The organism is Lysobacter sp. H21R4 (assembly GCF_015277535.1).
Taxonomy (GTDB): Bacteria; Pseudomonadota; Gammaproteobacteria; order Xanthomonadales; family Xanthomonadaceae; genus Novilysobacter; species Novilysobacter ciconiae.
Genome location: NZ_CP063772.1, coordinates 1,909,418 through 1,965,469, shown reverse-complemented (window position 1 = coordinate 1,965,469; position 56,052 = coordinate 1,909,418). Strand labels below are relative to the sequence as shown.

The following is a 56,052-nucleotide window of genomic DNA, read 5'->3' as shown; positions in this document are numbered from 1 at the left end:
CGGGAACGCGAGCAGGTGGCCGGCGCTGGTCGCCACCACCACGCGGTCCTGCGCGGGATTGCCCACCGCCGCAGGCTGCAGCACGCTGGCATTTGGGGTCAGCGAGAGCATCGCCTTGCCGGCCTTGTTGCGACTGGTCAGGTTCTCGAAGCGGGTCACGAAGCCGTAGCCGTGGGTGCTGGCGAGCACGAAACGCTGGTCGTTGTCGCCACTGGCCACGGCCTGGAACGAGGATTTCCCCGCCGGCGAGAAGCGCGCCGTGAGGGGGTCGCCGTTGCCGCGCGCCGACGGCAGGCCGTGGACCACGGTGGAGTAACTGCGGCCGGCGGAGTCGAGGAAGGCGACCTGATGGTTGCTGCGCGTGCGGGTGAAGGCGAGCAGGCTGTCGCCCTCGCGGTAGTTCATCGCGGCGGCGTCCACATCGTGGCCCTTGGCCGCGCGCACCCAGCCCTTTTCGCTGAGCACCACGGTCATCGGCTCGCTGGGCGCCAAGTCGGTTTCCGACAGCGCCTGCGCCGCACCGCGTGCGACCAGTGGCGAGCGGCGGGCGTCGCCGAACTTCTTCGCGTCGGCCAGCAGCTCGTCCTTGACCAGCTTCTTCAGCTTGGCCTTGCTGCCCAGCAGGGCCACAAGCTGGTCGCGTTCCTTGGCCAGCGCGTCCTGCTCGCCGCGGATCTTCATCTCTTCCAGGCGGGCCAGCTGGCGCAGGCGGGTTTCCAGGATGTAGTCGGTCTGCGCCTCGCTGAGGTTGAAACGTTCCATCAGCACCGGGCGCGGTTCGTCCTCGCTGCGGATGATGCGGATCACTTCATCCAGGTTGAGGAACGCGACCAGCAGGCCTTCCAACAGGTGCAGGCGCTGCTCGACCTTCTCCAGCCGGTGCTTGAGGCGCCGGGTCACGGTGTCGGTGCGGAAGGTCAGCCACTCGGTGAGGAAGGCGCGCAGGCCCTTGACCTGCGGGCGGCCGTCCAGGCCGATCACGTTCATGTTGACCCGGAAGCTTTTTTCCAGATCGGTGGTGGCAAACAGGTGCCCCATCAGCTGCTCGACATCGACCCGGTTGCTGCGCGGAAACAGCACGATCCGGGTCGGGTTGGCGTGGTCGGACTCGTCGCGGATGTCCTCCAGCCAGGGCAGCTTCTTGGCCCGCATCTGGGTGGCGATCTGCTCGATCACCTTGCCCGGCGAGACCTGGTGCGGCAGGCCGGTGATGACGATCGAGTTGCCCTCGCGCTCGAACACGGCGCGGGCGCGCACGCTGCCCAGGCCGGTCTCGTACATCTGCAGCAGGTCGCTGCGGGCGGTGATGATCTCGGCGCTGGTCGGATAGTCCGGGCCGCGCACGTGCTCGCACAGGTCGGCGGTGGTCGCGTCGGGATCATCGAGCAGGCGGATGCAGGCGCTGACCACTTCGCCCAGGTTGTGCGGCGGGACGTCGGTGGCCATGCCCACCGCAATGCCCGTGGTGCCGTTGAGCAGCAGGTGCGGCAGCCGCGCCGGCATCCAGGTCGGCTCTTCCAGCGTGCCGTCGAAGTTGGGGTTCCAGTCCACCGTGCCGTGCGCCAGTTCGCCCAGCAGGACCTCCGCCAGCGGAGTCAGCTTGGACTCGGTGTAGCGCATCGCGGCGAACGACTTGGGATCGTCGCTGGAGCCGAAGTTGCCCTGGCCTTCCACGAGGGGATAGCGGTACGAGAACGGCTGCGCCATCAGCACCATCGCCTCGTAGCAGGCGCTGTCGCCGTGCGGATGGTATTTGCCGATCACGTCACCGATGGTGCGGGCGGACTTCTTCGGCTTGGAACCGGCGTTCAGTCCCAGCTCGCTCATCGAGAAGATGATCCGCCGCTGGACCGGCTTCAGCCCGTCACCCAGGAACGGCAGCGCACGGTCGAGCACCACGTACATCGAGTAGTCGAGGTACGCGCGTTCGGCATATTCACGCAGGGGGAGCTGTTCGTAACCGTGGAAGGCGGCGCGTACGGAATCGGTCATGGGGAGCCGTGGACTCGTGCAGCTGGGCGGTGGAGGGTGTCGATTCTAACCGCCCCGTCAAAGGGCCACCGTGCGAGCGGCCGGAGCACCGTAACGGTCCAAGAAAAAGCCGGAAGCGCAGTGGGCGCGTCCGGCTGGTCTGGAACATTGCCGCTGCGGCAGGCGCAGCGGAGTGCGGGATTCAGCGGTGCAGCTCGCCCGACGACTCGGGCTGGTAGCGGATCGACAGGACTTCCAGGGTGATCGTGCGCCCGCCCGGCACCGGCCAGTCGATCACCGCGCCCACGTGCAGGCCCAGCAGGGCACTGCCAACCGGGGCCAGGATCGACACCTTCTCCGGGCTGCCGTCGGCATCCTTGGGGTAGACGAGGGTCAGCTCGCGCTCGGCGCCGCTGTTGACGTCGCGGAAGCGCGCGGTGGAATTCATCGTGATGACGTCGTCCGGCATTTCCTTGGGCTCGAGCAACTCGGCGCGATCAAGCTCGCGGCGCAGCGGCTCGGTGTTGAGGCCCTTGGCGAGCGGCTGCTCAAGCAGCGACTCCAGTCGCTCGCAATCAAGGCGGGAGACCAACAGCGGCGGGACGGAGGTAGCGTGCATGCTTCAAATCTCCAATAGCGAAGCGGGCGATGCGTCTGAAGTGCGCGTCGCCCGCGGGTCTTTGCAGTGGGTCCAAAGTAGACCCGGATCACGGGTGTAGCAATCACAGCTGTAGAAAGGGGGTCGCGCCATGTCAGGCAGGACCCCCGGAAGTGGCCGTATTGTCCCACCTTTTCTGCCGGGAACGTCTTTTGCCGTTGACAAGCGGTTCACGCCAACGCAACATACGCGGCCCGCACAGCAACAAACGCTCTGCGGTTTGCCCGGGTGGCGGAATTGGTAGACGCACTAGCTTCAGGTGCTAGCGGGGGCAACTCCGTGGAGGTTCGAGTCCTCTCCCGGGCACCAACATCGTTCGGCCACTACCAGGTCGGACACTACAGAAGACCCCGCTCCGGCGGGGTTTTTTGTTGCCCACTCGTTCGGTCCGGAGCGCACAGCGCGACCTGCAGACCTTCCGGGCGAATGGCCCGCTGCACCCGTCAGCGGCAGGAGGGGGCGGGACCTGCAGGCCTTCCGGGCGAATGTCCCCGGCACCCGCCTGCGGCATGGGGGGACGGGACCTGCACGCCTTCCGGGCGAATGTCCCCCGGCACCCGCCTGCGGCGAGTGCCTCCTCCCTTATTTCGCCCCGAAGGCCTGCAGGTCCCGTCTGCCGCGTGTGCGCTTCAACAACGGCTACCGCGCTTGCTGGACGGGTGGGGATGCCCTTGGGTGTGAAATAAAGGAGGAGGCACCGGCTTCACCGGTGCCGGGGGACATTCACACCCAAGGGCATCCGCACCCGGCGCCCCCGTCCACCTGAAAGGCCCGCAGGTCACGCCGCGTGCCCCCGGCACACGTCGCTCAGTCCGGAGCGGCGGCCGCTGAAACGTGCAGGTCCGCCGGCAGCGGCGGCACGCAGCCGGTCACGTACGCGTCGCCGGGCACCAGCACCCAATCGCGGCGGCTGGAACGCCCCAGCTCGATCAACTGCGCGGGATCGACGCAGCTGTCCGCCGCCTCCTTCAGCGCGAACAACCAGTGGTGGGCCGGGTCGGCCGCCAGCCACGCCACGCCCTCGCGCCACTGCAGGCGCTCGTCGCGCGAGAAGCCGAACTCGGTGACCGGACCGGTGGCCTGGAGCAGGTGCTGTTCGCGCCAGCCGACCAGGCCCAGCGTCGCCTCCGGGCCGATTCGCGTGCGCACCTGCTGCATCATTTCCCGGGCCGAACTGCTGGCGTCCAGCGCCGGCGCAAGACCCAGGCCGTACACCGTCCACAACAGCAGGTTGAAGGCGACTGCGACCGCTCCAGCGCGCACGGTGCGTCCCCAGGCCGCGAGCGCTAGCCCTCCCAGCCCCAGCACACCGGCCCAGAGCAGCAACGAGCGGACCGTGGCGGCATCCAGTGCACGTTCGCTGGCCACGCCATCCAGCCAACCGGTTCCGGACAGTCCGCCGACCGCCAGCACCAGCGCCGCCGACGCCAGCACGACCACGTAGCCCAGCAGCACCCGGCGCACCCACGTCCGTTCCAGCAGCGCGGGCAACAGCGATGCCGCGGCAACGCACAGCGCGGGCAGGGCGGGGAACAGGTACACCTCGCGCTTGCCCGGACTGGCGGTGAAGAACAGCAGCACCAGCACCGCCCAGCCGACCAGCAGGAGCACGCGCGCGTCGCCGGCGCGGATCCGGCGCCACCATTGCGGCGCCAGCCAGGGCAGCAGCAGGGCGCCCGGCAGCCACAGGGTCGCGATCACCTGCAGGTAGTACCAGGCCGGCTTTACGTGGTGCCAGGCATTGGCGTAACGGGTACCGGTCTGCTTCAGCAGGATCTCGGCGGCGTAGGCGTGCAGCGCCGGGTCGGTGCTGCGGGCCACCGTCCACAGCATCGGCACCAGCCAGACGCCGACGCCGGCCAGGAATCCCACCGGAAGCCACCACCATCGCCGGTCGCGGTAGCCGTCCATTGGCAGCTGCATCCCGCGCCGGCGCGCCAGCCACCACGGCAGCAGGATCAGCAGCGGCAGGAAGCCGACGCCTTTGGTCACCGTGCCGATGCCGGCAGCCAGTCCGCCCAGCGCCAGCGCGCGCCAATCCGGCCCGCGCAGCAGGTGGCGTGACAACGCCCACAGCGACAGCGTCGTCCAGAACACCAGCACCATGTCGATCTGGCCGCGTTTCGCCTGCAGCCCGAATTGCAGGCAGGCGAGCAGCGCCCAACCCGCAAGCAGACCCGCGCGACGATCCCACAGGCGCGTCGCCAGGTCGGTCGTCAGCCACAGCGTGCCGAGCGCGGCGAGCAGCGAGGGCAGCAGGAAGGCGATGCGCCAGTTGCCGACCACGGTGTAGGCGAGTGCCTGCAGCCACATGAAGGGCGCCGGCTTGTGTGCGTAGGGCTCGACGCCGCGGTGCGGGATCGCCCATTGCCCGCTCTCGACCATGGCCTGCGCGGCGAGCACGAAGCGCGGCTCGTCGGGCGGCGAGGGGTCGCGAAGGCCGAGCCCAGTGCCGAGTGCCAGCGCCGCCAACAACAAGATCCACCAGACGGAGTGCGGGGGGCTCAGGCGCGGGAGGTGCATTCGCAGTTCTCGATCAGCAGGGCGACCGGCGAAGCGCGTTGCTGTTGAGGTAAATCTAACAACGCGTCCACGGGTCGGTGTTTATCATTCTCACCCGGTTCGGAGATTCCACCAATGCGCGTTGATCGCGTCCAGCCCGTGCGTTTCGAACGTCCTTTTCGCTTGGCCGCAAGCGAGGACGTCCCGGAGCTGTCGGTGGTGATTCCGCTGCATAACGAGGCGGGCAATATCGGCGCGCTGCTGGGCGAAGTCTGCAACGCACTGCGTGGCGTGGTCCGCTTCGAAGTGCTCTGCGTCGACGACGCCAGCCCTGACAATACCCTTGAGGAACTGCGCCGCTCGGCCGCCGACATGCCCGAGTTGCGCGTGCTGCCGCTTGCCGAACAGTCCGGCCAGAGCACCGCGATCCGGGTCGGGGTGAAAGCCGCACGCGGCCGCTGGATCGCGACTCTGGACGGCGACGGCCAGAACGATCCCGCCGACCTGCCACGCCTGCTGGCGGCGCGCGACGCCGCTGGTGACGACATCCGCCTGGTCGCCGGCTGGCGGACCAAACGCCGCGATCGCTGGGACAAGCGCCTCGCCTCGCGGATCGCCAACGCGGTGCGCCAGTCGCTGCTGCACGATGCGACCCCCGACACCGGCTGCGGCATCAAGCTGTTCGAACGCGAGGCGTTCCTCGACCTGCCGTACTTCGACCACATGCATCGTTACCTGCCCGCGCTGATGCAACGCGCCGGCTGGCGCACGATCAGCGTGCCGGTGAACCACCGGCCGCGCGGCGCCGGCACGTCGCATTACACCAACCTCGGTCGCGCGCTGGTCGGCCTGTCCGACCTGTGGGGCGTGGCCTGGCTGGTCCGGCGCAACCGCGTGGCGAAGGTGCGCCCGTCCGCGCTCGAGTCGGCCGCGCTCGATTCGCAGCAGACTCCGGGCGAGCGCGGCATCCAGATGGACAGGAGCAGCGCATGAACACCATTACCACGTGGCTGGTCGTGGGGTTCGTCGGCCAGGCGCTGTTCGCCTCTCGCTTCATCGTCCAGTGGCTGGCCTCCGAGCGCGCGCAGCGCAGCGTGGTGCCGACGGCGTTCTGGTACCTCAGCCTGGGCGGCAGCACGGTCCTGTTGGCGTACGCCATTCACCGCGCCGACCCGGTGTTCATCGTCGGCCAGTCCACCGGGCTGTTCATCTACCTGCGCAACCTGCACCTGATCCGGCGCGGCAAGTTGAGCGCGGACACCGGCGACGCCTGACCTCGCTGCTGCGAAGCGCCCCCAGCCACCTGCCGTTGACGTGGTCGGGCTGTAACATCCCCTCCATGAACAAGCCCCCCAGCAAGCGCGGCCGCAAGCCGTCCAAATCGACCGGCAAGGCCGGAACCCCGAAATCCGCGGCAGGCGCCGCAGGCGGCAAGCCCAAGGGCAAGAAGCCCGGCTGGCTGCCCGACGCACCGCGCGGCGGTCCCAAGCCGCCGCTGGCGCCGCTGCACCCGGACACGGGCAAGGACGGCAAGCTGGCCGATCCGTTTGCCGCCCGCGAGGCAGCGCGCTACGACCAGCCCATCGCCAGCCGCGAGATGATCCTGCAGCTGCTGGCCGCCGCCGACGGTCCGATGGACGCCGAGGCGCTGGCCACCAAGCTCGCCCTGACCGAGCCCGACCGCTTCGATGCGATGACCGCCCGCCTGCGCGCGATGGTGCGCGACGGCCAGGTGCTGCAGAACCGGCGCGGCGGCTTCGTCCCCGCCCAGCAGCTCGACCTCGTCCCCGGCACCGTGATCGCCAACCCGGACGGCTACGGCTTCCTGCGCCCGGATGCCGGCGGCGATGACATGTTCCTGCCGCCCTACGAGATGCGGAAGGTCATGCATGGCGACCGCGTCCTCGCCGGCCTCACCGGCATGGACAACCGCGGCCGCCAGGAAGGCACGATCCTGGAGGTGCTCGAGCGCCGGATGAGCCGGATGATCGGCCGCTTCATCGTCGATGACGGCATCTGCTACGTGGAGCCCGACGACCGCCGCGTCCAGCGCAACATCCTGATTCCGCCCGAGGGCCGCGGCGACGCCCAGCCGGGCAACCTGGTGGTGTGCGAGCTGACCCGGGCGCCCGACGCGCGCCGCCCGCCGATGGGCCGCATCCTGACCGTGCTGGGCGAGAAGCTGACCGCCTCGCTGGCGGTGCAGGCCGCGATCCACGGCCACAACATCCCGCACGAATTCGCCCCCGAGGTGCTGGACGAGGCGGGCGCGATCCCGGTCGAGGTGCAGGCCGAGGAAACCGCGAACCGCGTGGACCTGCGCGCGTTCCCGCTGGTCACCATCGACGGCGAGGACGCCAAGGATTTCGATGACGCGGTGTGGTGCGAACCCAACCGTGACGGTTTCCGGTTGATCGTCGCCATCGCCGACGTGTCGCATTACGTGCGCCCCGGCCGGCCGCTGGACGAAGAGGCGCAGAACCGCGCCACGTCGGTCTACTTCCCCGGTTTCGTGGTGCCGATGCTGCCCGAGGTGCTCTCCAACGGCATCTGCTCGCTCAAGCCCAAGGTCGACCGCCTGTGCTTCGTCTGCGACATGCAGGTGGACCGCATGGGCCAGGTGACCGAGTCGAAATTCTACGAAGCGGTGATGCGCTCGCACGCCCGCCTGACCTACAACCAAGTCTGGAACGCGATCGGCGATGGCATCGAGGATGAGGCCCGCGAGGAAGCGCAGCAGCAGGTCGGCGAATTGCTGCCGAACCTGCAGCGCCTACACCAGCTCTACCAGGTGCTGGCCAAGGCGCGCTCCAAGCGTGGCGCGATCGAGTTCGAGTCCAGCGAAGTGCGCTTTGTCCTCGGCGAGCGCGGCGAAGTCATCCAGGCCGGCATGCTGGTGCGCAACGACGCCCACAAGCTGATCGAGGAATGCATGATCGCGGCCAACGTGGAGGCCGCGAAGTTCCTGATCGAGGCCGAAGTGGTCGCCCCCTACCGCACCCACGACCGCCCGCCGGAGCAGAAGTACGAAGACCTGCTGGAGTTCCTCAAGGAGTTCCAGCTGCGCATGCCGCCGTGGTCCAAGGTGCAGCCGCGCGACTACACCCAGCTGCTGCGCAACACCCGCGAGCGCGCCGAGGCGCCGCTGATCGAGTCCGTCCTGCTGCGCAGCCAGAGCCTGGCCGTGTACCAGCCGGAGAACATCGGCCACTTCGGCCTGGCGCTGGAGGCGTACGCCCACTTCACCTCGCCGATCCGCCGCTACCCCGACCTGCTGGTGCACCGCGCCATCAAGCACGCACTGAGCGGCGCCGCGCCGGAGAAATACCGCTACTCGCCCAGCGACATGGCCCAGCTGTCCCTGCAGAGCTCCGAGCGCGGCCGCCGCGCCGACGAGGCCTCGCGCGAGGTCGATGACCGCTACCGCGCCGCGTGGATGGAGCAGCACGTGGGCAGCGAGTTCGACGGCGTGATCAGCGGCGTCACCAGCTTCGGCCTGTTCGTCGAGCTGGACCAGTCCAAGGTCAACGGCCTGGTCCACGTGACCCAGCTGCCCAACGACTACTACCGCTTCGACCCCATCCGCAAGACGCTCACGGGCGACAAGACCGGCCGCGAATACCGCCTGGGCGACCGCGTCAGCATCATCGTGATGAAGGCCAGCCTGGAGGAGCGCAAGATCGACTTCCGCCTGGCCGGCGACGGCAAGCCGCGCAAGCCCGGCGAAGAGGCGGAAGCCCAGGGCGATGCGCCCGCGAAGAAGCCCGCGCCCAAGGGCCGCAGGAAGAAAAGCTGACCGCCTGAGCGGACCACGCCATCGCGTATCCTGCCTGCGGCACCACACACCGCAGGCAGGGGACTCGATACGTGGCCGATGACGCACAGCAGCGCAGTTCCGTTTCCGGCAACACCGACGCCGAAGCCGACGCCAATGCCAACGCCGACGCCTTCGTCAGCAAGTGGCAGGGCGTCACCGCCTCCGAGCTGTCGACACCTCCCAATCGTTCCTCATCGACCTGAGCCAACTGCTCGGCGTCGACGCCCCGCATGCCACGGCCGAACAGGACTACATGTTGGAGCGGCTGCGAAACGGCTCAATTCTGCCGCTAGCCCCCAAAAACATGTCTCTCGCACTCTTTGACTTCGATGGAACGATAACCACGCACGAGACGATGCCGGAGTTCCTGCGTCGGTCCATCTCCCGCCGTCGACTAATCTTGGGATGGCTCCTGTTGGCGCCACTGGCGCTCGGATACAAGTGGCGGGTCATCTCCGGGACCCTTGTTCGCCGCGCCATTGTTCGCATTGGATATAGCGGCGTCGCGGCCTCGGCAGTGGTGACTTCTGGCCGCGACTTCACCGAAAGCTACCTGCCAAAGGTTTTGCGGCCTGAGGCGATGCAACGCATCGATTGGCATGTGGCACAGGGCCATAAGGTTGTCGTGGTTTCCGGCGGGCTCGACGTGTACTTGGCGCCTTGGTGCGAAGCACACGGCCTCGAGCTGCTCTGCTCATCTTTGCAGCGCCGCAATGGCGTTTTTACCGGCTACTACGAGGGGCAGCAATGCGTTCTGGCGGAGAAGGCCCGCCGGGTACGCGAGCGCTATGACAGCAGGCGTTCACAGAGGTCTACGCTTACGGGGACACCTTTGAGGATCGGGACCTGCTTGGCATCGCCACCAGGAAGTACTATCAGTGGCAAGAAGTTGGTGCCGCAGGCGGGTGCTGACAAGTCGACTCGTCACCGCTTCGGGCCGGCTTAACTTAAGGGTGAGGGCTCACGGGAGAGCGTTCAAATGATTGAGATGGGGTTGTTTCTTGCGGTTGCCTTGGCCGGACCGGCCAGTGTTTCGGAACCTGCTTCTTGCATTAGAACGTCGATCAGTGAATCCGGCCGCACGTCCAAGAGCAAGGTAATTGTCAGTTCTGGGGATAAAGCACACGATCGGGGTGCGCTTCAGTTTTTACGTGCACTGGACTTTTCACGTATCCCCATGGGAGTCGAGCTGGGCCAGACGGGTCACATCATGATTCGGGCGTCAGCGCCTGGAATGTACACAGTTGATGTAACGGAAGGTCGTTTGCTCAGCTCCTGTCCCGGCATCCCTTCCGAGCACATACCCTCGGGCAACGCCTGAGAGTTTCCGCACGCCGACACCGCCTCGCGGCGCGGCTCAGCTCAGGTGTAGACCGCGTGGCTCCATTGCTCGCAATCGTCCAATTGCTATTGGTTCCCATACTTCTCGGGGTAGGGTTGGCCGTTCGTTTTGCCGGGAGCTCACGGCCCCTCAACGTCGTTAACTATGCGAGTGTCAAAGATGCCGCAGCCTTGCATCGCTGGGCGGGGAACAGATTGCTTCTGCTTCCGGTCGGCTTCCTGATATCCGGCCTTGTGTCCCTGCGGGAACCCGGGCTATCCGCAGTGCTCTTTGGAATCATGGTGGCTGCGATCCTGATCATAGGCATATGGCTTAGCTTGGGCGCAGAAAAGTTCTAAGCCTGCAAAGGCCGGGTGGGGCACTCGGTCACCGGCGCAAAGCACGCTGGCGTATAAACCACAGGTCGCGGTTGGCGACCGCACAACAGGGGAAATCATGGGACTTCTCGATGGCCTGCTCGGCAACGCATCCAAGATCGACAATGCCGCGATCGAACAGGAGTTGGCGGAGGTGCTCGCGCCAGGCGAGGCGGTGGAGCACGTCTACAAGCTCATCCGCGACTACTTTGTCTTCACCAACAAGCGGCTGGTCCTGGTGGACAAGCAGGGACTGACCGGCAGCAAGGTCGAATACCACTCGATCCCGTACAAAAGCATCACCCACTTCAGCGTCGAGACCGCAGGCAGCTTCGATCTGGATGCGGAGCTGAAGATCTGGATTTCGGGGACGGCAACACCGGTGCAGAAAACCTTCAACAAGAAGCTGAGCATCTACGAGGTCCAGGCGGTGCTAGCGGCATATGTGCTCGGTTGACGATGGGACGCGGTCACCAGGCACCACAGGCGGGACCGCCGCTTGAGTGGCCGTTACGCCGGCCGCGTGCCTTTGCAGCGCGGATAAGTCGGACAGCCCCTGAGGAATGACACCGCTGCTGCCAGCCAGCACCCGCCCAGGAACACCCAAGCCAGCGGCGCCATCAACCCACGCCAACGCTGCCTACGAGAACAAAACGCGATGATTCCCAGTGTCACGCCGACATACCAGGGCAGTGATGCGACATCATCGAGTGGACCGGTTTTTCAGCGCGCCATTCAACTTCCCCCCTGATGTGGCTGTAGACGATACCTGCCCCGTGATTCGAGCCCAAGCGCCATTCCGGCGCAGCCCCGTGGCTCCGCAAAGGCATACGTGGTCTACTCGCCCTGGGGATTTTTTGACTTCGACAAGGGGATTGAGATGGGAATGATGACCGGAGGCCTGGGCCTCGTATTCACAATATTCGCGTTCATACTCGCGGTGCTGTGGTTCTTCCTGCCGTTCGCGATTTTCGGCACCAAGGACAAGCTGGCCGAGATCATCGCCGAGTCGAAGAAGACCAACGCCGAGCTGGCCCGCATCGCCGCCGAGCTGGCCGCCACCCGGACCGCAATGGCGCCGAGGCTCCCCGACGCCGACCGACCGGCGGAGGTGTGACCTGTCCCTGACAGGCGAACGTCATGGCCAAGTTTCTCAATACCAGCGCAACCAACTACTTCCTTGAGGAGCTCATCAAGGACGCCAAGGACCGGCTGATCCTCATCAGTCCGTATCTGAAACTCAACGACCGCATCAAGGAACTGCTGGCCGACAAGAACCGGCTGAAGATCGACGTGCGCATTGTTTACGGAAAGAGCGAGTTGCAGCCGCTGGAGATCAGCTGGTTGCGTGAGCAGACCTACATCCGCACCAGCTTCTGCAAGAACCTGCACGCCAAGTGCTACCTCAATGAGGAGCTGTGCATCATCACCAGCCTCAACCTTTACGAGTTCAGCCAGGTCAACAACAACGAGATGGGCATCCTGATCCGCCGCTCGGAGGACGCAGAACTGTATCGCGAGGCCTATGAGGAAGCCCAGCGCATCATCCGCATCAGCGACGAGGTGCGCATCTCGATGGAGCGGGTGGCGACCCCGCCCGAAGAAAAGCCGGCGGAAGCGGAGCAGGCCGCTGACGCGGCAACCGATCAGGACGGCGCCGACGACGTCGGCAAGCTGACCAGTTCAAAGCTGGCCCGCAAACTCGGCCTCAAGACCGGCGACTTCCTCGACCGCATGGTCGCCAAAGGCCATCTGGAGCTGAAGGACGGCAAGCAGGTGCTGACCGATGCCGGCAAGGCCGCCGGAGGCGAACTCCGCGTGAGTCCGCGATTCGGCGCGTACTTCCTCTGGCCAGAAGCGTCGGACGCCTGACCCGCCGTGAGCGCCGCATGGCGAAGGGGACGGGGACGTCCACGGGTCAGAAACCGTCGCGATAACCTGCTCAAATCACGACCTTATCGCGCGAGACAGGCGGGTGGTTCAGACCTTCAATAGGTAGTCGACTATGACGGAACTTCTTTACTTCGCGGCATTTCTCTCCGTCGCGCTTGGCATCACCCACTCGGTACTCGGTGAGAAATACATCCTCGCGCGCTTGTTCCGGCGCGCCGACCTGCCGAAGCTCTTTGGCAGCTCGGATTTCACCGTGCACACGCTGCGCTTTGCCTGGCACATCACCAGCGTCGCGTGGTTCGGCTTCGGCGTGCTGCTTCTGTACGCAGGTCGGGGAGACCTCGCAGTTTCCGAAATGCTGAACATCATCGGCACCACCTTCGTCGTAAGTGGCTTCCTGCCGCTGATTTTCACGCGCGGCAGGCACCTGGCGTGGTTGATCCTGTTCGCCATTGGCGGCATCGCGTTGTGGTGCGCCGCCTGACCGTTACTTCAATCCGAACGCTAGAAGTGGCGTCGGCAATATCCGGGACCGCACATGTCGAATTGCATATTCTGCGAGATCCTTTCCGGAAGGTCCGCGGCCAGCATCATCTACCGCGATGACATCTGCACGGCGCTGCTGACGATCGAGCCCGTGAACGAAGGGCACGCTTTGGTCATTCCCACCGCGCACCATGTGAACATCTTCGACCTGCCGCCCTCGACGGCGAGCCACATGTTCAAGGTCGCTCAACAGGTTGCCCAGTCATACGAAAAGACCGATATCCGGTGCGAGGGCGTCAACATCGTGATGTGCAACGGCGCTGCCGCATCGCAAACCGTTTTCCATGCCCATATTCATGTAAACCCGAGGCACGTGGGGGACGGGTTCAGCTGGAACCTTCCCCCGGAATTCGGCGACCCGGCAAACAGGGATGAGCTCGATCAGGTTGCGGCCAAGCTGGCGCGTGTGTTGCCCGCGCTCGAGCTCAGCGATCCTCGCGCTCTGACAACACCGCACCGTCATCGGGATCCACTGCCAGGTCCACCTTGACGCCGGCCTTGTTGCGCGCGTCCATCTCCCAGACACCGTCGTCGAAATCAATATCGCGCACGTTGGTATAGCCGGCGGCCTTGAGCTTGCGGCTGACAGCTTCGGCATCCAGCTTGGGGGTGGTGTCTTCGGCATACACCTTGCCCGTCACCGGATGCACGCGAACATCCACCCAGGTGCCGTCGGCGCGCCGCGCATCCGCCTCCCAGAACCCGTCGTCCATTTCAGCGTCTCGAACGTGCTGGTAGCCGGCCTCGGTGAGCTTCGCCTGGGCCTCCGCCTGGGTCAGGCTCGTGGCTTGCGCCGCTACGCTGCCGGCAACAATCAGGCTGGCGCAGAAAACAGTGGATTTGAGCATCGTCGTAGCCTCGCTGGGTAGGGAGATCGTTACTGTGGGGTCGTCGTTGCCAAGGCATCGTGAAACCCCATCGGCAATAAGCGTCGCAAACGCGCGCTGCCACCCGCTACCAGCAGCTCAAGCGATGCAATTTTCGATCGAACGCAGATCCGCAAACCGCAACGCACCGGGACGACGTGTTAACGGTGCCGCGCGGATGATCGCCGTCAACGCGGACCAACAGCGAGACCAGAGCCATGTGCTTCAGCGCCCAGGTGTGGGCCGACTACGAGCGGTACACCCGTCGCTTTGATGCCCGAATGGACATCAACACGTTCGTGCGGCTGTATGTCGATCGCAAGCGCGGTGACCGCATCAAGATCCCGTTTGCGATGGACGCGGCGTTTGCGCGCCCGACCTCGCCGGAGGAGCAGCAGATCCACGCCCTGATTCAGCAATACAACCAGGACGAGGCGACGCGGCTGGAGCAGGATCTGTTCAAACAGGTCAAGCGTCTCAACGACGCCCAGCGGACGCTGCAGACCCGGACCACGAAGAAGGCCACCGAGGATGTGCGCATCGCCACCAGCCGGATCGCGCAGATCAAGGGCCGGCTGGCGGACCTGCGGCGCACCGCGTTGCTGCCCCGCGACAGCCGGATATTCCCGGGCATGGTCGCGCCCGTGATGGTGTGGGAGGACGGCGCGCGCGTGGTCAAACCAATGCGTTACCAGTGCCGGCCGGCCGGCAAGCCGGCGTTTTACGACCGCAAGTTTCCCGGCACCTACAACGCCCGCCGTGACAGCCTGGAAGGATTCTGGAAGGCACAGTTCGGGCACCACCATGCGCTGATGGTCGCAGACAGGTTTTACGAGAACGTCGACACCCCGGAGGGGAATCAGGTGCTGGAGTTCGAGCCGCGCACCGGCGAGCCGATGCTGGTCGCCTGCCTGTGGTCGCGCTGGACCGACGGCGACGAGGAGCTGCTGTCGTTTGCGGCGATCACCGACGAGCCCGAGCCCGAGGTGGCAGCCGCCGGTCACGACCGCACGATCATCAACATCAAACCCGAACACATCGACGCCTGGCTCAACCCGGATCCGCAGGATCTGTCGGCGCTCTACGCGATCTTCGACGACAGACAACACCCGCACTACGAGCACCGGAAGGCGGCGTGATCCCTATTCAACGTCATGTCCGGATTGCCGGCACTGCCTCGTACTGGATAGCTGGAACCCACTCAGTTTGGAAACGATCACATGCAAGGAACATTGAACCACCGCCCACACGGCAGGGCAGCGCGCCTGGCCGCATTGCTGATGCTGGCGTTTGCAGCACCCCTGGCCTTTGCCCAGGGAACCGTCTCTTCTGCGCCGCAGCCGCCGCAGATCACGTCGCCCACGCCGGGTTCGCGGCTCCCGGATCCATCGCGGATCACGATCCGCGGCACCGCGTCGAATCTCGCCACTGGAACGGTCAAGGTCCAGATGTCGCATGTGAAGAACGGGCGGCGTGTCAGTGACAAGAGCGTCTCAAAGGGCATCGGTCCTGACCGCAGCGGCAACTGGTCGGTGACCATGGACCTGCCGAAGGCGCAGCGTGGCTGGCAGGACGTCCGCTATACCATCACGGCATCGGTGCGCTGGAAGAACGAGCACAACCAGCCCCACATCAGCGACGCGTGGTCCCCGACGGTCACCTTCGATGTGTACCCCCAATCCCAGCCCGAACCGTTGCCGGTCGCGCCGGGACCGCCGGTCATCCAGACGCCGACGCCAGGTACCCTGCTCAAACGCGAGGGCAACTTCCGGGTCACCGGTACGGGTACCCCGGGCAACACCATTGATGTCAGGACCGAGTTGATCTACGCCACCGAGGGCAACCCCACGTACGAGCACAAGAACTCCTCCGCGGGCATCAAGGCGACTATCGATCGCTCCGGAAACTGGACGGTCACAACCTCCGCACCTGGCTACACCGAGCCTGGCTACGTCAACGCCCGGGTTGTGATCGCAGCCCGGGAGCGCCATCAGGAGGACCAGTCGCTCGCCTCGCACGAGACGCTGCGCGAGGTGTCCATCGAGGTGCCGCCCCGGCGGGAGCCGACCCAGGCCGAAAAGGTCAGGGCAGCTATCTTGGTCGACCGCCCCGAGGAACTCGCGATGGCTGAAAGCCGGATGGGGAAGATGGATCCAAATCTGGTCGCGGCGGCGCTTCGCCCACAGCCCAGGATCACCGAGCCTCAAAGCGGCGCCAGCGTCGACGACAAGCTGGCCATCAGCGGCAGTGCTGCGCCCGGCAGTCGTCTGCAGGTCAAGGTCACGCAGGCGCTCGACTCGCTCCGGCCACGTGATGGCAAGCGCACCCCCGCGAGAACGACGGACCTGGGAACGTTTACAAGCAAGGCCAACTCGAAGGGTGAGTGGAAGATCAACCCGGTGGCGCTGCCCGACATCGCGCCGCGCAGCGCCGTGATCACCATCTCGGTCGGGGAGCTGGACGCCCCCGGCGGCAGCTCGGCGCCGCACACGATCAAGGTCCGTCAGCAGGGTCACTGACCGGAAACGGCAGCCCCGCCTGGCGAGAGCGGGCGGGGCAGCTTCAAAACCGATACCCCTGCGCCTCCATGATCCCCAGCACCTCATCCACCGGCAGCGCTTTGACCTCGTGGCCGTCGCGGCCCACCGTGGTCTCGGCCCGGAACAGCGAGTTGAGGATGGCTTCCTCGGTCGCCTCGATGGCGGCCATGAACAACGGCGACATCGCGTCGTTGCGCAGCACGGTCAGCTGCCGGGTCGGGCTGTCGGCGTCGTGCGGCACGCGCACCGATTCGTTGGCCGAGAACGCGATCACGTAGTCGCCGCTGCCGTTGGAGGCGATGCCGCCGGTCCGGGCCAGCCCGAGCATGGCGCGCTTGGCCAGCCGCTCCAGGTTGCGGGCGTCCAGCGGTGCGTCGGTGGCGACGATGATCATGCACGAGCCGTCGGGCGAGTCGTTGAGCGCATCGCTCAGGTAGTGCTTGCCCAGCGCCTTGCCGATCGACACGCCGTCCACGCTCAGCACGCCGCCGAAGTTGGTCTGCACCAGTACGCCCACCGTATGCCCGCCCAGGTTGCCGGGCAGCTTGCGCGAGGACGTGCCGATGCCGCCCTTGAAGCCGAACGCGACCGTGCCGGTGCCGGCGCCGACATTGCCTTGGGCGATGTGGCCTCCAGCGGCCGATTTGATCGCCGCCAGCACGTCGCGCTTGGTGACATGGCGGCCGCGGATGTCGTTGAGATGGCCGTCGTTGGTTTCCCCGACCACCGGGTTGACCGAGCCGACGTCAGCATTCTCGGCATACGACAAGGCGTGGTCGATCAGCGCGTCCGCCGCGACCGGCACGCCCAGGGTGTTGGTCAGGATGATCGGCGTCTCCAGCGTGCCGAGCTCGACGATCTGCGTGGAGCCTGCCAGCTTGCCGAAGCCGTTGCCCACGTACACCGCGGCCGGAACCTTGTCCTGGAAGACGTTGCCGGCATGCGGCAGCACCGCGGTGACGCCGGTGCGGATGTTCTTCCCGCGCACCAGCGTCGTATGCCCGACCGCAACGCCGGGCACATCGGTGATCGCGTTCCACTGGCCGGGCGCCAGCACGCCCACTTCGATGCCGTAATCGCGCAGGTTTTTCTGCTGCGCGAGTACAGGCGTGCAGGCGGCCCACAGCAGGGCGACGACGAGCAGGCGTACAAGCATGTTGGTTCCCTCCGACGGTCCGACCGCCACCCTAACCGTAAAACCGCTGGCAGGTGTCGCACCAGAACGCGCGGCGTTGCGCCGCCCCCAGGTGCTTGCGGTAGCTCAGGCGGGTGCCGTCGCGCGGGCAGATCGTTTTGGTGTGGACCTGGTAGTGCTTCTTCAGCTGGAAGGCCTTCTTCCAGTGGTAGAAGTCGAAGCTGTAATCCCGCGCCTGGGTGACCAGCTGCCCCAGCTTGCGCGCGGGCAGGGCGCCGACGGTGCTCTCGGGGTGCACGCGGATGCGGTGCAGCACTTCGTTCTTGATGATGTTGCCCACGCCGGCAAACACGTTCTGGTCGAGCAGCACGTCGGCGGCCAGCGCCTCGGGCCTCGCCCGCAGCTTGCGCCGAGCGGCGGCCGGGTCCCAGTCGTCGCTCATCACGTCGCCGCTCCAGTCGTAATGATCGTCCAGGTCGCCTTCCAGGAAGCGCACCGAACAGGCGTAGAAGTTCAGCACCTCGCCCTTGCTGAAGGCCAGCGACAGTCGCGGCGGCGTGCCCTTGTCCTCGTCGATGCGGTAGCTGCCGAACAGCAGCATGTGGATGCGCACGCTGAAGCGCGGAAACTCCAGCAGGAAATGCTTGCCCCAGCTGCGCACCGCGACCACCGTCAGGTTGCGCATGCGCTGGATGTCCTGGGTGCTGTTGCCGGAGACGCTGAGCACCCTGCGGCCGGCGAATTTCGCAGCGGCCTCGCGCAGGATGACGATCGAAGGACCCTCGGGCATGGGCGGACTATAGGCAGGCCGCATGAGGCAGGCGTCAACGCGCCCGCCTACAATGGCCGCCCCCCATCTGCTCCCGACCCCCATGAGCCAGAAACAATGGATCGCCGGCATCAACGCCGTCGCCGCCGCGATCGAGCACGACGCCGACAACGTGCGCGAGGTCCTGATCGAGGCGGGCGGCAAGAACCCGCGCCTGACCGAGATCGAAGGCTCCGCCCGCCGCTTCGGCATCGACGTGCGCCGGGTCAACCAGCAGGCGCTCTCCGGCGTCGCCGGCAGCCTGCGCCACCAGGGTGTCGTCGCGCGCTATGAAGCCGCGAAGACCTGGGACGAGAACGAATTGGAAGACCTCGTCACCGCCGCCGAAGGCCGCGCCTTGCTGTTGATCCTCGACGGCGTCCAGGACCCCCACAACCTGGGCGCCTGCCTGCGCAGCGCCGCCGCCGCCGGCGTGACCGCGGTGATCTTTCCCAAGGACAAAGCCGTGCAGGTCAACGCGACCGTGCGCAAGACCTCCGCCGGCGCCGCCGACAGCGTCGCCGTGCTCCCGGTCACCAACCTGGCCCGCACCATGCGCGACCTGCAGAAACTGGGCGTCTGGCTGTACGGCCTGGCCGGCGAAGCCAAAGGCAGCCTGTACAACGTCGACCTGCGCGGCAACGTCGGCCTGGTGCTCGGCGGCGAAGGCGACGGCCTGCGCCGCCTCACCCGCGAAAACTGCGATCAGCTCGTCAACATCCCCATGCCCGGCGCCGACGGCGGTGCCGGCGTGGAAAGCCTGAACGTCTCGGTCGCCGCCGGCGTCACCCTCTTCGAAGCCGTCCGTCAGCGCGTCACCGGCTGACCCGGTTTGCGGGTCCGGAACCATCGCCACACGGAGCGCCGGGTGTGAATGCCCTTGGGTATGAATGTCCTCCGGCACCGATGAAGCCGGTGCCTCCTCCTTTACTTCACACCCAAGGGCATCCACACCCGGTACCCGCTACCCCGGTTTTTGATTTCTTCCGCCGCCGCCGCAGCCTATCGGCGGCGCCTGCCGGGTGTTCCGTCCACCAAGCGAATATCGTGGAGCGACTGGACGGAGCACCCGGCAGGCGCTTCCGGCATAACCACCAAACGTCCCGCGTAACCATCGCGCCATACCGCTGGCGTCTGCCGGGTGTCCCGATCACCAAGCGAATATCGTGGAGCGACTGATCGGGATACCCGGCAGACGCCTCCCCGCGCTACCAACAAGCGCCTCCCAAGAGTCACCCCCCATGAACTGGATCATCCTCCTCACCGCCGGCCTGTTCGAAATCGCCTGGGCCATCGGCCTCAAGTACTCCGAAGGCTTCACCCGCCTCTGGCCGACGGTGGGCACCCTGGTGGCGATGGCGATCAGCGTGTGGATGCTCGGCATCGCGATGAAGAGCCTGCCCGTCGGCACCGCCTACGCCATCTGGGTCGGCGTCGGCGCCGTGGGCACCGTGATCCTTGGTGTTGTCCTGTTTGACGAACCCGTCAACGCCCTGCGCATCGGCAGCGTCGCCCTGATCATCGCCGGCATGGTCGGCCTGAAACTCGCGACCCCGTAAACCCGCGGTCGCAAACCGGGATCTGCCAAAAGCTCAGCGCGACGCAGGTGCCCGGGCGAGCGGCGCCACGCCCGGCATCGGCGTCGGCCACGCATTGACGATCTGGCAGAACAACTCGGCCGTGCGCTCGGTGTCATACACCGCCGAGTGCGCCTCGTTGGCATCCCACTCGATGCCGGCCGCCGCCGCCGCCCGCGCCAGCACCGTCTGCCCGTAGGCGACCCCGGCCAGGGTGACCGTGTCGAACACGCTGAAAGGGTGGAACGGATTGCGCTTGTGGCCGGTGCGCGCCACCGCGGCGTTGAGGAAGTTCAGGTCGAAGTGCGCGTTGTGGCCGACCAGGATCGCGCGCTGGCAGCCGTGCCGTCGCAGCGCCTCGCGCACCGGCGCGAACACGTGGTCGAGCGCGGCGCGCTCTTCCTTGGCGAAGCGGAACGGGTGGTCCAGCACGATGCCGGTGATCTCCAGCGACTTGGGATCGATGTCCAGGCCGGGCGCCGGAATGACGTGCGCGCTGGCCGTCTTGCCCGGAACCAGCAGGCCGCTCTCGTCGATGTCCACCGGCACCACCGCGATCTCCAGCAGCGCGTGGCGGTTCCAGTCGAAACCGCCGGTCTCCACGTCCACCACCACCGGCAGGAAGCCGCGAAAGCGCGTGGCCAGCGGCGAGATGGTGGGGGCGTCAGGCAAACCTGGCGTGGAGGCGGAGGGCGCGGCGTCGGTCATGGCGGAAAGCGTAGCAGAGGCGGGCGAACGCCCCGGTGCGCGCGGGCGCTCCCAAGTACGTGCCGAGCCGCTCCGGCAATCCGGCGGTCAGCGCGCCGGGTTGCTGGCGTCGCCGGCCGCAAGGGTGCTGCTGTGGTCGCGTTTCTCGCGCGGCGGCAGCGGGTCATCGCCATGGACCAGGAACCAGACGTTCTCGGCGATGTTGGTGGCGTGGTCGCCGATCCGCTCCAGGTTCTTGGCGACAAACAGCAGGTGGGCGCAGGCCGGGATGGTTGCCGCGTCGCCCATCATGTCGCCAAGCAATTCCGCGAACACCGCGGTGTAGGCCCGGTCGATGGCCACATCGCGCTCCCTCACCGCGCGCGCGGCTTCGGCGTCGTGGTCGCGATAGGCCGCCATCACCTCCCGCAACTGGGTCACCGCCAGGTGCCCGATGCCCTGCAGCGTGGCGATTCGCTGCCGCGGCAGGGTGTCGCCGAGCACGGTGGAACGCTTGGCCAGGTTGGCCGCGAAATCGCCGATGCGCTCGATGTCGGAGGTGATGCGCAACGCGGCCAGGATGCCGCGCAGGTCGCGCGCCATCGGCCCGTGCAGGGCCAGTTGCATCACGTCGTGACTGATCTGCTGCTCCAGCGCGTCGATGGCGGCGTCTGCGGCGATCAGCCGCATGGCCGCCGGAGGGTCGTTGCGGGCCAGCAGGGCGAGTGCGCCCTCCAGCTGCACCGCTGCCAGCTCGCCCATGCGCAGGGTTTCCTGCAGCAGGCGCAGCTGTTCCGCATCGTGGCCCTGCAGGATCCGGGAGCCTGAGCCGTCCATCGCGTTCGTGCTCATCCGAACCGCCCGGTGATGTAGTCCTCGGTCTGGCGCTGCGAGGGATTGGAAAATATCGTCGCGGTCGCGTCGTGTTCGACCAGGTCGCCCAGGTACATGAAGGCGGTGTAGTCCGACACCCGCGCCGCCTGCTGCATGTTGTGCGTCACCATGACGATGGTGAACTCGTTCTTGAGTCCGGCGATGAGCTGCTCGATGCGGCTGGTGGAGATCGGGTCCAGTGCCGAGGTCGGCTCGTCCAGCAGCAGCACGTCCGGCCGCAGCGCGACCGCGCGGGCAATGCACAAGCGCTCCTGCTGCCCGCCCGACAGTCCCAGCGCGCTGGCGCCCAGCTTGTCCTTGACCTCCTCCCACAGCGCCGCCTGCTGCAGGGCCTGCTCCACGCGCAACGCCATCTCCGCCTTGGAGAGCTTCTCGTGGTGGCGGATGGCGTAGGCGACGTTCTCGAAGATCGTCATCGGGAACGGCACCGGTTTCTGGAAGACCATGCCGACCCGACTGCGCAGGCGGTTCAAGGGGTAGCGGGGATCCAGGATGTCGGCGCCGTCCAGCAGCACCTGGCCGGTCGCACGCATCTTCGGGTACAGCGCGTAGATCCGGTTGAACACCCGCAGCAGCGTCGACTTGCCGCAGCCCGACGGGCCGATGAGCGCGGTGACCTGCTTCTCCGGGATCGACAGGTGGATGTCCTTGAGCGCATGGAAGCGGTCGTAGTGGAAATCCAGCCCGCGGACATCGAGCTTTGGCGGCGCGTGCGCGGTGTCGGCCGCAAGCGGGGTCGGCCGGGTCGCCCGCTCCAGGACGCTCGCACTGGCGATCGGGTTCGCGCGCATGGCGGGAGAGCGGGGCAGGTCGAGCACGGCGGTGGCGTTCATCGGTGGTGCCTCGGGGGATCGGATGGGGATCGGATGGGGACGGGATGGGGACGGGATGGGACGGGCGTCAGTCATGCGCGACCCGATGCCGGGCGACGATGGCGCGGGCGACCAGGCTGGTCAGCAGGACGAAGGTGGTCAGCACCAGCGCGCCGGCCCAGGCGAGGTCCTGCCAGGACTGGTAGGGGCTGCTGGCGTACTGGTACATGACCACCGGAACGCTGGCCATCGGGCCGGTCAGGTCGGTGCTCCAGTACTGGTTGCCGAAGGCGGTGAACAGCAGCGGCGCGGTCTCCCCGGAGATCCGCGCCAGCGCCAGCAGGATGCCGGTCATGACGCCGGGCAGGGCCGAGCGGAACATCACCTGCAGCACCACCTTCCAGTGCGGCACGCCGAGCGACAGGGCCGCCTCCCGCATCTGGCCCGGGACCAGCCGCAGCATCTCGTCGGTGGTCCGCAGCACCACCGGCACGACGATGAAGGCCAGGGCGATGGCGCCGGCGATGGCGGAGAAATTGCCGCCGGTGCGCATCACCACCAGCGTGTAGACGAACAGCCCCAGCACGATGGACGGTGCGGAGAGCAGGATGTCGTTGACGAAGCGCACGACCGTGCCGACGCGGGTGCCGCGGCCGTATTCGGCCAACCAGGTGCCGGCGGCGATCCCCAATGGAGTGCCGATCGCGATGGCCAGCAGGCACATCACCGCACTGCCGAAAAACGCGTTGCGCAGACCGCCCCCGGTCATCGGCGGCGGCGTGTCGCGGGTGAACAGTGCCACCTCGATGCCGCCAAGGCCCTTGGCCAGCAGCGTCCACAAAATCCAGCCCAGGCAGATCAGGCCGATCGCGGTAGCCAGGTTGGACAGCACCAGCGCCAGCGCGTTGCCGATGCGGCGGCGGCGATACAGCGCGTCAGCGACGGCGTCGTTGCGAAGCGCGGTCATCAGTTGCCCTCCCGGCGCGCCAGGCGGGCGAGCATGACGCGTGCCAGCGCCAGCACGACGAAGGTGACGATGAACAGCACGAAGCCCAGCAGCAGCAGGGCGGAGCGGTACTCGCCGGTGGCCTCGCCGAAGTCATTGGCGATCAGCGCCGCGATGGTGGTGCCCGGCTCCAGCAGCGAGGCGGTAAAGCGGGTCGAGTTGCCGATCACGAACGCCACTGCCATGGTCTCGCCTAGCGCCCGGCCCAGGCCCAGGAAGATGCCGCCGATCACCGCCGAACGGGTATAGGGCAGAACGATGTTCCAGCTGACTTCCCATCGGGTCGATCCCAGCGCGTAGGCCGACTCCTTCAGCCGCGTCGGCACCGTCAGGAACACCTCACGCATCACCGAACTTATGAAGGGCACCACCATGATCGCCAGCACGATGCCGGCGGTGAGCATGCCGATGCCGATCGGCGGCCCCTGGAACAGCGGGCCGATCACCGGCAACGGGCCGAGGTGCTCATTCGCCCACGGCGTGACATGGCGGGTCATGACCGGCACCAGCACGAACAACCCCCACATGCCGTAGATGATCGACGGGATGCCCGCCAGCAGCTCGATCGCGGTGCCCACCGGGCCGCGCAGCCAGCGCGGCGCGACCTCGGTGAGGTGGAAGGCGATGCCGAAACTGAGCGGCACGGCCAGCAGCATCGCGATGGCGGCGGTGACCAGGGTGCCGAAGATCGGGACCAGCGCCCCGTACCGGCCCTGCACCGGGTTCCAGTCGGCGGAGAAAAAGAAATCCAGGCCGCTGGCCTGCAGCACCGCGCGGCCGCCCCAGAGCATGGACAGGGCGGCGCCGGCCAGCAGCAACAGCACGAGCGCGACGGCAGCGGCCAGCGCGTAGCGGAACCAGCGGTCGTTGCGTGCGTCGGCGGTGTCGCGCGCAAGGATGCCGGCGTTGGTCAGGACGCTCGTGCTCATGGATGGCGGCGGGTCACTGGGCGTCGGTGGTGAAACCGAATTCGCTGGCCCAGTAGCGCTCCACCTGGTCCACCAGCGGCGCCGGCAGCGGCACGTAATGCAGCGCGTCGGCCTGCGCCTGGCCGTTGTGCAGCGCCCACCGGAAGAAATCCAGCGCGTTGCGGCTGCGCTCCGCGTCCGCCGGCTGCTTGTGCATAAGGATGAAATTGGTTGCGGTGATCGGCCAGGCCTGCTCGCCGGGCGCATTGGTGATCACCAGGTTGAAGTCGCTGGCGCCGGCCCAGTCGGCGGTGGCGGCCGCGGCCTGGAAGCTGTCGGCGTTCGGCGCGACGAAGTTGCCGGCGGCGTTCTGCAGCAGCGCGTGCGACATGGCGTTCTGGATCGCGTAGGCCAGCTCGACGTAGCCGATCGCACCGTCGATCTGCTGGACGTAGGACGCCACGCCCTCGTTGCCCTTGCCGCCGACACCTGCCGGCCACTGCACGGACTTGCCTTCGCCAACAGCGTCCCGCCACGCCGGACTGACCTTGGACAGATAGTTGGTGAAGTTGAAGGTCGTGCCCGAACCGTCGGAGCGCTGGACCAGGCTGATGCCGGTCGCCGGCAGCGCCAGGTCGGGGTTGAGGGCTGCGATCGCCGGATCGTTCCAGGTAGTGAGCTTGCCCAGGTAGATGTCCGCCAGCAGCGGTCCGGTCAGGCGCAACTGGCCCGGCTCGATGCCGGCGACGTTGACCACCGGCACCACGCCGCCAATCGCGGAAGGGAACTGACCCAGGCCCGCCTGGGCCAGCTCGGCGCTTGACAGCGGTGCGTCCGAGGAGCCGAAGTCCACCGTGCCGGCAGTGATCTGGGCGATGCCGCCGCCGGAGCCGATCGACTGGTAGTTGACCTGGTGGCCGGTCGCGGCGTGGTAGTCGGCCGACCAGCGCGACACCAGCGGGAAGATGAAGGTCGCACCCGCGCCGGTGATCTGCGCGGCACCCGCGGCGCCGGAGTTGGCGTCGGACGTGCTGCCGTCGGTGGGCGCCGTGCAGCCGATAGCGGCGGCGGCAAGAGCGAAGACCAAGGACAGGGCGGCAATGCGGTTGGGTTTCATGGGCGGCTCGTCAGGGCCGGCGTGGCCGGCGTTGGCACCATGAAAGGACGTTTGTGTTACCGGCGTATGACCGTGAGGTTGGGAGGCTGAACAGGAAAAAGGGCGCCTCCGGTGGGAGGGCGCCCTTTTTCCATGGTTCGCCGCGGTGATGACCCGCCGCGACGCTGTCTTCGCGCCCGAAGCTAGTGCTGCTCGGCCCCCGCCTTGGCCACGGCCTCCAGCTTGGCCAGGTCGACGCTTTCCACCGCGGACTGGATCTGCTGGAAGTTCTCCGCGGTGCCCTCGGCCTTCACCGTGAAGCGGCTGCCGACCATGACCTCGTAGGCGCCCCGGCCGCTGCGGCTGTTCCACTCCTCTTCGATGTGGCGACCGTTGCGGGTGTAGGTCTTCTCAAAGCCGTCCTGCGTCTCCGATGAGGACTCCGAACTCATCAGTCCGCGGAATGCGCCCATCTTGGCCATCATCGGCGCGTCCGACAGCGTCAGTTTGAGGCGCCGCTGGCCGTCCTCGCTGGCGTAGTCGGCCGAGGCGTTGCTGACCTGCATGCCCATGGCACTCTCGCGGCTGGCGCTGGTGCCGGTGCGCGGCATCCCGGCGATCGATGCCGGCAACAGGCCCTTCAGCTGCTCCGGCTCCAGCGCCTCCAGGGGCTTGCCGTCCTTGCCGCCGAACAGTGCGGCCATCGCCGCTTCCGCGGACGCCATGTCGGCATCGCGCGAGCGGCCGTCAGCGGCGGTGGCCTTGGCACCGCTGCCGTCCTTGCCGCGGCTGCGCGACTCGGCCGCCTCCATGCGCTCGCCGGCGGCCTTCATCTGCTCGCCAAACGCAGCCAGTTGGCCCAGCTTGGTGTCCGTGTCGAAGACGACGCTGGAGCTGTGGGAGCTCTTGCCCAGCGCGCCGGCGCCCGCGCCGATTGCGCCGATGCCGGTCACCCCGGCGACCACCGCGCCGATCAGCAGGCTCAGCACCAGCGTGATCACCACGATCACGATGGTGTAGGCCAGCGATTTTTCCGGCGGGTTCTTCATCGTGTGCGGCAGGCCCAGGTACAGCAGGTAGATCGAGTAGATCCCGCCGGCCAGGCCGATGATGCCGCCCAGCCACGGAATGATGACGGCGATCCCGGCGACCCAGGCCGCGGTGTAGGCGTAGGCGATCACCTTCAGCGCCTGCACCTGGTTCTTCTGGCCGCGAAAGCTCGGCGCCAGCGCGTTGATGATCAGCGCCACGACATACACCATGACCAGGCTGAGCGCGTAGGTCAGCAGTGCGCCCAGCAGGCCGGCCACGATGCCGGTGCGCATGGTCGCGCCGAACATGCTATAGCCGATCAGGCTGGTCTTGACGAAGGTGAAAATGGCCGGCAGCGCGGCCAGGATCATGATGTATCGGGTGTAGAGGCCGGCGACGGTTGCCGGTTCCTCGCCGATCAGCGGCCAGGTGCGCCGCGGGTCGAACAGGATGGACTTGACCCGGGAGATGAGACCTTCGTCATTCATGTGTGCTTGCTCCGAGCGTGCGGTTATTCGGCGGGACTGCGCCGTATTCACCATGCCAACTACGGCGGATGGCGGCTCATCCGGACATTACCGCGCCGGGTGTCGCGCAATTCCACCGCGCAGACAGCACAACGGGCCCGAAGGCCCGTTGCGCACCGCACATGCTCAGATGCCACTCAATACGCCATGTCCTTCGACCAGTAGGTCTCGATCTGCCGGACCAGCGCGTCGGGCAGCGGCACGTAGTCGAGCTTGCTCGCCTGGAGGTCGCCGTTGGCATAGACCCAGCGGAAGAACTCCTTCGCCGCACGCGCTCCGGCGGCATTCTTGGGCTGCTTGTACATCAGGATGAAGTTGGTGGCGGTGATCGGCCAGGCGTCCTGGCCCGGGGCATTGGTCATCACCAGGTAGAAGTCATCGGCCGAACCCCATTCGGCGCTGGCGGCAGCCGCCGAGAACGTCTTGTCGCTCGGGATGATGTAGTTGCCGGCGGCATTCTTCAGCCGCGAGTAGGCCATCTTGTTCTGCAGTGCGTAGGACATCTCGACGTAGCCGATACCGCCCTTGATCTGCTTGACGTAGGCCGCGACACCCTCGTTGCCCTTGCCGCCGATGCCGCCGGGCCACTTCACCGAGGTGCCTTCACCGACCTGGGACTTCCACGCCGGGCTGACCTTGGACAGGTAGTTGACGAAGTTGAAGGTCGTGCCCGAGCCGTCGGAGCGGTGGACGATGGTGATCTTCAGGTCCGGCAGCTTCAGTCCCGAGTTGGTGGCGACGATGCGCGGGTCGTTCCACTTGGCGATCTTGCCCAGGAAGATGTCCGCCAGGACGTCGCCATCAAGCTTCAGCGCACCGGCGGCGATGCCGGGCACGTTCAGCACCGGCACCACGCCGCCGATCACCGACGGAAACTGCGCCAGGCCATGCTTGGAAAGTTCTTCGGGCTTGAGCGGGGCATCCGAGGAACCGAAGTCGACCGTGGCGGCCTTGATCTGGGCGATGCCGCCGCCGGAGCCGATCGACTGGTAGTTGACGCGGTTGCCGGTTGCCTTGGCGTAGTCGGCCGACCACTGGGTCATGACCGGGTAGATGAAGGACGCGCCGGCACCGGTGATCTCGGCGGCGGAGGCCGTCGCACTGGCACAGAGCGCGGCGGCCAGGGCCAGCGCGGTGAAACGGAGGGTACGGAACTGGGACACGGAGGGCTCCGGGAAGGTGGGTAGGAGGAAGGGAGGGGTCAAGCCGGCGGCAGGAATGGCGGTCGCTTACCAGAAGAACTGCAGGCGGGCTTCGGTGATGTGGGGGTTGTCGTCGATGCCGGCGCGCTGGCTGTTGACCTTCACGTAGTTCAGCGCGAGCTTGAAGTTGGAGCGCCAGTGGTAGTTCACCCCGGCGGTGATCGCGTCCATCTGGCCGCCCTGCACGGCGCCGTCGTCCAGATCGATGGTGTCGTAGCGCATCCCGAGCTGCCACATGCCGGCGGCCGGTTCGCTGGGGGCTTCGGTGCCGGGGACGCCGTCCTTGTACTTCCAGCCTTCGCCCGTGACGTTCCATAGGGCACTCAGGTACCCGCCGCTGCCGCGGAAGTCGGCCGCACCCGCGCCGTAGCGGTCGACGTCGACCTGCATGTACTCGCCTTGCAGCTTGACCGGCCCGCGTGCCCAGAAGCTCTCCAGCCCGATCGTCGACATGCGATCCGCGTTGGCCAGCGTGCCGGTACTGACCAGGCTGGCCTTGGTCAGGTCGGCATTGGGTTTGGCCGACAACTTGATCGCGTCACCATCGACATCGCGGTTCACGTACGACAGGCCGAAGTGCAGGATGGTGCCGTCCTGGTTGATCGGCGCAAATGCGCCGCGCACGCCGTAACCGTCCCCGGCGGCCTTGTTGCGGGTCAGTTCGCGGCCGAAGTAGCTGGCGGTGATGGCGAACGGGCCGCTGCCATAGGAGTAGGCCGCGCCCAGGCGACGACCGGTGGCGAAGCTGTTGGTGATGGTGGCCTTGGAGATGAAGTCGTTGTTCTTGGTCGACGACAGCTCCTCCAGGCTGTTGGGCTGCTTGAATTGGCCCATCTGGACGTAGTGCTGCTTGTTGCCGCCCAGCTTGTACTTCGCATTGACGTCGAGCCACTTGTCGGCCTTGGCGTCATAGCCCATCACCCAGTCGATGTTGCCCGGGCCCTTGCCCTTGAGCACCAGCTCGGCGCGGCGCAGTTCCTGGTCGGCATTGCGGCCGTCCAGCGCATCGCCATTGAGGTCGGCGACGTCGCTGCCGAAGTGGTTGTAATCGGCCTGGATAAGGCCTTCGAAGCTGATCTCCGAGCCACCGATCACATCGATGGCGATTTCGGCATGGGCGAGCGGTGCGGCGCCTGCCAGCAGCAGGGCAAGGGCGAGGCGGTTGCGGGCAATGGGCATGGGGCGGAAGGTCATATCGGGAAAGTGCCCGCAGTGTGGCGAGGCAACATTGCAGCGATATGACAAAGGCAGCACGGGGACGCAGGCAATGGGGCGACGACCGCGTGTGCGCCCGATTCAGCCCTGGCTTTGGAGCGCGCGCGCGGCGCTTGGTGGCGCGTCGGGCTCGCCGGGAGTCTTGTCCCGATAGCGACATATGTCGCGGATCACGCAATGCGGGCAGTCCGGCGCGCGCGCCTTGCACACGTAGCGCCCGTGCAGGATCAGCCAGTGGTGCGCGTCGCGCCGGTACTCGTCGGGAATCACGCGGACCAGCAGGTCCTCGACCTCGCGCACGTTCCTGCCCGGCGCCAGGCCGGTGCGGTTGGACACCCGGAAGATGTGGGTATCGACCGCCATCGTCGGTTCGCCGAACGCGGTGTTGAGCACCACGTTGGCGGTCTTGCGGCCGACGCCGGGCAGGGCTTCCAGCGCCGCGCGGTCGTTGGGCACCTGGCCGTCGTGCCGTTCCAGCAGCAGCTCGGCCATGGCCACCACGTTCGCCGCCTTGGTGTTGTACAGCCCGATGGTGGCGATGTAGGGCTTCAGGCCTTCCACGCCGAGGGCCGCCATCGCCGCCGGCGTATTGGCGACCGGGAACAGTTTCCGGGTCGCCTTGTTGACGCCCACGTCGGTGGACTGGGCCGACAGCGTCACCGCCACCAGCAGTTCGTAGGGGCTGGCAAACTCCAGCTCGGTGGTCGGTTCCGGGTTGAGCTGGCGCAGCCGGGCGAACATCTCCTCGATCTCGGCCTTGCGCAGCTTCGAGCGCGGGCGGGCCTTGCGGCGGGCGGGGGTGCTCAAGGCTCGGGGTCTCCGTGCTTGGGCGGATTCGGGGTGCCTGATGCGCGCGGCGATTTTGCCTGTGCGCGCGCCGCCACCTTTGCCTGTGCCCGCGCCAGTGCGGCGGCAGCGACCGCCGGCAGCGCCGGGCTGGCCACGCGTGGCGCCTCGAACGGGCGCGCCGTTTTGCTCGCGCCGGCAACCGTCGTCTTGGGCGGGTCCTCGGCGGCTACCGCGAGCGCCGCCCGGCGCTGCTCGCGCTCCAGGCGCCGACGCTCCAACCTCGCTTCACGTTGGCGATACCGCGCCCGGGCGGCCAATGCCTGGCGCCGTTCGTCCTGTATGCGATCCAGCAACGCATGGCAGCAGTCAGTGCACGCCGGGCAGGCGACGACGTCCAAAAGCCCGAGCGTAAAGGCACGGTCCAGATCGCCGACCGCCAGCGCGTTGTTGACCGGATGGACGGCGCTGCCGCGCGCATCCGCGCAACCGCAAGCACAAGCGACCTCCGGATCCACCGCCTTCAGCTGCCCTGAAACGCCGGCTTGCGACGCTCGAGGAACGCGCTGGTGCCTTCGCGCATGTCGTCGGTGGAGAACATCAGGCCGAACTGCGCGGTCTCGTACTCGAGGCCTTCCTCGATCCCGCACTCGCCGCCGACGTTGACGCAGTCGATCACCCCACGCAGCGCCAGCGGTGCGGACGCCGCCAGTTGCCCGGCCAGCTTCATGGTTTCCTCGTGCAGCTCGGCGGCGGCAACGACGCGATTGACGATGCCCAGTTCCAGCGCGCGGGCAGCGTCCACCGGTGCGCCGACCAGGCACAGCTCCAGCGTGGCCGCGCGTCCGGCCAGCCGCAGCAGGCGCTGGGTGCCGCCAAAGCCCGGGATCAGCCCCAGATTCACCTCCGGCTGGCCGACTTTGGCCTTGTCGGATGCGATGCGCAGGTGGCAGCACATGGCCAGCTCCAGCCCGCCGCCGAGTGCGAACCCGTTGACCATCGCGATGACCGGCTTGCCGAGCTTCTCGATGTGCCGCATCAGGCGCTGGCCGCGCAGCGAGAAATCGCGGCCCTGGACCGGCGTCAATGCGTTCATCTCACTGATGTCGGCGCCCGCCACGAACGCTTTCTCGCCCGCGCCGGTCAGCACCACGCAGCGCACGCCGGGATCGCTGTCGGCCACGTCGAACGCCGCGTGCAGCGCATCCAGCGTGGCGGCATTCAGCGCGTTCAACTTGTCCGGGCGGTTGACGGTGATCACGCGCACGGCGGCGTGGTCGGCGACGGTGACGATGGCGGAGGCGGCGTTTTCGCGCATTGATCGGGTCCGGGAAAAAGAGAGACGGGTGGTTTGCGGAACTTGCCGGCCAAGCAATGGTCGGACGTGGGTCGTCAGTGGCGGTTAAGCCCTTGCGTCGTTATCCTAGCGTGTCCGCCCGGGGCTGTTGACCGGCGTGGCATCCCAATCGGGGCGGTGCGTCCGCTTCGCGTCACCTCCGGAGGTTTTACCGAATGAAGTTGCGTTTGATTGCGGTCGCCGTTGCGGCCTTGACCCTGACCGCAGGCCAAGCCTTCGCCCAGGACACCTCATCCGAAAAGGGCAAGCTGAGCTACGCGCTCGGTTATGACCTGGGACGCAATGCCAGCGAAAGCGGCGAAGCGCTCGACGTCGGCACCATCACCAAGGGATTGCAGGACGGCTACGCGAAGAAGGATCCGGCCGTGCCCGTCGACCAGCTCCGCAGCGCCGTGGAGAACATGCAGAAGCGCCAGCAGGCCAAGGCCAAGGCGGCCTGGGATTCCGCAGCCGCTGAGAACAAGACCCGCAGCGACGCCTTCATCGCCCAGAACAAGGCCAAGGCCGGCGTGCAGGCGCTGCCCAGCGGCGTCCAGTACCGCGTGATCGAAGCGGGCAAGGGTGCCAAGCCGACCGCCGCCAGCACCGTCTCGCTGGAAGTCGCCGGTCCGTTCCCGTGGGGCCAGCGTCAGCAAGGCGAAGCCTCGCAGGCGCGCCCGATGCCCGACATCAAGCTGTCGGAAGTCGAGATGCCGGCGATGCGCGAAGCGCTGCAGATGATGCCCGCCGGTTCCAAGTGGGAAGTCACCCTGCCCGCCGACAAGGCCTACGGTGCCGATCCGCGTACCGGCATTCCGCCCAACATGGCGGTGCAGTTCGAGATCAAGCTGGTCAGCGTCAAGTAAAGGTATGACCGCGGCCTGGTCCGCGAACCGTCCCAACGTTGCGCCGGCCCCGTCCGGCGCAACGCATTTGTGGCCTTTGGAGTTCGTGCGCTTTCAGGAGTGTTGCCGTGTACCAGCCCTTGCCCCCCATGCTCACTCCCTGCACCGGCGTGTGCGTTCTGGATGAGCGCGGGCGATGCGACGGCTGCCATCGCACCGGCGATGAGATCGCGCGCTGGTCGCAGATGGACGATGGCGAGCGCGCCCACCTGATGGACGTGGTGTTGCCGGACCGCGAGGCAGGGCGGGGATGAGCCCTGCGGCACTGATCGCGCGGCTGGATGCCGGCGGTCGGCTGCGACGCGCGTTGCATCCGCTGCAATCGCCACCCACCGGTCCCGCGTGGAACCTGGCTGAGCTGCACGATCTTCTGCTGCCCGGGGACCCGCAATTCGACGCTGCTGTTTTGGTCGGGCTGGTACCGCGACCCGATGCCACCCAGGTCCTGCTGACGCGGCGCACCGATGCGCTGCGCCACCACGGCGGGCAGGTCGCGTTTCCCGGCGGCCGCGTGGAGGAAGATGACGTGGATGCGGTCGCCGCCGCGCTGCGCGAGACCGACGAGGAAATCGGCGTGCCCCCGGCGCAGATCACGCCGTTGGGCCTGCTCGACCCCCTGCTCACCATCACCGGCTTCCGGGTGATCCCGGTCGTGGCGGTGATCGATCCCGCGCACCGCATCCATGCCGACCCGGGCGAGGTCGCCGAGGTGTTCGAGGTGCCCCTAGCGTTCCTGCTCGATCCGGGGAACCTGGTCGGCAAGCATGTGGACTACCGTGGCCGCAAGCGCGAGGTCTGGGAGTACCGCTATCCGGCCCAGCGCATCTGGGGCGTGACCGCCTCTATCCTGATGAACCTGCGGCAGCGACTGGAGCACGTGACATGAGCGATCAGGTTTCCCATTCGACTTCCGGGTCGAAGTCCGGTTCCCCTTCCATGCCGCGCTGGCAGACCCTGGTGACGGTGGAAGATCTGGCCCGTGCACTCGGCCGGCCCGACGTGGTGGTGCTGGATGCGCGCTCATCGCTGGCCGATCCGGCCGCGTGCGAGCAGGCCTACTGGCAGTCCCACATCCCCGGCGCGTACTTTGCCGACCTCGACTGCGACCTGTCGGACCATTCCCGCCCCGGCGGTCGCCACCCTTGGCCAACCGCCGCGAAGTTCACCGACAGGCTGGGCGAGTGGGGCATCACTCCTCAGCATCAGGTGGTCGTCTACGACGCCGGCGACGGTGGGCTTTCCGCCGCACGCACCTGGTTCCTGCTGCGTGCGCTCGGCCATCGCGACGTGGCGGTGCTGGACGGCGGCTGGAAGCACTGGACCGAGCAGGATTGCCTGGTGGAGGTCGGTGCCCCCGTCGCGCCAACGCCGGCGGCCTACCACGCCGACTTCGACCCGGCGCTGCTGCTCGATGCAGCGCAGGTCCAGTCGCACCTGGCCGCCGGCGGCATGCTGGTCGACGCGCGCGCCGGCGAACGCTACCGCGGCGAGGTCGAGCCGATCGACAAGGTCGCCGGCCATGTCCCCGGCGCGATCAACCGGCCGTATTCCCTCAACCTCGAGAACGGACACTTCAAGCCCGCGGCCGCGCTCCGGGACGAGTTCACCGATCTGCTCGACGGTCGTGATCCGGACGAAGTAGTGGTGATGTGCGGGTCGGGTGTAACCGCCTGCCATCACCTGCTGGCGATGGCGCATGCCGGCCTCCCGGGCGCGAAGCTGTTCACCGGTTCCTGGAGCGGCTGGATCGAGGACCCCACGCGCCCCGTCGCGACCGGCGCGTAGCCAGCGCGCAGACTGTGACCTGCTGGGCCGGGGCGGTCGAGGGCGCGACCTGCCGACCTTCCGGGCGAATGTCCCCCGGCACCCGCCTGTGGCGGATGCCTCCTCCTTTATTTCGCCCCGAAGGCCCACAGGTCCCGCTGTCAGATCGCAGCGGGACGCGGGCATCGAACGGCTGGGCTTTCGCTTCTACAACCACCGTCATACAACGGCGGGGGCGAATGCCCTTGGGTGCGAAATAAAGGAGGAGGCACCGGCTTCATCGGTGCCGGGGGACATTCGCACCCAAGGGCATTCGCCCCTGCCCCCAGTGCCCGGTTACGTACCGCCCACCCGAAGACCTATTTTTTGCCCAGCCGCGCCACCAGCGCCTTCAGCGCGTCCTGCGTGCCCGGCTCGAACCAGGCGTCGACGAACACCTCCAGGCCGATGTGTTCCGGCTGCAGGGCCTCGATCACCTCGGCGCGGGCAATCTCGCGGGTGTGGCGCATGGCGTCGTGGGGCAGGGCCAGCAGCGCCTGCAGCCACTCGTGAGCGCGGGCGACGAGGGCTGCAGTGTCGTGCTCCGGACCCATGTCGACCAGTTCATCGACCAGGCCGAACCGCAGCGCGGCATCGGCGTCGACCATGTCACCGGCGACCAGCAGGCGCTCGGCACGGTGCGCGCCAACCACGCGCCGCATCAGCCGCTGCACCCCTTCCGGGGCAACCAGGCCGACCCGCGTCTCGTTCAGGCCAATGCGGAAATCGCCGGCCGCCATGATCCGGTAATCGCAGCACAATGCGTACACGCAACCGCCCGCCGGCGCGTGGCCCGTGATCGCCGCGACCACCGGGATGGTGCTGGCGGCAAGCGCGCGTGCGGCGCCGAAAAACGCCTGCCAGGCCTCGCTGATGGCCTTGCGGTCATCGCCCAGCGACATCAGGTAGGGAACGTCCAGGCCGGCGGAGAAGATCCGCGGCGCGCCGGCCAGCACGATGCCGCGCGCACCCTCGCTGATCGCCGACGACACCGCGTGGTGCAGCTCCCGGCACAGGGCCGGGTCGAGCGCATTGACCGGCGGGCGGGCCAGCTGCAACTCGACCACGTCGCCATGCAAAGTGGCCTTGACGTGGCTCACGGCCGGTCGCCCTCGGTCCAGCGGTAGCGCACGGTGTAGGTCAACACGGTCTCGCCCTTGGCCGGAACCGGCACGTCGAACTCCACCTGGTTGGCGCCCTTCTTTGTCGCCGGCACGCTGGACTCGATGATCTGCCAGTCGCTCCAGCGCGGCAGGTTTTCCAGCACCTGGATGGTCGCGTCCTTGTCCTTGGCGTTGCCCAGGGTGATCGCGAACGACTCTGTGATCGTGCGGCCCGCGCGGTCCAGACGGAAGTCGGTGGCTTCGCGCTCGGCGCGCAGGTCGAACGGGCGGCCCACTTCCAGGGTGATGTCGGCGCCCTGGGCGGTATGCGCGAGCATCGACTCGCCCAGGAAGTCCTCGCCGTCGAACACGCGAACGCGACCGGCCGGCAGCGGCTGGCCGAGGCCGGCCTCCTTGGAGTTGGTCACCGCGACCGTGGCGGTAACCGGCAGGGTGCCGGTCTGTCCGCGCTGGACCGGCTCGATCAGCGGACGCGGCGGAATCCACGGCTCACCGCGCTGGCCGACCGTGTACGCGCGCTCGCAGGTGACTGCGGGCAGCTGGGCGAACAGCGGCACCCGCTCGACCACACCGTTGGCGACGGTGATGGCATTGGGCAGCTCGTAGGAGTGGTATTCGCCGGACTGCCGCACCGACGGCATTTCCATCATCTTCGGCGCCGCCGTGGCAGCCGCGTCATAGGCGCTGTTCATCGCCATCTCCGGACGGGCGCGGGCGCGGGCGGGTTCGCCGGCGACCAGCGTGATCCGGGCATTGCCGAAACCCACGCCGGCGCGGTTGACCAGCAGGGCGGCGCCGTCCAGCGCCAGCGTGCAGTTCCTGGCGTCGGCGTCCGCGTTGGCCAGCGTGGCGCGGTACTCGGCGCGCCAGGCCATGCCGCCCATCGGGTAGCTGAGCAGGAAGTCGGCGTCGCCGGCCTTGTCGGCCTGCACGGTCCAGCGCAGCTCGGCCTGCTGCGGCACCAGCTTGCTGCCATCGACCACGCTGAAGTTGTCGTAATCGCGGATCACCTTGATGCGGCCGTCGCCCAGAGCCAGGGTCAGGCCGTCGTTGGCGGCCAGCAGCACGCCGTTGTCGCTCTGCTTGGCGGTGCCGGCGGTGTGCTCGACCACGATCCGCTGCCCGATCACCTGGGCGATCACTTCATCGGTGCCTGACAGCGGGGCGACGAAGCGTTGCGACAGCAAGCTGATCCCGTCCGAGCGCGGCTGCAGCTGGGCGGCCTCGACGTCCATCGAGCGGGGCATGCCATTGGCCGACACGGAATTGACGCCGGACTGGAGGGTGTAATGCAGCGGGCGTTCGACCAGCGCGAATCCCGGCATGCCGACGCGGGCGAGGGTATCGCCGGACAGCGACTCGTAGTCGCCGCTGTAGATGGTCAGGCGCGTGCTGCCGCTTTCCGGATTGGCGCCGGTGCTTGCCGGCGGCGGCGTGGGCTTGGCGGCGGGAGGCGGGGCCTCCGGGTCGGATGCGGGCTTGCCGGAACACGCGGCGAGCGCAACGGCAACGGCAAGGAAGGGCAGCGTTCGGCGCATCTCGGACTCCAGTCTCGACCTGCCGGTATCATAAGGGCATGAACACCCTCCGCGTTTCCCTGCTGGGCTCCCTTGTCGCCGTCGCATTCAGTCTGGCCTCGCCGGTGGCCGCCGCGGCCGATGTGGAATGCCTGCCGGAAGTCAGCGACGGCTGGATCCGCGTGCCGCCCGCCGGCATCCCGGTCTTGGCGGGCTTTGGCACCATCACCAACGCCTGCGACACGGCGGTGACCCTGGTGTCGGGCAGCAGCCCGGGCTTTGAGGATGTGTCCATCCACGAGACGCGTTTCGACGATGGCATGGCGCGGATGCGCGCAATCCCGCGTCTGGTGATCCCTGCCGGCGACAGCGTCACGCTCAAGCCCGGTGGCCTGCATATGATGCTGATGAAACCCAGGGCCACGCCGGTCGCGGGTGAGCAGGTCCGGATCGATCTGCAGCTGGATGACGGACGGAAGATTTCCGGCGATTTCAGGATCCGAAAATAGGACCTGGCATCGACGCGACGGACGCGCGCCGGTTGGGCGCCGCGCAGTGGCGTCAGTGCACACCACGAAGAGGGCGGCGATGAGCCAGGTGTCGAAACGTCCCCATCCGCCCGTATTGCCGCGTGTGCTGGCCTGCCTGTTTGTCATCAGCGTGTCCGCTCCGGCGTGGGCGCAGGAGTCGGCCTCGCGGGTGCAGGTCGCACCACCGATCGCACTGAGCTTCGAGCAAGCCCGCACCACGCTGGAGCAGTCATCCGACGCGCTGGCCGCCGCCGACGCCGGCGTTCGCGGCAAGCTCGACCTCGCCCGCGCCACCCGCTCGCTGCGCGTACCCGAGGTGTCGGTGGACGTGCGCCAGATGGAGTTCCAGAAGACCCTGAGCCTGCCGCTGGGCTCGCTGGCACCGGTCGCCGAGGCGTTTGGCATTCCCAGTCCGCTGCAGTTCCGTGAGCGCGACTGGCGCCTGCGTCCGGTGCTGAGCACCGTGGTGCCGATCTACAGCGGCGGGCAGATCCCGGCCGCGCAGGCGGCCGCCGCGGCGGCCGTCCGCCAGGCCTCGGCGGAACGCGACCTGGAGTCGCAATCGCAGGTGCTGCAACTGGTGCAGCGCTATTTCGGCCAGCAACTGGCGCGGCAGGCGCTGGACGTGCGCCGCGACGTGCGCGACGGGCTGCAGCGCCATGTGGAGAATGCCGAAAAGCTCGAACGCGAAGGTTTCGCGACCAAGGCCCAGCGCCTGCAGGCCACGGTCGCCCGGGACCAGGCCGAGCGTGACTACCAGCGCGCGATCAACGACCTGGACACGATCAGCGAATCGCTGGCCAACCTGCTGCGCAGCGACCGGCCCATCGCCCCGACCACCCCCTTGTTCGTGATCAGCAGTCCGACGGCCCCGATCGAGACGTATCGCCAGCAGGCGCTCGCGCAACACCCGCAGATCCGTCGCCTGCAGGCGCTGGGCGATCAGGCCAGCGAAGGGGTCAAGGTGCAGCAGGCCAAGCTCAAGCCGCAGGTGTATGCCTTCGGCCAGTACGACCTGTACCGCGAGGACGCAATGATCACCGACCCCGACTGGGCGTTCGGCATTGGCGTGAAATACACCTTCCTGTCGGGCAGCAACCGGCCGGCGCAGATTGCCGCCGCCCGCGAGCAGGAATTCGCCGCCGAGGCCGGACTGCGCGAGGCGCGCAACCAGATCACCTCGGGCGTCAGCAAGGCCTACAACGATCTGGAATCGGCGCGCCAGCAGTACCTGTTGCTGGACAGCGCCATCGAACTGTCGCGTGAGAACCTGCGCCTGCAGGAGCTGTCGTTCCGCGAAGGCCAGGTGACCTCGCTGGACGTGATCGATGCCCGCCTGCAGCTGGGTGGCGCGATGGTCGAGCGCGCGCAGGCAGCCTACGACTACGACGTGGCGCTGGCGCGATTGCTGGAAATCAGCGGGCGGCTCGAGGACTACCACGACTACTTCCGCAAGGCGGACAAGGTGCTGCAGCAATGAGCGAGAACGCGAGTGCCAACAAGAGGACACCACCAAGTGGACCGCGCCGTTGGCTGGGCGTTGGCGCCATCGTGGTGGTCGTCGCGCTGGTCGTGACCGGGCTGTGGCTGGCCTTCCGCGCGCCGGCCGATGTGGTGCAGGGCATGGCCGACGCCGACAGCATCAACGTATCGACGAAAATCAGTGCGCGGGTGTCGAAACTGCTCGTGCGCGAGGGCGACCGGGTCGAGGCGGGGCAGGTGCTGTTCGAGCTGGACAGTCCGGAGGTCGCCGCCAAGCAGGCGCAGGCGGACGCGGTCCTGGACGCGGCGCGCGCGCAGGCCGGCAAGGCCGAGGAGGGCGCGCGCTCGGAAGACATCCGCGCGGCGGAGGCCAACTGGCGTCGCGCCAGTGCCGGCGCCGAGCTCTCCCGCGCCACCTATCGGCGGGTCGATAACCTCTACCGCGAAGGCGTGATGACCCGGCAGAAGCGTGACGAGGCCCTGGCCCAGCAGCGCAGCTCCAATGCCCTGGAGGCCGCCGCACGCGCGCAGTACGACATGGCCCTTGCCGGTGCGCGCGGCGAGGACAAGGCGGCCGCGCAGGCGCAGGTGCGCCAGGCCGAGGGCGCCGTGGCCGAGGTGGGCGCCGCCCAGTTGGAGATCGAGGGGCGCGCGCCGATCGCCGGTGAGGTCGGCAAGCGCCTGGTCGACGTCGGCGAACTGGTGCCGGCCGGATACCCGGTGTTCGCCCTGGTCGATATCGACCGCATGTGGGTCTCGCTCAACCTGCGCGAGGACCAGTTCGGCGGCATCCGGGTGGGAACGCAGCTGCGCGGCGACATTCCCGCGCTGGGGCTGGAAGGTGTGCCGTTCGAGGTCTACTTCATCAGTCCCGCCGGTGACTTCGCAACCTGGCGTTCGACCCGCCAGTCCAGCGGCTACGACGTGAAAAGTTTCGAGGTCCGGGTACGGCCGGCGCAGAAGGTCGACGGCTTCCGTCCGGGCATGAGCGTCCTGTTCGCATGGCCACCGGCGGATTAGCCGGGACGGCGGACCGCGCAACGCCAATGCAGGCGCTGCTGGCATCGGCACGCCGCGAATGCCGCTTCCTGCGTGCAAGTCCCTGGGATCTCGCGCTGGCCACGTGGATCCCTTGCGTACTGCTTTTCATCGTGGCGTGGTTGTTCAGCGGAGGAGTGCCGCGCGAGCTGCCCGTCGCCGTGGTCGACCTGGATCGGAGCACGACCAGCCGTGAGCTGGTCCGCCACCTGCAGGCATCGCCGGGGCTGACGGTGTCCGAGCAGCCAGCGTCGCTGGAGCAGGCGTTTTCCCTGGCGCGCGCGCTGAAGGTGTATGCCGTGGTGCATATCCCGGCGGGGACCGGGCGCGACATCCAGCGCGACGGCAGTGGCACGGTTCTGAGCTACTTCAACGCCAGTTACCAGGTGGCAGGCCAAGCGGCGGCGCGCGACATCGACAGCGCCGTGCAGGCGGTGTCGGCGCAATTGGCGGTGGCCGAGGTCGCCCTGACCCGCGGGCCGGCGAGCGTCCGCGCCGCCCCCGTCTCAGTGCAGACCAGCGTGCTGTTCAACCCTAGTCGCAGCTACGAGCAGTTCCTGCTGGCCCTGCTGTTCCCGGCCATCCTGCATCTCGCGCTGTGCGTGGCGATGGTGGGGGCATTCGGGCGCGAACTGCGCGACGCGACCATCCAGGCCTGGCTGCGCGAAAGCCATGACCGCCTGGTGCCGGCGGTGCTCGGCAAGATGGCGCCGTATTTCCTGTTGTTCACCGCCTACGGCGCGGCCAGCCTGGTTTGGCTGGCGGTGCTGCGCGGCGGCGGCCTGGCCGACGGTTTCGGCTTGTTGGTGCTGGGGCAGGCGCTGATGTATCTGGCTTACGCGGCGATCGCGCTGCTGCTGGTCGCGGCCACCCGCAACATGGCCTCGGCGTTGTCGATGGCGGGGCTGTATGCGGGCACTTCGCTGGCATTCTCGGCGGCGACGTTCCCGTTGCAGGGGGCGTCCTGGTTCACCCGGCTGTGGAGCGCGCTGCTGCCTTTCACCGCCTACCTCAAGCTGCAGGCGCAACAACTCGACATGGGCTCCTCGCTGGCGGTTTCGGCGTGGCCGCTGGGCGCCTTGCTGCTGTTCGTGGTGATTCCCGGCGCCGTGGGCATGGTCCTGCTGGGTCGGGCCTCGCGCGACCCGGCAGCGTGGGGGCGGCGATGAACCGGTTCGCGTTCGCCTTCGGCGAGACCCTGCGCGCGATTGCCGGCGACCGCGTGGCGATGCTGACGCTGGTCGGCGCGATCCTGCTGTATTCGTTCTTCTACCCGGCCGCGTATCGCCACCAGGTGGCCGTTGACCTGCCGCTGGTCGTGGTCGACCAGGACCGCAGTCCGTTGAGTCGCGACCTGCTGCGCAAGCTCGATGCGGTGCGCGCGGTCCACGTCCTCGGCGTGTTGGGATCAATGGATGATGCGCGCACCATGGTGGAGCGTGGCGATGCCGAAGCGATTCTGTTGGTGCCGGCGGATTTCCAGCGCGACATCCTGCGCGGCGGTCAGGGCCGGCTGGCGCTGTTCGGCAACGGCACCCTGCTGGGACGGGCGAGCCTGGTGCTGCAGGGCGCGGCGACGGCAATCACCGCCTTCGGACAGGAGGTGGCGATCAGCCAGGCGCAATTTGCCGGGGTGCCGGCGGGACCGCCGCTGCAGGTGATCGAGCGGCCGCTGTTCAATACCGCCGAAGGGTATGGCAGCAGCATCGTGCCCGGCGTCGCGGCGCTGATCGTGCAACAGACCCTGCTGATCGGCGTGGCGGTGATGGCGGCGACCCGGCGCGAGCGCCATGGGCAGCTGCGGCTCTCGCGACCGGGCCTGGCCGGCATTGCCGCCGCCTTCGCGATGACGGGGATGCTCAGCCTGCTGTACTTCAGCGGCTTCGTGTACTGGTTCCAGGATTACCCCCGCGGCGGCAACCTGGCGGGCGTGTTGCTGGCCGGGGCCTTGTTCATCGCCGCGGTGGTCGGCTTTGCGATGTTTTTCGGCAGCTTCTTCCGCACCCGCGAGCGCGCCTTCCAGCTGATCACCGTCACCTCGCTGCCGCTGTTCTTCCTGTCCAACCTGTCGTGGCCGGTGGAGGCCACGCCACGGCTGCTGATGCGCATCGCCCAATGGCTGCCCAGCACGCCGGGGATCAACGCGCTGGTCAAGGTCAACCAGATGGGCGCGAGCCTGGCGGAGGTATCCGGGGAGCTGGCCAACCTCGCGCTGCTGGCGCTGCTCTACGCCGCCCTGGCTGCGTGGCGTTACCGGCCGCGCCGCTCAGCGTGAGCAGGCTTCCCGGACCTTGTGCGGCAGCTCGGCCGCACGGCCGCTGTCGCGATCGATCCACACCATGACCACGTTGCCGTCGCAGTAGACGATCGAGCGGTCCTCGTCGTCGACGATGCGGTGGCCAATGCTGAGGCTGGTGTTGCCCAGCCGCTCAACGAACAGTTCGACCACCACCTCGGCCGGCCAGGTGATCGGCCGACGGTAGTTGAGCTGGGCGGCGGCCACGACCGGCGCCACGTGGTCGTCCATGCCCTGGCCGGGCACGCCCATCATCCAGTGCAGCCGCGCCTCTTCCAGGTAGCTGAGGTACTTGGAGTTGTTGACGTGGTTGAACGCGTCCAGGTCACGCCAGCGTACCGCCATCGGCACCCGGATCAGATCCGCGCTGGGAGCGGCGCCCGAATCGTTCTGCGCTGATGGGAGCGGCTTCGCCGACTCCGCCGCGCCTTGCTGCTCGGCAGGGCGCTGTCCTGCCGCGGTCTTCTTCGCGGTCGTCTTGCGCGCGGCGGCCTTCTTCACCGCGGGCTGTTCCGCCGGTGCCTTGTTGGTCGCAGCCTTTTTGGACGGCGTCTTCTTCGACGCCGCTGCGCGCGGTTTGGCGCCGGGCTTGCCCGGATTCGCGGGTGGGGACTTGTCGCTCATGCGTTGCTTGTCTTCCTGGCAGTCTTGCGCGGCGTCTTGCTCGCGCGGGGCGTGGCGTCGTCGGTGTCGGATTTCCGGGCTTCATCAGCGGTCGTCGCGCGGGCCAGCACCGGGGCGAGGAAATGCCCGGTGTGCGAGTGCTTCAGCCCGGCGATGTGCTCCGGCGTGCCACTGGCAAGGATGTTACCCCCACGGTGCCCGCCTTCGGGCCCCAGGTCGACGATCCAGTCCGCGGTCTTGATCACGTCCAGGTTGTGTTCGATCACCACCACCGTGTTGCCGTCGTCGCGCAGGCGATGCAGCACTGCCAGCAATGCCTCGATGTCGTGGAAGTGCAGGCCGGTGGTCGGCTCGTCCAGGATGTACAGCGTGCGCCCGGTATCGCGGCGCGACAGCTCCTTGGACAGCTTGACCCGCTGCGCCTCGCCGCCCGACAGCGTGGTCGCCGACTGGCCCAGCTTGACGTAGCTCAGGCCGACGTCGACCAAGGTCTCCAGCTTGCGCGAGATCGACGGAATCGCGTCAAACAGCTCCAGCGCGTCCTCCACGGTCATGTCCAGCACGTCGCTGATGCTGTAGCCCTTGTAGAGGATCTGCAGCGTCTCGCGGTTGTAGCGCTTGCCGCCGCAGACGTCGCAGGGCACGTACACATCGGGCAGGAAGTGCATCTCGACCTTGATCAGGCCGTCGCCCTGGCAGGCCTCGCAGCGGCCGCCGCGCACGTTGAAGCTGAAACGTCCCGGCGCGTAGCCGCGCGCGCGCGACTCGGGCACCTGGGCGAACAGTTCGCGCAGCGGGGTGAACAGCCCGGTGTAGGTGGCCGGATTGCTGCGCGGGGTGCGGCCGATCGGCGACTGGTTGATCTCCACCACCTTGTCGAACAGGTCCATGCCCTCCACCGAGCGGAACGGCGCGACCGCACGCGCCGCGCCGTTGAGTTCGTTGGCGGCCAGCTCGTACAGGGTGGCGTTGATGAGCGTGGACTTGCCCGATCCGGACACGCCGGTGATGCAGGTCAGCAGGCCGGCCGGAATCGCCAGGTCGACGTCCTTGAGGTTGTTCCCGGTGGCGCCGCGCAGGTGCAGGATCTGCTCGGGATTGGGCTTGTGCCGCTTGGCCGGCACCTCGATGCGCTTGCGGCCGCTCAGGTAGTCGCCGGTCAGCGAGCGCGGCGCGGCCAGGATGTCCTCGTAGGAACCTTGCGCGACCACTTCGCCGCCGTGCACGCCGGCGCGCGGGCCGATGTCGATGATGTGGTCGGCCAGGCGGATCGCGTCCTCGTCGTGCTCGACCACGATCACCGTGTTGCCGAGGTCGCGCAGGCGGGTGAGGGTGCCCAGCAGGCGTTCGTTGTCGCGCTGGTGCAGGCCGATGGACGGCTCATCGAGCACGTACATCACGCCGACCAGCCCGGCGCCGATCTGCGAGGCCAGGCGGATGCGCTGTGCCTCGCCACCGGACAGCGAGTCGGCCTTGCGCTCCAGGGTCAGGTAATCCAGGCCGACATCGACCAGGAAGCGCAGGCGGTCACTGATTTCCTTGACGATGCGCTCGGCGATCTCGCCGCGCCAGCCGGCCAGGTGCAGCTGCTTGAAGAACGTCAGCGTCTCGTCGATCGGCAGCACGACGATGTCCGGCAACGGATGGTCGCCGACGAACACGTTGCGCGCCGCGCGGTTCAGGCGCTGGCCGCCGCAGTCCACGCAGGACCGCTCGCTGATGTACTTGCTCAGCTCGTCGCGTACCGCGGCCGATTCGGTCTCCTTGTAGCGCCGCTCCAGGTTGGGAACGATGCCTTCGAAGCGGTGCTTGCGCTGGTGCCGCGTGCCGCCCTCGGTGAGGTAGGTGAAGGCGATCTGCTCGGTTCCGCTGCCAAACAGCACCGCCTGGCGGATGTCCTCGGGCAACAGGTTCCAGGGCGTGTTGACGTCGAAGCCGTAGTGCTTGGACAGCGACTGGATCAGCTGGAAGTAGTACGCGTTGCGCCGGTCCCAGCCACGTACCGCGCCGGCTGCCAGGCCCAGTTCGGGATGCACGACCACGCGCGCGGGATCGAAGTACTCGGCCATGCCCAGGCCATCGCAGGTCGGGCAGGCGCCGACCGGCGAGTTGAACGAGAACAGGCGCGGCTCCAGCTCCTGCAGCGAATAGTCACAGACCGGGCAGCTGTACTTGGAGGAGAACAGCATCGGGGAGGCAGAAGCATCGTCCAGCGACACGACCTGGGCCATGCCGTCGCCGAGCTTGAGCGCGGTTTCGAACGACTCGGCCAGGCGCTGCTTGAGGTCCTCGCGCGGACGGAAGCGGTCGATCACCGCCTCGATGGTGTGCTTGGAGCGCAGCGCCAGCGGCGGCACCGCGTCGATCTCGTGCAGCTCGCCATCGACGCGCACGCGCACGTAGCCCTGCGCGCGCAGCTGGTCGAACACCTGTGCATGCTCGCCCTTGCGCTCGCGGATCACCGGCGCCAGCAGCATGTAGCGCTGCTCGGCGCTCGCCGGGTTGTCGGCCAGCGCAATGACGTGGTCGACCATCTGGCTGACCGTCTGCGCCTCCAGCGGGTAGCCGTGGTCGGGGCAGCGCGGCGTGCCCACGCGGGCGTACAGCAGGCGCAGGTAGTCGTAGATCTCGGTGATCGTGCCGACGGTGGAGCGCGGGTTGTGTGAGGTGGATTTCTGCTCGATCGAGATCGCCGGGCTCAGGCCTTCGATATGATCCAGGTCGGGCTTTTCCATCACCGACAGGAACTGCCGCGCGTAGGCCGACAGCGACTCCACGTAGCGGCGCTGGCCCTCGGCGTAGATCGTGTCGAACGCCAGCGACGACTTGCCCGAGCCGGACAGGCCGGTGATCACGATCAGCTTGTCGCGCGGGATGTCGAGATCGATGTTCTTGAGGTTGTGCGTCCGCGCACCGCGGATGCTGATGAATTCCATCGCCATCGAGGAAGCCTGTGGGGTAGGGGGAGAAGCTCGCGCGAAGAGCGCGCGGAAGCGAACAGATAAGCTTATTGAGTGGAGGAAATGGGGGCAATTGGCGCAAATGGAAGGTTTGCGGGTCCTCGGCGTCGCGAAGGGACCCGCGTGCTTGTCCCAAGCCCATGAACCCATTACAATTCCGCTTCTGTCCGCCCTCGACGGCGCGGCAGCGACCAAAAATAACTACAGAGGAATATGGTCATGTACGCAGTGGTAGTCACCGGCGGTAAGCAATACCGCGTCATGCAGGGCGAGACCCTGCGCGTTGAACTGCTCGAAGCCGAAGCCGGCAGCGAGATCAAGTTCGACAACATCCTGATGCTGGGCGACGGCGAGGGCGTGAAGCTCGGCGACGAACTCAAGGGTGCCACGGTCAGTGCCAAGGTGGTCGGCCACGGACGTGCGGACAAGATCCGCATCATCAAGTTCCGTCGCCGCAAGCACCACCGCAAGCAGATGGGTCACCGTCAGCACTACACCGAAATCGAGATCACCGGCATTGCCGGTGGCGACAAGAAGTAAGGAGCAGCAGCCATGGCACATAAAAAGTCCGGAGGCTCGACCCGCAACGGTCGCGACTCCAACCCGAAATACCTCGGCGTGAAGATCTACGGTGGCCAGGCGATCGACGCCGGCAACATCATCGTGCGCCAGCGCGGCACCCAGTTCCATCCGGGTCCGGGCGTGGGCCTGGGTCGTGACCACACGCTGTTCGCGCTGGTCGATGGCAAGGTCGAGTTCTCGACCAAGGGCCTGAAGAAGCGCCGCACCGTCAGCGTCGTCAGCGCTTGACCGCTGCGGACCGGGCTCAGGCCTGGTCCGGCAAGCGTGCTGCGAAGGCCCCGCTCCGGCGGGGCTTTTCGTTTCCCGGGCACAATACGTCCGCGCAGCACACGCATCCATTTATCGAGGTTTTCCATGAAGCTGGTCGACGAAGCCGAAATCCAGGTCTCAGCAGGCAACGGCGGCAACGGCTGCGTCGGGTTCCGCCGTGAGAAGTACATCCCGCTGGGCGGGCCGGACGGCGGCGACGGCGGGGCAGGCGGCAGCGTCTGGCTGGAAGCCGACGAGAACCTCAACACCCTGGTGGATTTCCGCCACCAGCGCCGCTTCCGCGCCCAGCGCGGCGAAGACGGCCGCGGCCGGCAGATGTACGGCAAGGGCGGCGAGGACACGGTCATCACCGTGCCCGTCGGCACCGTGGTGGTGAACGTGGAAACCGACGAGGTGATCGGCGACATGATCACCCATGGCGAGCGCCTGCTGGTCGCCCAGGGCGGCAAGGGCGGCCTGGGCAACATGCACTTCAAGACCTCGGTCAACCGTGCGCCGCGCAAGGCGCTGCCCGGCCTGCCCGGCGAGGAGCGCGAGCTGAAGCTGGAGCTCAAGCTGCTGGCCGATGTCGGCCTGCTGGGCTTCCCCAACGCCGGCAAGAGCACCCTGATCCGCGCCGTCTCGGCCGCGACCCCCAAGGTGGCCGACTACCCGTTCACCACGCTGTATCCGAACCTGGGCGTGGTGAGCGTCGAGAAATACCGCAGCTTCGTGATCGCCGACATCCCCGGCCTGATCGAGGGCGCGGCCGACGGCGCCGGCCTTGGCGCGCAGTTCCTGCGCCACCTGCAGCGCACGCGGCTGCTGCTGCACCTGGTCGACGTGGCGCCGATGGAGGGTGGGGTGGAGATGAGCCCGGCCGACCAGGTGCGCGCGATCGAGCGGGAGCTGGAGAAACACGACCCCGAGTTGCTGGCCAAGCCCCGCTGGCTGGTATTCAACAAGTCCGACCTGCTGCCCGAGGACGAGCGCGAGCAAATGGTGCAGGACATCGTCGACGAGCTGGGCTGGCAGGACCGCTGGTTCCTGGCCTCGGCGATCGGCCGCGAGGGTACCTGGCCGATCATGCTGGAGATCATGGCGTTCTTCGACCGCCAGAAGGCCGACGCGCAGGAAGCGGCCAGCGAGGCCGCAGCCCAGGCCCGGGCGGACGCCGACGCCGCACGCCGCGATGCCGAACAAGGCTGAGAGCACCCCGATGGCGGAGCCGGTGTTTGACACGACACGGCTCGACGCGCATCGCATGACTTCCGCACCCACGAAAAAACCCGGCTTGAGCCGGGTTTTTCCTGTTACCACCGATGTCGCGTTTGCCGCAGCGGCCGGCGTTGGCCGGCGCGCGGCGCGCGGATCAGGCGGCCTTCAGCGCCTTGATGCGGGCGTTCAGACGGGCCTTGTGACGGGCTGCCTTGTTCTTGTGGATCAGGCCACGCGAGCTGAAACGGTCGAGGATCGGCTGGGCAACCTTGAAGGCGGCCTCGGCGCTCTCGGCGTCATTTTCGCCAAGGGCCTTGAGCACCTTCTTGACGGAGGTGCGCAGCATCGAGCGCTGGCTCGCGTTGCGGGCATTGCGCACGACGGTCTGCTTGGCGCGCTTCTTGGCGGACTTAATGTTTGCCACGGCGTATTCCTGAAAATTGTTGGTGCTGGAAGAAGAGAATATGGTACGGCGTAAAATCAGACCGGAAAGTATGCGGGGATCGGCGGGTTTGGTCAAGCAGGGCGGGATGTTGCGTTCCACGGCGGTGTTCAGCGTGATGACCTTCATCTCGCGCATCGCCGGCTACCTGCGTGACTGGCTCCAAGCCAGCCTGTTCGGGGCCGGCCCCGCGGTCAGTGCCTTCGTCGTCGCCTACCGGATTCCCAACTACCTGCGCCGGATCTTCGCCGAGGGCTCGTTCTCCTCGGCCTTCGTGCCATTGCTGTCGGAGCTCAAGCAAAAAGGCGACGACGAGGCCCTGCAGGATTTCCTCGACCACGTCGCCGGCGCGCTGCTGGCGGTGGTGGTCGTGGTCAGCGGGCTGGGCATCCTCGCCGCGCCCTGGGTCGCGCGGCTGTTCCTGGCCTTCGCCGACCAGTCCGAGTCCGACCTGGTGCCGCTGACCGCGCAGATGCTGCGGATCACCTTCCCGTACTTGGTATTCATCTCGATGACCGCCCTGGCCGGCTCGGTGCTCAACAGTTTCAAGCAGTTCGGCCTTCCGGCACTGACCCCGGTGCTGCACAACCTGGCGATGATCGGCGCGATGCTGTTCCTGGCCGGCTACCTGCAGGTGCCGGAGAAGGCGCTGGCCTGGGGTGTGCTGCTGGCCGGGATCCTGCAGATGCTGGTGCTGTGGCCGGCGATGTCGCGCCTGGGCCTGCGCACCCGCTTCAAGTTCAACCTTCGGCACAAGGGCGTGCGCCGGGTGATGACCCTGATGCTGCCGACGATCTTCTCGTCCTCGGTCTCGCAGGTGAACCTGCTGGTGGGAACGGTGTTCGCGTCGCTGCTGGTGCCGGCCGCGCAGTCGTGGCTGTATTACTCCGACCGCCTGACCGAGCTGCCGCTGGGGCTGTTCGGCGTGGCCATCGGCACGGTGATCCTGCCGCAGCTGTCGCGCATGCACGCCGACGGCGATGGCGACGGCTATTCGCGCTCGCTCGACTGGGGCCTGCGCATGGTCCTGCTGGTCGGCCTGCCGGCCGCGCTGGGCCTCGCGCTGCTGGCCGAACCGTTGACCGCCTCGCTGTTCCGCTACGGCCGGTTCACGCCCGAGGACACCCGCATGGTCGGCTACGCGCTGACCGCGATGAGCGTCGGCATCCCGGCCTTCATGCTGAGCAAGGTGCTGCTGCCGGCGTTCTATTCGCGCCAGGACACCAAGACCCCGATGCGCGCGGCGATCATCACCGTGGTCGCCAACGTGCTGCTGACGGTGTTGATCGTCACCCCGCTGTGGTGGCTGGAGGTGCCCTTCGCGCATGCCGGGATCGCCGGGGCGACCGCCATCGCCGGCATCATCAATGCGTCCCTGCTGTGGCATTTCCTCAAGCGCGACGGCATCTACCAGGTGCAGCCCGGCTGGCCCGGCTGGCTGACCCGCATCGGCCTGGGGCTGGTGGCGATGGCGGTCACGGTGTTGGTGCTGCGCGGCTGGGTCGGCGACTGGTCCGCGATGGCCGGCTGGCTGCGCTGGGCCTGCCTGCTGGGCGTGATCGCCGCAGGCGGCGCGGCCTACGGGGCGGTGCTGCTGATCGCCGGCCTGCGCCCGCGCCACCTGCGGCAGTAGCGGGTGCAAACCGGCACGAGCCGCCCGGCAGCGATGGCCGGTCACGTCGGGCCGCGCCGCCCGGCGGCTATACTCCGCGACGATGAGCAAGCTGTTCAGGGATATCGAAGGCGGGACCCGGTGCCCACGCGGGAGCGTGGTCTGCATCGGCGCGTTTGATGGCCTGCACCGCGGCCATCGGGCACTGGTCGGCCATGCGGTGGAGCGTGCGCAGGCATTGAAGTTGCCCGCCGTCGCCCTCAGTTTCGAGCCGTTGCCGCGCGAGTTGTTCGCGCGTGGCGCGCCGCCGCCGCGACTGCTCTCGCCGCGGGCCAAGGCGGAAGGGCTGTGTGAGCTGGGCATCGACCAGGTCGGGCTGCTGCGCTTCAGGAAGCGCATGGCCTCGATGAGCGCGGAGGATTTCGTCAACGAGGTGCTGGTGCGACTGTTGCAGGCGCGCGAGGTGTGGGTCGGGCCGGGCTTCCAGTTCGGCAGGAACCGTGGCGGCGACCTGGCGCTGCTGCAGCGCATGGGCGCGCAGGCCAGCCCGGGCTTCATCGCGGGCGCGATCGAGCCGGTCACGCTGGATGGCGAGCGCGTGTCCAGCACGCGCATCCGCGAGGAACTGCAGGCCGGCGACTTCGCCACCGCGGCGCGGATGCTGGGCCGCCCGTACGCCATCAGTGGCCGGGTCGTGCGCGGCGCTCAACTGGGCCGCACGCTGGGCTATCCGACCGCCAACATCCGTTTTGGCGGCAAGACGCCGGCGCTGTCGGGCATCTATGCCACCTGGGTGCACGGGGTGGGGGACGAGCCCATCGCCTCGGTGTCCAGCCTTGGCACGCGGCCGACCGTGAACGGCACGGAGCCGCTGCTGGAGGCCCACCTGTTCGACTTCCACGGTGACCTGTACGGTCGCCGGATCACGGTGGAGTTCGTCGCCAGGCTGCGCGACGAGGAAACCTTTGACGATCTGCCGGCCCTGACCGCGCAGATGCACCGCGACGCCGAGCAGGCGCGCGCCATCCTGACCCCTACACCGCGAGCCACTGCGTGAGCGATAAAAACGCCAATCCCTACAAGTCCACCCTGAACCTGCCATCGACGGACTTTCCGATGCGCGGCGACCTGCCCAAGCGCGAGCCGCTCACGCTCGCCCGCTGGGAGGAAGAAGGCCTGTACGCCCGCATCCGCGAGCACACCGCATCGCGCGAGACCTTCGTCCTGCACGACGGTCCCCCGTATGCGAACGGCGTGATCCACATCGGCCACGCGGTCAACAAGGTGCTCAAGGACATGGTGGTCAAGTCCAAGCTGCTGTCGGGCTTCGACGCGCCCTATGTCCCGGGCTGGGATTGCCACGGCCTGCCGATCGAGATCGCCGTCGAGAAGAAGTACGGCAAGGTCGGCGTCAAGCTGGACGCGGTCGGATTCCGCCAGAAGTGCCGCGAGTACGCGGCCGAGCAGATCGAACTGCAGCGGACGGACTTCAAGCGCCTGGGCGTGATCGGCGATTGGGACAACCCGTACCGCTCGATGGATTTCAGCTACGAGGCGGGCATGCTGCGCTCGCTGGCGAAGATCATCGAGCGGGGCCACCTGGTGCGCGGCTCCAAGCCGGTGCACTGGTGCTTTGACTGCGGCTCGGCGCTGGCCGAGGCGGAAATCGAGTACGCCGACAAGGTCTCCCCGGCGGTCGATGTCGCCTACACGGCCCTGTCGGCGGAAAAGTTCGCGACCCGCTTCGGCGCGGTCGCCGATGACGACGTGCAGATGGCGGTCCCGATCTGGACCACCACGCCGTGGACGCTGCCGGCGAGCCTGGCGATCAGCGTCGGCCCGGCGATCGATTACGTGCTGGTCGAGGGCCCCGCGCGTGTCGACGGCGGCCGTCGCTGGCTGGTCCTGGCCGAGACGCTGGCGGCGGCTGCGCTGGCCCGCTACGGCGTTGACGAAGTCATCGTGCACGGTCACGCCAAGGGCGAGGATCTGGAATCGCTGGTCGTCCAGCACCCGTTCTACGCCGAGCGCGAGATCCCGCTGCTGCTGGGTGAGCACGTCTCCGACGAGGACGGCACCGGCAACGTCCACACGGCGCCCGGCCACGGCCAGGAAGACTTCGCGGTCGCGCGCCAATACGACCTGATCCAGCAGTACACCGCCGCCCAGATCAACCCGGTCGACGCCCGCGGCGTCTACCTGCCCGGCACGCCGCCGATGGGCGACACCGCCCTCGAAGGCAACCACATCTGGAAGGCCAACGACATCATCGTCGATGCCCTGCGCGGCACCGACGCGCTGCTGGCCGCGACCCGCACCGAGCACAGCTACCCGCACTGCTGGCGGCACAAGACGCCGGTCGCGTTCCGGGCCACGCCGCAGTGGTTCATCTCGATGGACAAGGCCGACCTGCGCGCCGACGCGCTGCAGGCGATCAAGGACGTCGCGTGGATCCCCGAATGGGGCCAGGCGCGCATCGCCGGCATGGTCGAGGGCCGCCCGGACTGGTGCATCAGCCGCCAGCGCACCTGGGGCGTGCCGATCGCCCTGTTCATCCACCGCATCAGCGGCGAGCCGCACCCGCGCTCGGTCGAGCTGATGCACCAGGTGGCCGCGCTGGTGGAGGCCGAGGGCATCGACGTCTGGTACTCGCTGGACCCGGCCAGCCTCCTGGGTGATGAGGCGGGCGACTACGAAAAGGTCACCGACATCCTCGATGTCTGGTTCGACTCGGGCGTCACCCACGAGTGCGTGCTCGCGCAGCGTCCCGAAGACGGGCTGCGCAAGCCGGCCGATTTGTACCTGGAAGGCTCCGACCAGCACCGCGGCTGGTTCCAGTCCTCGCTGCTGACCGGCGTGGCGATGGACGGCGTCGCGCCCTACCGGCAGGTGCTGACACACGGCTTCGCGGTCGATGCCGCCGGTCGCAAGATGTCCAAGTCGCTCGGCAACGTGGTCGCTCCGCAGAAGGTCATCGACGCGATGGGCGCCGACGTGCTGCGGCTGTGGATCGCCTCGGCCGACTACCGCAACGAGATGTCGGTCTCCGACGAGATCCTCAAGCGCAGCGGCGACGGCTACCGCCGCATCCGCAACACCGCGCGCTTCCTGCTGGGCAACCTGCACGGCTTCGACCCGGCCACGCACCTGATGCCGGTCGACGAGATGGTCGAGCTGGACCGCTGGATCGTGCACCGCGCATACGGCCTGCAGCAGCGGATCGTGGACGCCTACGCCGCCTACGATTTCCCCGAGATCGTGCAGATCCTCGCCAATTTCTGCAGCGTCGACCTGGGCTCGCTGTACCTGGATGTCACCAAGGACCGCCTGTACACGATGCAGGAGAACTCGCCGGGCCGGCGTTCGGCGCAGGCGGCGATGCACCGCATCGCCGAGGCGTTCGTGCGCTGGATCGCGCCGATCCTCAGCTTCACCGCCGAGGAGATGTGGAACCACCTGCCGGCCGTCACCGCAAACGGTCCGCGCGAGGGCAATGTGCTGTTTGCCACCTGGTACGACGGCCTGGCCCCGCTGCCGGACGACGCGCCGCTGTCGGCCGACGACTTCAAGCGCCTGATGACCCTGCGCGAGCAGATGAGCAAGGTGCTGGAGCCGATGCGCGCCGAGGGCAAGATCGGTGCCGCGCTGGATGCCGAGATCGCCCTGCGCTGCGGCGTCGCGGACCAGAACTGGCTGTCGCCGTTCGTCGACGAGCTGCGCTTCCTGTTCATCAGCGGCGACGTTTACATGTCCTCCAACGATGCCGCATCCGAGATCGAGGTGATCGCCATTCCCAGCACCAAGCCCAAGTGCAGCCGCTGCTGGCATCACCGCGAGGACGTCGGCACGCACGCCGCGCATCCGACCCTGTGTGGCCGCTGCGTGGACAACGTGGACGGCAACGGCGAACACAGGAAGTGGTTCTGATGGCGGCCGTTGACGCAACGGCGGGCGTAAAGCCCAACGCGCTGGTCTGGCTGGCGCTGTCGGCCGTCGTGATCGTGCTCGACCAGCTCAGCAAGGCGTGGGTGCTCTCATCGCTGCCGGAATACACTCCCGTGCCGGTGATCGAGGGCGTCTGGAACTGGTACCGCACCTACAACACCGGCGCGGCGTTCAGTTTCCTCAGCGATGCCAGCGGCTGGCAGAAGTACTTCTTCGTGGTGCTTGCCGCGGGCATCAGCGGGTTGCTCGGCTACTGGTTGTGGCGCACTCCGCGCGGCGACTGGAAGACCGCGCTGCCGTACGCGCTGGTCATCGGCGGGGCGATCGGCAACGTCGTCGACCGCCTGATCCACGGGCACGTGGTCGACTTCATCCAGTGGCATTGGCAGGACTGGTACTGGCCGGCGTTCAACATCGCGGACGCCGCAATCGTCGGCGGCGCCATCGGTATCGCGCTGTTTGGCCTGCTGTCCGGACGAAAGGCGTAAAATCAACGGCATGGACCTGATTCTTGCCAACCCCCGGGGTTTCTGCGCCGGCGTCGATCGCGCCATCGAGATCGTCAACCGCTCGCTGGAACTGTTCGGCGCGCCGATCTACGTGCGCCACGAAGTCGTGCACAACAAGTTCGTCGTCGACGACCTCAAGCAGCGCGGCGCGGTGTTCGTCGAAGAGCTCGACGAAGTGCCCGACGGCGCGACGGTGATCTTCAGCGCCCACGGCGTCTCGCGTGCGGTGCGCGCCGAGGCCGACCGTCGGGGGCTGAAGGTATTCGACGCGACCTGCCCGCTGGTGACCAAGGTGCACCTGGAAGTCAGCCGCGAGTGCCGCGCCGGCCGCGACATGGTGCTGATCGGCCACGCCGGCCATCCGGAAGTGGAGGGCACCATGGGGCAGTGGAAGGCCAGCGACACGAGCGGCCGGATCTATCTGGTGGAGAACCTGGAGGACGTGGCCACACTGCAGATCGAGCAGCCCGACCACGTCTCCTACACCACCCAGACGACGCTGTCGGTGGATGACACCCGGGCGATTATCAACGCCCTGCGCGAGCGCTACCCGCTGATCCAGGGGCCGAAGAAGGACGACATCTGCTACGCCACCCAGAACCGTCAGGACGCCGTGCGCGACCTGACCCGCGAGTGCGACCTGGTGCTGGTGGTGGGCTCGGTCAACAGCTCCAACTCCAACCGCCTGCGCGAGTTGGCCGACCGCGAGGGCGTGGAAGCCCACCTGATCGACGGGGCCGACGAGATCAACCCGGACTGGCTGGTCGGACGCCGCAAGATCGGCATCACCGCGGGCGCCTCCGCGCCGGAGGTGCTGGTGCGGGGGGTGATCGACCGCCTCCGCGAATTGGGCGCCGGCAACCTGATGGACCTGAAGGGCGAGCCGGAAAACATGGTGTTCGCGCTGCCCAAGGAGCTGCGGCCGCTGAAGGCGTAGCGTGCACTGTGCAACCGTCCGCGAAGCACGCGCGCGGCGCGCGCCGGTTTGACCAGACCCATGCGGACGCCTACAATTCCGCCTCTTTGCCGCAATAGCTCAGTTGGTAGAGCAACTGATTCGTAATCAGTAGGTCGACGGTTCGATTCCGCCTTGCGGCACCAGATGCAAAGCCTCGGCCCCGCCGGGGCTTTTTGCATTTCTGTTCAGTGAGACTCCGTCATGTTGCATCTCCCACGTGTTTAATCTCCTGCATGTTTGACCTGCATTGCCACATCCTGCCGGGCATCGACGACGGCGCGACCGATCTGGACATGGCGCTGGAGATGGCGCGCATCGCTGCCGCCGACGGCATCCGCGAGATCGCCTGCAGCCCGCACATCTATCCGGGCATGTACGACAACGACGCTGCCGGAATCCACACCGCCGTGGCCTCCCTGCAGTCCGAACTGGACCAGCGCTCAATCCCGCTGCGGCTGCATGCCAACGCTGACGTGCACCTGGTGCCCGGGCTGAGCGACGGCCTGCGCGGGGGCAGCGTGCCGACCATCGCCGGCTCGCGTTACCTCCTGCTGGAGCCGTCCCATCACGTCGCCCCGCCGCGTTTCGAGGAGTCGGTGTTCGAGCTGATGACCGCCGGCTACACCGTGCTGATCACCCACCCGGAGCGTCTGAGCTGGGTGGAAGACCAGTACGACGTGTTCGAGCGCATCAGCCGCCGTGGCGCGTGGATGCAGATCACCGCGGGCGCCATGACCGGTCGCTTC

Annotated in this window: 51 protein-coding genes, 2 tRNA genes and 3 pseudogenes (2 of these 56 only partly in view); 33 read left to right on the top strand and 23 right to left on the bottom strand. The window is 67.5% G+C overall.

Annotated features, from left to right (window positions below):
- A protein-coding gene (gene parC / locus INQ40_RS08935; RefSeq protein ID WP_194340163.1) for a DNA topoisomerase IV subunit A crosses the window boundary here: on the bottom strand, nt 1-1,992 show its 5' portion. 252 nt of this gene lie to the left of the window's left edge; the window shows 1,992 of its 2,244 coding nt (coding positions 1-1,992); the start codon lies at nt 1,990-1,992; its stop codon lies off the left edge, out of view.
- A gap of 181 nt (nt 1,993-2,173) precedes the next feature.
- Nucleotides 2,174-2,590: a nucleoside diphosphate kinase regulator gene (gene rnk, locus INQ40_RS08930; RefSeq protein WP_193983873.1), complete on the bottom strand. Its 417-nt coding sequence runs from the start codon at nt 2,588-2,590 to the stop codon at nt 2,174-2,176.
- Nucleotides 2,591-2,851: 261 nt separating this feature from the next.
- Between rnk and INQ40_RS08925 the strand changes: the two genes are divergently transcribed.
- Nucleotides 2,852-2,938: transfer RNA gene (locus tag INQ40_RS08925), tRNA-Leu, on the top strand.
- Between the two features lie 498 nt (nt 2,939-3,436).
- Here INQ40_RS08925 and INQ40_RS08920 read toward each other — a convergent pair.
- Entirely contained in the window at nt 3,437-5,152 is a 1,716-nt protein-coding gene (locus tag INQ40_RS08920; protein WP_194340162.1) for a glycosyltransferase family 39 protein, read from the bottom strand.
- A 114-nt stretch (nt 5,153-5,266) separates the two neighbouring features.
- Between INQ40_RS08920 and INQ40_RS08915 the strand changes: the two are divergent.
- From INQ40_RS08915 to INQ40_RS08865, 10 genes and pseudogenes are all read left to right on the top strand, one after another.
- Nucleotides 5,267-6,025: pseudogene (locus INQ40_RS08915) on the top strand (glycosyltransferase family 2 protein); the annotation flags it as partial.
- Nucleotides 6,026-6,120: 95 nt separating this feature from the next.
- On the top strand, nt 6,121-6,405 hold the full coding sequence (locus INQ40_RS08910; protein WP_194340160.1) for a lipid-A-disaccharide synthase N-terminal domain-containing protein: 285 nt from the start codon (nt 6,121-6,123) through the stop codon (nt 6,403-6,405).
- 65 nt (nt 6,406-6,470) lie between these two features.
- Nucleotides 6,471-8,927, top strand: coding sequence for a ribonuclease R (gene rnr / locus INQ40_RS08905; RefSeq protein ID WP_194340159.1), 2,457 nt, complete (start codon nt 6,471-6,473; stop codon nt 8,925-8,927).
- Nucleotides 8,928-8,998: 71 nt separating this feature from the next.
- Complete coding sequence (locus INQ40_RS08900) at nt 8,999-9,151, top strand: hypothetical protein (protein WP_194340158.1); 153 nt, start codon at nt 8,999-9,001, stop codon at nt 9,149-9,151.
- Nucleotides 9,152-9,252: 101 nt separating this feature from the next.
- The gene (locus INQ40_RS08895) at nt 9,253-9,894 is read left to right on the top strand and encodes an HAD-IB family phosphatase (protein WP_228481977.1); all 642 of its coding nucleotides are present in this window, start codon (nt 9,253-9,255) and stop codon (nt 9,892-9,894) included.
- Nucleotides 9,895-10,725: 831 nt separating this feature from the next.
- A complete protein-coding gene (locus INQ40_RS08885) occupies nt 10,726-11,103 on the top strand; it encodes a PH domain-containing protein (RefSeq protein ID WP_194340156.1) in 378 nt (125 codons plus the stop codon).
- A 429-nt stretch (nt 11,104-11,532) separates the two neighbouring features.
- Nucleotides 11,533-11,763, top strand: a complete 231-nt coding sequence (locus tag INQ40_RS08880) for a hypothetical protein (RefSeq protein ID WP_194340155.1) — start codon at nt 11,533-11,535, stop codon at nt 11,761-11,763.
- A gap of 23 nt (nt 11,764-11,786) precedes the next feature.
- A complete protein-coding gene (locus INQ40_RS08875; RefSeq protein ID WP_194340154.1) occupies nt 11,787-12,518 on the top strand; it encodes a phospholipase D family protein in 732 nt (243 codons plus the stop codon).
- 133 nt (nt 12,519-12,651) lie between these two features.
- Complete coding sequence (locus INQ40_RS08870; RefSeq protein ID WP_194340153.1) at nt 12,652-13,023, top strand: hypothetical protein; 372 nt, start codon at nt 12,652-12,654, stop codon at nt 13,021-13,023.
- A gap of 54 nt (nt 13,024-13,077) precedes the next feature.
- The gene (locus INQ40_RS08865) at nt 13,078-13,575 is read left to right on the top strand and encodes an HIT family protein (protein ID WP_194340152.1); all 498 of its coding nucleotides are present in this window, start codon (nt 13,078-13,080) and stop codon (nt 13,573-13,575) included.
- Here INQ40_RS08865 and INQ40_RS08860 read toward each other — a convergent pair.
- Entirely contained in the window at nt 13,511-13,933 is a 423-nt protein-coding gene (locus INQ40_RS08860) for a PepSY domain-containing protein (protein ID WP_194340151.1), read from the bottom strand. The two genes, INQ40_RS08865 and INQ40_RS08860, sit on opposite strands and share 65 nt — an antisense overlap.
- 236 nt (nt 13,934-14,169) lie before the next feature.
- Here INQ40_RS08860 and INQ40_RS08855 point away from each other — a divergent pair, with 236 nt between their 5' ends.
- Together INQ40_RS08855 and INQ40_RS08850 are read left to right on the top strand one after the other, a co-directional pair.
- Nucleotides 14,170-15,090: an SOS response-associated peptidase family protein gene (locus INQ40_RS08855; protein ID WP_194340150.1), complete on the top strand. Its 921-nt coding sequence runs from the start codon at nt 14,170-14,172 to the stop codon at nt 15,088-15,090.
- An 81-nt stretch (nt 15,091-15,171) separates the two neighbouring features.
- Nucleotides 15,172-16,470 carry an Ig-like domain-containing protein gene (locus INQ40_RS08850; RefSeq protein WP_194340149.1) on the top strand — a complete coding sequence of 433 codons (1,299 nt, stop codon included), beginning with the start codon at nt 15,172-15,174 and terminating at the stop codon, nt 16,468-16,470.
- Between the two features lie 43 nt (nt 16,471-16,513).
- On the opposite strand, the gene INQ40_RS08845 is transcribed toward INQ40_RS08850, so the two are convergent.
- Both INQ40_RS08845 and INQ40_RS08840 read right to left on the bottom strand, forming a co-directional pair.
- Nucleotides 16,514-17,647 (bottom strand): P1 family peptidase, encoded by a 1,134-nt coding sequence (locus INQ40_RS08845; RefSeq protein WP_194340148.1) that lies wholly within the window; start codon nt 17,645-17,647, stop codon nt 16,514-16,516.
- A 31-nt stretch (nt 17,648-17,678) separates the two neighbouring features.
- Nucleotides 17,679-18,416 carry a DNA-formamidopyrimidine glycosylase family protein gene (locus tag INQ40_RS08840; RefSeq protein ID WP_194340147.1) on the bottom strand — a complete coding sequence of 246 codons (738 nt, stop codon included), beginning with the start codon at nt 18,414-18,416 and terminating at the stop codon, nt 17,679-17,681.
- Nucleotides 18,417-18,498: 82 nt separating this feature from the next.
- Between INQ40_RS08840 and rlmB the strand changes: the two genes are divergently transcribed.
- A complete protein-coding gene (gene rlmB / locus INQ40_RS08835; RefSeq protein WP_194340146.1) occupies nt 18,499-19,260 on the top strand; it encodes a 23S rRNA (guanosine(2251)-2'-O)-methyltransferase RlmB in 762 nt (253 codons plus the stop codon).
- Between the two features lie 415 nt (nt 19,261-19,675).
- Nucleotides 19,676-19,993, top strand: a complete 318-nt coding sequence (sugE, locus tag INQ40_RS08830; RefSeq protein ID WP_193983844.1) for a quaternary ammonium compound efflux SMR transporter SugE — start codon at nt 19,676-19,678, stop codon at nt 19,991-19,993.
- A gap of 33 nt (nt 19,994-20,026) precedes the next feature.
- Here sugE and rnt read toward each other — a convergent pair whose 3' ends face one another.
- From rnt to INQ40_RS08770, 12 genes and pseudogenes are all read right to left on the bottom strand, one after another.
- Nucleotides 20,027-20,719: a ribonuclease T gene (gene rnt / locus INQ40_RS08825; RefSeq protein ID WP_194340145.1), complete on the bottom strand. Its 693-nt coding sequence runs from the start codon at nt 20,717-20,719 to the stop codon at nt 20,027-20,029.
- An 87-nt stretch (nt 20,720-20,806) separates the two neighbouring features.
- A complete protein-coding gene (gene phoU / locus INQ40_RS08820; RefSeq protein WP_194342496.1) occupies nt 20,807-21,535 on the bottom strand; it encodes a phosphate signaling complex protein PhoU in 729 nt (242 codons plus the stop codon).
- 11 nt (nt 21,536-21,546) lie between these two features.
- On the bottom strand, nt 21,547-22,410 hold the full coding sequence (pstB, locus tag INQ40_RS08815) for a phosphate ABC transporter ATP-binding protein PstB (RefSeq protein WP_228482195.1): 864 nt from the start codon (nt 22,408-22,410) through the stop codon (nt 21,547-21,549).
- An 82-nt stretch (nt 22,411-22,492) separates the two neighbouring features.
- A complete protein-coding gene (gene pstA, locus INQ40_RS08810; RefSeq protein WP_194340144.1) occupies nt 22,493-23,371 on the bottom strand; it encodes a phosphate ABC transporter permease PstA in 879 nt (292 codons plus the stop codon).
- The gene (pstC, locus tag INQ40_RS08805) at nt 23,371-24,339 is read right to left on the bottom strand and encodes a phosphate ABC transporter permease subunit PstC (protein WP_194033913.1); all 969 of its coding nucleotides are present in this window, start codon (nt 24,337-24,339) and stop codon (nt 23,371-23,373) included. Before pstC ends, pstA begins: the two co-directional genes overlap by 1 nt.
- Before the next feature lie 13 nt (nt 24,340-24,352).
- A complete protein-coding gene (gene pstS, locus INQ40_RS08800; protein ID WP_194340143.1) occupies nt 24,353-25,435 on the bottom strand; it encodes a phosphate ABC transporter substrate-binding protein PstS in 1,083 nt (360 codons plus the stop codon).
- 182 nt (nt 25,436-25,617) lie between these two features.
- Complete coding sequence (locus INQ40_RS08795) at nt 25,618-26,934, bottom strand: Yip1 family protein (RefSeq protein ID WP_194340142.1); 1,317 nt, start codon at nt 26,932-26,934, stop codon at nt 25,618-25,620.
- 176 nt (nt 26,935-27,110) lie between these two features.
- Complete coding sequence (gene pstS / locus INQ40_RS08790) at nt 27,111-28,136, bottom strand: phosphate ABC transporter substrate-binding protein PstS (RefSeq protein ID WP_228481976.1); 1,026 nt, start codon at nt 28,134-28,136, stop codon at nt 27,111-27,113.
- A 66-nt stretch (nt 28,137-28,202) separates the two neighbouring features.
- The gene (locus INQ40_RS08785) at nt 28,203-29,354 is read right to left on the bottom strand and encodes an OprO/OprP family phosphate-selective porin (RefSeq protein WP_194340141.1); all 1,152 of its coding nucleotides are present in this window, start codon (nt 29,352-29,354) and stop codon (nt 28,203-28,205) included.
- 117 nt (nt 29,355-29,471) lie between these two features.
- Complete coding sequence (gene nth, locus INQ40_RS08780) at nt 29,472-30,197, bottom strand: endonuclease III (RefSeq protein ID WP_194340140.1); 726 nt, start codon at nt 30,195-30,197, stop codon at nt 29,472-29,474.
- 59 nt (nt 30,198-30,256) lie between these two features.
- Nucleotides 30,257-30,619, bottom strand: a pseudogene (locus tag INQ40_RS08775) (hypothetical protein); the annotation flags it as partial.
- 80 nt (nt 30,620-30,699) lie between these two features.
- Nucleotides 30,700-31,494, bottom strand: a complete 795-nt coding sequence (locus INQ40_RS08770; protein WP_194340138.1) for an enoyl-CoA hydratase-related protein — start codon at nt 31,492-31,494, stop codon at nt 30,700-30,702.
- Between the two features lie 194 nt (nt 31,495-31,688).
- Here INQ40_RS08770 and INQ40_RS08765 point away from each other — a divergent pair, with 194 nt between their 5' ends.
- From INQ40_RS08765 to INQ40_RS08755, 3 genes and pseudogenes are all read left to right on the top strand, one after another.
- Nucleotides 31,689-32,378, top strand: coding sequence for an FKBP-type peptidyl-prolyl cis-trans isomerase N-terminal domain-containing protein (locus INQ40_RS08765; RefSeq protein WP_193983827.1), 690 nt, complete (start codon nt 31,689-31,691; stop codon nt 32,376-32,378).
- Nucleotides 32,379-32,506: 128 nt separating this feature from the next.
- Nucleotides 32,507-33,303 (top strand): annotated as a pseudogene (locus INQ40_RS08760) (CoA pyrophosphatase).
- Nucleotides 33,304-33,353: 50 nt separating this feature from the next.
- Nucleotides 33,354-34,202, top strand: coding sequence for a sulfurtransferase (locus INQ40_RS08755; RefSeq protein ID WP_194342493.1), 849 nt, complete (start codon nt 33,354-33,356; stop codon nt 34,200-34,202).
- Nucleotides 34,203-34,540: 338 nt separating this feature from the next.
- Here the strand turns inward: INQ40_RS08755 and INQ40_RS08750 are convergent, their stop codons facing one another.
- Both INQ40_RS08750 and INQ40_RS08745 read right to left on the bottom strand, forming a co-directional pair.
- Complete coding sequence (locus INQ40_RS08750; protein WP_194340137.1) at nt 34,541-35,320, bottom strand: enoyl-CoA hydratase/isomerase family protein; 780 nt, start codon at nt 35,318-35,320, stop codon at nt 34,541-34,543.
- The gene (locus tag INQ40_RS08745; protein WP_194340136.1) at nt 35,317-36,882 is read right to left on the bottom strand and encodes a DUF4139 domain-containing protein; all 1,566 of its coding nucleotides are present in this window, start codon (nt 36,880-36,882) and stop codon (nt 35,317-35,319) included. The genes INQ40_RS08750 and INQ40_RS08745 overlap by 4 nt, the downstream gene beginning before the upstream one ends.
- Before the next feature lie 38 nt (nt 36,883-36,920).
- Here INQ40_RS08745 and INQ40_RS08740 point away from each other — a divergent pair, with 38 nt between their 5' ends.
- From INQ40_RS08740 to INQ40_RS08720, 5 genes are all read left to right on the top strand, one after another.
- A complete protein-coding gene (locus INQ40_RS08740; protein WP_194340135.1) occupies nt 36,921-37,370 on the top strand; it encodes a copper chaperone PCu(A)C in 450 nt (149 codons plus the stop codon).
- A 79-nt stretch (nt 37,371-37,449) separates the two neighbouring features.
- On the top strand, nt 37,450-38,871 hold the full coding sequence (locus INQ40_RS08735) for a TolC family protein (protein ID WP_194340134.1): 1,422 nt from the start codon (nt 37,450-37,452) through the stop codon (nt 38,869-38,871).
- On the top strand, nt 38,868-39,893 hold the full coding sequence (locus INQ40_RS08730; protein WP_194340133.1) for an efflux RND transporter periplasmic adaptor subunit: 1,026 nt from the start codon (nt 38,868-38,870) through the stop codon (nt 39,891-39,893). Before INQ40_RS08735 ends, INQ40_RS08730 begins: the two co-directional genes overlap by 4 nt.
- Nucleotides 39,894-39,919: 26 nt before the next feature.
- Nucleotides 39,920-41,080: an ABC transporter permease gene (locus INQ40_RS08725; protein WP_194340132.1), complete on the top strand. Its 1,161-nt coding sequence runs from the start codon at nt 39,920-39,922 to the stop codon at nt 41,078-41,080.
- Nucleotides 41,077-42,186, top strand: a complete 1,110-nt coding sequence (locus tag INQ40_RS08720; RefSeq protein WP_194340131.1) for an ABC transporter permease — start codon at nt 41,077-41,079, stop codon at nt 42,184-42,186. The genes INQ40_RS08725 and INQ40_RS08720 overlap by 4 nt, the downstream gene beginning before the upstream one ends.
- Here the strand turns inward: INQ40_RS08720 and INQ40_RS13075 are convergent.
- Together INQ40_RS13075 and uvrA are read right to left on the bottom strand one after the other, a co-directional pair.
- Nucleotides 42,178-42,552, bottom strand: coding sequence for a thioesterase family protein (locus tag INQ40_RS13075; RefSeq protein ID WP_193987304.1), 375 nt, complete (start codon nt 42,550-42,552; stop codon nt 42,178-42,180). The two genes, INQ40_RS08720 and INQ40_RS13075, sit on opposite strands and share 9 nt — an antisense overlap.
- Nucleotides 42,553-42,827: 275 nt before the next feature.
- A complete protein-coding gene (gene uvrA / locus INQ40_RS08710) occupies nt 42,828-45,773 on the bottom strand; it encodes an excinuclease ABC subunit UvrA (RefSeq protein ID WP_194340129.1) in 2,946 nt (981 codons plus the stop codon).
- Between the two features lie 237 nt (nt 45,774-46,010).
- Here uvrA and rplU point away from each other — a divergent pair, with 237 nt between their 5' ends.
- From rplU to cgtA, 3 genes are all read left to right on the top strand, one after another.
- The gene (gene rplU, locus INQ40_RS08705; protein ID WP_043957504.1) at nt 46,011-46,331 is read left to right on the top strand and encodes a 50S ribosomal protein L21; all 321 of its coding nucleotides are present in this window, start codon (nt 46,011-46,013) and stop codon (nt 46,329-46,331) included.
- 12 nt (nt 46,332-46,343) lie between these two features.
- Complete coding sequence (gene rpmA / locus INQ40_RS08700; RefSeq protein ID WP_193983808.1) at nt 46,344-46,601, top strand: 50S ribosomal protein L27; 258 nt, start codon at nt 46,344-46,346, stop codon at nt 46,599-46,601.
- Nucleotides 46,602-46,727: 126 nt separating this feature from the next.
- Nucleotides 46,728-47,831 carry an Obg family GTPase CgtA gene (cgtA, locus tag INQ40_RS08695; RefSeq protein WP_194340128.1) on the top strand — a complete coding sequence of 368 codons (1,104 nt, stop codon included), beginning with the start codon at nt 46,728-46,730 and terminating at the stop codon, nt 47,829-47,831.
- A 163-nt stretch (nt 47,832-47,994) separates the two neighbouring features.
- Here the strand turns inward: cgtA and rpsT are convergent, their stop codons facing one another.
- Nucleotides 47,995-48,264, bottom strand: a complete 270-nt coding sequence (gene rpsT, locus INQ40_RS08690; RefSeq protein ID WP_043957476.1) for a 30S ribosomal protein S20 — start codon at nt 48,262-48,264, stop codon at nt 47,995-47,997.
- A 106-nt stretch (nt 48,265-48,370) separates the two neighbouring features.
- Between rpsT and murJ the strand changes: the two genes are divergently transcribed.
- The 7 genes from murJ to INQ40_RS08655 all read left to right on the top strand — a co-directional run.
- Nucleotides 48,371-49,915, top strand: a complete 1,545-nt coding sequence (gene murJ, locus INQ40_RS08685; RefSeq protein WP_194340127.1) for a murein biosynthesis integral membrane protein MurJ — start codon at nt 48,371-48,373, stop codon at nt 49,913-49,915.
- Nucleotides 49,916-49,997: 82 nt separating this feature from the next.
- Nucleotides 49,998-50,951 carry a bifunctional riboflavin kinase/FAD synthetase gene (locus tag INQ40_RS08680; RefSeq protein WP_194340126.1) on the top strand — a complete coding sequence of 318 codons (954 nt, stop codon included), beginning with the start codon at nt 49,998-50,000 and terminating at the stop codon, nt 50,949-50,951.
- A gap of 59 nt (nt 50,952-51,010) precedes the next feature.
- Nucleotides 51,011-53,821, top strand: a complete 2,811-nt coding sequence (gene ileS, locus INQ40_RS08675; protein ID WP_228482194.1) for an isoleucine--tRNA ligase — start codon at nt 51,011-51,013, stop codon at nt 53,819-53,821.
- A complete protein-coding gene (gene lspA, locus INQ40_RS08670; protein WP_194340124.1) occupies nt 53,821-54,327 on the top strand; it encodes a signal peptidase II in 507 nt (168 codons plus the stop codon). Before ileS ends, lspA begins: the two co-directional genes overlap by 1 nt.
- 10 nt (nt 54,328-54,337) lie before the next feature.
- Nucleotides 54,338-55,285, top strand: coding sequence for a 4-hydroxy-3-methylbut-2-enyl diphosphate reductase (gene ispH / locus INQ40_RS08665; protein ID WP_194340123.1), 948 nt, complete (start codon nt 54,338-54,340; stop codon nt 55,283-55,285).
- Nucleotides 55,286-55,373: 88 nt separating this feature from the next.
- Nucleotides 55,374-55,449, top strand: a tRNA-Thr gene (locus INQ40_RS08660).
- Nucleotides 55,450-55,539: 90 nt separating this feature from the next.
- A protein-coding gene (locus INQ40_RS08655; RefSeq protein WP_194340122.1) for a CpsB/CapC family capsule biosynthesis tyrosine phosphatase crosses the window boundary here: on the top strand, nt 55,540-56,052 show its 5' portion. The gene runs 321 nt beyond the window's last position; the window shows 513 of its 834 coding nt (coding positions 1-513); it begins with the start codon at nt 55,540-55,542; its stop codon lies off the right edge, out of view.

Excerpts from the sequence above, each read along its gene's own strand:
- rnk (WP_193983873.1), bottom strand. The coding sequence starts at position 2,590 with ATGCACGCTACCTCCGTCCCGCCGCTGTTGGTCTCCCGCCTTGATTGC.
- INQ40_RS08920 (WP_194340162.1), bottom strand. The coding sequence starts at position 5,152 with ATGCACCTCCCGCGCCTGAGCCCCCCGCACTCCGTCTGGTGGATCTTG.
- INQ40_RS08910 (WP_194340160.1), top strand. The coding sequence starts at position 6,121 with ATGAACACCATTACCACGTGGCTGGTCGTGGGGTTCGTCGGCCAGGCG.
- rnr (WP_194340159.1), top strand. The coding sequence starts at position 6,471 with ATGAACAAGCCCCCCAGCAAGCGCGGCCGCAAGCCGTCCAAATCGACC.
- INQ40_RS08895 (WP_228481977.1), top strand. The coding sequence starts at position 9,253 with ATGTCTCTCGCACTCTTTGACTTCGATGGAACGATAACCACGCACGAG.
- INQ40_RS08885 (WP_194340156.1), top strand. The coding sequence starts at position 10,726 with ATGGGACTTCTCGATGGCCTGCTCGGCAACGCATCCAAGATCGACAAT.
- INQ40_RS08880 (WP_194340155.1), top strand. The coding sequence starts at position 11,533 with ATGATGACCGGAGGCCTGGGCCTCGTATTCACAATATTCGCGTTCATA.
- INQ40_RS08875 (WP_194340154.1), top strand. The coding sequence starts at position 11,787 with ATGGCCAAGTTTCTCAATACCAGCGCAACCAACTACTTCCTTGAGGAG.
- INQ40_RS08870 (WP_194340153.1), top strand. The coding sequence starts at position 12,652 with ATGACGGAACTTCTTTACTTCGCGGCATTTCTCTCCGTCGCGCTTGGC.
- INQ40_RS08865 (WP_194340152.1), top strand. The coding sequence starts at position 13,078 with ATGTCGAATTGCATATTCTGCGAGATCCTTTCCGGAAGGTCCGCGGCC.
- INQ40_RS08860 (WP_194340151.1), bottom strand. The coding sequence starts at position 13,933 with ATGCTCAAATCCACTGTTTTCTGCGCCAGCCTGATTGTTGCCGGCAGC.
- INQ40_RS08855 (WP_194340150.1), top strand. The coding sequence starts at position 14,170 with ATGTGCTTCAGCGCCCAGGTGTGGGCCGACTACGAGCGGTACACCCGT.
- INQ40_RS08850 (WP_194340149.1), top strand. The coding sequence starts at position 15,172 with ATGCAAGGAACATTGAACCACCGCCCACACGGCAGGGCAGCGCGCCTG.
- INQ40_RS08845 (WP_194340148.1), bottom strand. The coding sequence starts at position 17,647 with ATGCTTGTACGCCTGCTCGTCGTCGCCCTGCTGTGGGCCGCCTGCACG.
- INQ40_RS08840 (WP_194340147.1), bottom strand. The coding sequence starts at position 18,416 with ATGCCCGAGGGTCCTTCGATCGTCATCCTGCGCGAGGCCGCTGCGAAA.
- rlmB (WP_194340146.1), top strand. The coding sequence starts at position 18,499 with ATGAGCCAGAAACAATGGATCGCCGGCATCAACGCCGTCGCCGCCGCG.
- sugE (WP_193983844.1), top strand. The coding sequence starts at position 19,676 with ATGAACTGGATCATCCTCCTCACCGCCGGCCTGTTCGAAATCGCCTGG.
- rnt (WP_194340145.1), bottom strand. The coding sequence starts at position 20,719 with ATGACCGACGCCGCGCCCTCCGCCTCCACGCCAGGTTTGCCTGACGCC.
- phoU (WP_194342496.1), bottom strand. The coding sequence starts at position 21,535 with ATGGACGGCTCAGGCTCCCGGATCCTGCAGGGCCACGATGCGGAACAG.
- pstA (WP_194340144.1), bottom strand. The coding sequence starts at position 23,371 with ATGACCGCGCTTCGCAACGACGCCGTCGCTGACGCGCTGTATCGCCGC.
- pstC (WP_194033913.1), bottom strand. The coding sequence starts at position 24,339 with ATGAGCACGAGCGTCCTGACCAACGCCGGCATCCTTGCGCGCGACACC.
- pstS (WP_194340143.1), bottom strand. The coding sequence starts at position 25,435 with ATGAAACCCAACCGCATTGCCGCCCTGTCCTTGGTCTTCGCTCTTGCC.
- INQ40_RS08795 (WP_194340142.1), bottom strand. The coding sequence starts at position 26,934 with ATGAATGACGAAGGTCTCATCTCCCGGGTCAAGTCCATCCTGTTCGAC.
- INQ40_RS08785 (WP_194340141.1), bottom strand. The coding sequence starts at position 29,354 with ATGCCCATTGCCCGCAACCGCCTCGCCCTTGCCCTGCTGCTGGCAGGC.
- INQ40_RS08770 (WP_194340138.1), bottom strand. The coding sequence starts at position 31,494 with ATGCGCGAAAACGCCGCCTCCGCCATCGTCACCGTCGCCGACCACGCC.
- INQ40_RS08765 (WP_193983827.1), top strand. The coding sequence starts at position 31,689 with ATGAAGTTGCGTTTGATTGCGGTCGCCGTTGCGGCCTTGACCCTGACC.
- INQ40_RS08755 (WP_194342493.1), top strand. The coding sequence starts at position 33,354 with ATGCCGCGCTGGCAGACCCTGGTGACGGTGGAAGATCTGGCCCGTGCA.
- INQ40_RS08745 (WP_194340136.1), bottom strand. The coding sequence starts at position 36,882 with ATGCGCCGAACGCTGCCCTTCCTTGCCGTTGCCGTTGCGCTCGCCGCG.
- INQ40_RS08740 (WP_194340135.1), top strand. The coding sequence starts at position 36,921 with ATGAACACCCTCCGCGTTTCCCTGCTGGGCTCCCTTGTCGCCGTCGCA.
- INQ40_RS08735 (WP_194340134.1), top strand. The coding sequence starts at position 37,450 with ATGAGCCAGGTGTCGAAACGTCCCCATCCGCCCGTATTGCCGCGTGTG.
- INQ40_RS08730 (WP_194340133.1), top strand. The coding sequence starts at position 38,868 with ATGAGCGAGAACGCGAGTGCCAACAAGAGGACACCACCAAGTGGACCG.
- INQ40_RS08725 (WP_194340132.1), top strand. The coding sequence starts at position 39,920 with ATGCAGGCGCTGCTGGCATCGGCACGCCGCGAATGCCGCTTCCTGCGT.
- INQ40_RS08720 (WP_194340131.1), top strand. The coding sequence starts at position 41,077 with ATGAACCGGTTCGCGTTCGCCTTCGGCGAGACCCTGCGCGCGATTGCC.
- INQ40_RS13075 (WP_193987304.1), bottom strand. The coding sequence starts at position 42,552 with ATGGCGGTACGCTGGCGTGACCTGGACGCGTTCAACCACGTCAACAAC.
- uvrA (WP_194340129.1), bottom strand. The coding sequence starts at position 45,773 with ATGGCGATGGAATTCATCAGCATCCGCGGTGCGCGGACGCACAACCTC.
- rplU (WP_043957504.1), top strand. The coding sequence starts at position 46,011 with ATGTACGCAGTGGTAGTCACCGGCGGTAAGCAATACCGCGTCATGCAG.
- rpmA (WP_193983808.1), top strand. The coding sequence starts at position 46,344 with ATGGCACATAAAAAGTCCGGAGGCTCGACCCGCAACGGTCGCGACTCC.
- cgtA (WP_194340128.1), top strand. The coding sequence starts at position 46,728 with ATGAAGCTGGTCGACGAAGCCGAAATCCAGGTCTCAGCAGGCAACGGC.
- murJ (WP_194340127.1), top strand. The coding sequence starts at position 48,371 with ATGTTGCGTTCCACGGCGGTGTTCAGCGTGATGACCTTCATCTCGCGC.
- INQ40_RS08680 (WP_194340126.1), top strand. The coding sequence starts at position 49,998 with ATGAGCAAGCTGTTCAGGGATATCGAAGGCGGGACCCGGTGCCCACGC.
- ileS (WP_228482194.1), top strand. The coding sequence starts at position 51,011 with ATGCGCGGCGACCTGCCCAAGCGCGAGCCGCTCACGCTCGCCCGCTGG.
- lspA (WP_194340124.1), top strand. The coding sequence starts at position 53,821 with ATGGCGGCCGTTGACGCAACGGCGGGCGTAAAGCCCAACGCGCTGGTC.
- ispH (WP_194340123.1), top strand. The coding sequence starts at position 54,338 with ATGGACCTGATTCTTGCCAACCCCCGGGGTTTCTGCGCCGGCGTCGAT.